This window comes from Xanthobacter autotrophicus, assembly GCF_005871085.1.
In the GTDB taxonomy this organism is placed as follows: Bacteria; Pseudomonadota; Alphaproteobacteria; order Rhizobiales; family Xanthobacteraceae; genus Xanthobacter; species Xanthobacter autotrophicus.
Map to the genome: position 1 here is coordinate 1 of NZ_VAUP01000042.1, position 57671 is coordinate 57671.

The window sequence follows — 57671 nt, forward strand, 5'->3', positions numbered from 1 at the left end:
TCGCGCCGCCCGTCTCCGCAAGGATCTTCGTGATCGCCGCAGTCAGCGACGTCTTGCCATGATCCACGTGACCGATCGTGCCGATGTTGCAGTGCGGCTTCGAGCGGTTGAACTTCTCTTTGGCCATCGTTCTCTCTCAGTCGGTCAAGCGCCCCGCACGGGCCGCGAAAAAAGCCGCCGTGGGATAGGGGGTTTCTCCTACTTCTGCAAGAGCCACCCGCGATAGGCCTCGGCAAACTTGCGCACGAGGCCAGCCCCCGGATCATTGCCGGACGACGCCTCCACCGCCGAGGCGACCGGGGTCGAAAGCCCGCCCAGCAAGGGAATGGCGACGTTAAGGTCAGGGGAATCAAGCAGGGTCACGCCGTGCTGGTCCACCAGCAGCACCCGCCCGGACAGGGTCGCCACCTGGTCGGTGAAGATGCGCCGCGCCACCGAGGGCACGTCGAAGCGCCGGAGGTCCACCACCATCTTCACCGGCTTCTGCCCGGTGAAGATGGATGCTGTCGCCGATGTCATCTCCTGCTGCATTAGATGCGACGCGCGCGCGAGCGCGAAGGTGGCCATGGCCGGCTCCTCGCGAATGGGGCGCGTTTTGATCCGGTTGATGGTGTCCTGGTCGAGGGCGTGGGCGGCCAGATAGGCCTCCTCCTCCGCCGGCCAGGAGCCAAACGCCTGCGCGCCCTTCACCTCGACGCCGGCGAGGCGGAACTGACCGAGGTCGGCCAGCGAAATGGACGGCGCGGGCAACGACGCGCACGCCGCGAGGGTGACAAGCAGGATCGGCCAGATCAGGAATTGCAGGCGCACGGACTTCCCCCGGAGGTAGGCGGGCCGGAAGCTGCCTCAAAGGAAGCGCAAGCGGAAGTGGAAACTTGCCGAAGGGATATATGCCGGAGGTGCATTGGAGCGGGTGAAGGGAATCGAACCCTCGTATTCAGCTTGGAAGGCTGCTGCTCTACCATTGAGCTACACCCGCGCGTCGCGACGCTTAACACAGCCTTCCGGCGGGCGGAAGACGGGGCCGACGGGGCTGGGGACAAGTCCGGAGGGCGATGGCCCCTCCCCTCGGGAGGCTGGGCGCTTGCAACCGCCTCCGGTACTTCAGGGCGGCCATGGCCGGGGGCGATAGCGATTATGACCTGATGAATTTCCAGACAGGCTGTGAGGGGGAAATCCCTTCGGCAGGCTCTGGAACGGCGGCGGGGCGCCATTTCCGTGAAGGCAGACACCGGCCCGGGACTCTTGCGCCCGCGGACACCTTCAAAGCCTCAGGTGCTGAAACTGGAGGCGGCCAAAAGCCAAATCCGGGCTTGCGCCGGTCTCGTCTCGGCCCGCACGACGGGTGGTGGAGGGGGTTGGATTTGAACCAACGTAGGCAGAGCCAACGGATTTACAGTCCGTCCCCTTTAACCACTCGGGCACCCCTCCATCGACGCCCGTCGCACCGGTTCTTCCCAGCTTGAGGCCGGGAAGGTTTCTTGCCAAGCTGGTGATTCAAGGAATTCCCAGCAGCGCGAAGCCGGCGACGAGCAAGCTCAAATCGCCGTCCGAGGATCGGGGTTATCTGAAAGCTGTGCGCTGAAGTCAACCGGAAATGATGCCGGCGCACACGGCCTGTGGACGGCGCGCCGCCGGTGCCGCACCCCGGCCGGTGCGATCGCTGCCGGCCGGAGCCCGTCGCGCCGCACCCGCCGAGCAACGCTTCTCCGCCAAACGCCCCTTGCGCCCGGCGGCGCGGTCTGACAAAGCCTCCCCATGTCCGACCGTCCGCCCCGCGAACCCCGCCGCCCCGGCTCCCGCCCGCCCTTCACGAGCCGCCCCGGCGCGCCCGGCGCCCCGCGCTGGGCCAAAGGCGGCAGCGGCGGCGGCAACAAGGGCGGGGGCAAGCCGCCGTCCTGGGCGGGGGCGGACGACGTGGCCCTGCTCTATGGCTGGCACACGGTGGCGGAAGCCATCGGCAATCCCAAGCGCCGCTTCCGGCGCCTGCGCGCCACCGAGAACGCCATCCACCGCCTCGCCGAGGAAGGCCTCACCCCGCCGATCCCCCCCGAGATCGTGCGGCCGGGCGACATCGACAAGCTGCTCGGCGCCGACGCGGTGCACCAGGGCCTGCTCGCCGAGGTGGACCACCTGCCCTCCCCACGCCTCAAGGACATCGCCAAGACCGATCTGGTGCTGGTGCTGGACCAGATCACCGACCCGCACAATGTGGGCGCCATCGTGCGCTCGGCGGCGGCGTTCGCGGTCAGCGCCATCGTCACCACCGCCCGCCACAGCCCCGCCGCCACCGGCGTCCTCGCCAAGAGCGCCTCCGGCGGGCTGGAGCATGTGCCCTTCTGCCTGGTGACGAATCTCTCGCGCGCGCTCACGGAACTGAAAGAGAACGGCATGCTGGTGGTGGGCCTCGACAGCGAGGGCCCGGCCGATCTGGAAGACACGCCCATGCGCGCGCCCCTCGCTTTGGTGCTGGGCGCCGAGGGCAAGGGCCTGCGCCAGCTGACCCGCGAGACCTGCGATGTGCTCGCCCGCATCGATCTGCCGGGGGCCATCAAGAGCCTCAACGTGTCCAATGCCGCCGCCCTCTCCCTGGGCATGGCGCGGCGGGTGATGAAGCGCGGCTGACCGCCGAACGCCGGACCCGGCCAAGCATTGGCGGCCGAACATCTTGCAGTGCCGCGAAACTGTTCGCGGCTGCACCTAAGACCAATGACCAATCGTAACTATGCGCGGCCTTCGTCATGGTATTGCCGTGGCGCATCGCGCTTGGGAGCACGCGCCGATTCAGATCGCATGAATCTGGGCGGGTCCGGCTCCTGAGCACGCTGACCGGATCGGTTCAATCCGATCGGACACCGCGCTCTCTTTTGACCAAGTAAAAGCTTTGACCAAGTAAAAGCCTGCCGGAACAGATCCGCACGCCAGAGGCGGACGCGGCGGGCCGACGGAGGAACGCCAAAGGACACCGCCGCATCCCGCGCGCGCGGATTCCTTGCGTTGCGCCGATGCGGCCCGCCTTCCGACAGATCGTGTTCAGTTCGACATCCGCCCCGGCGGAGCCCTGATGCGACGGGAGGGACTTTTCCATGAGCGTGACGACTGCAACGGCGCCCGCCAAGGCGCGTCCCATGAGCCGGGAGGAAAAGAAGGTCATCTTCGCCTCCTCCCTCGGCACTGTATTCGAATGGTACGACTTCTATCTCTACGGCTCGCTCGCGGCCATCATCGGCGCCCAGTTCTTCAGCGCCTATCCGCCGGCGACCCGGGATATCTTCGCCCTGCTGGCCTTCGCCGCCGGCTTCCTGGTGCGCCCGTTCGGCGCCATCGTGTTCGGCCGCGTGGGCGACCTGGTGGGCCGCAAGTATACCTTCCTCGTCACCATCCTGATCATGGGCCTGTCGACCTTCATCGTCGGCATCCTGCCCAATGCCGCCACCATCGGCATTGCCGCGCCCATCATCCTCATCGCGCTGCGCCTGCTCCAGGGCCTCGCGCTCGGTGGTGAATATGGCGGCGCCGCCACCTATGTGGCCGAGCACGCCCCCCACGGCCGCCGCGGCTTCTACACCTCTTGGATCCAGACCACGGCGACGCTGGGCCTGTTCCTGTCGCTCATCATCATCCTCTTCACCCGGACCCTCACCGGCGAGGAGGCCTTCCGCGACTGGGGCTGGCGCATTCCCTTCCTGGTCTCCATCGTGCTGCTCGGCGTTTCGGTCTGGATTCGCCTCCAGCTCTCGGAAAGCCCGACCTTCAAGAAGATGAAGGAAGACGGCACCACCTCCAAGGCGCCGCTGAAGGAAGCATTCGGCCGCTGGTCGAACCTGAAGATCGTGCTGCTCGCCCTGTTCGGCCTCGTCGCTGGCCAGGGCGTGGTGTGGTATACGGGCCAGTTCTATGCCCTGTTCTTCCTGCAATCGATCCTGAAGGTCGATGGCTACACCTCCAACCTGCTGATCGCCTGGTCGCTGGTGTTCGGCACCGGCTTCTTCGTGTTCTTCGGCTGGCTCTCCGACAAGATCGGCCGCAAGCCCATCATCCTGGCCGGCTGCCTGATCGCCGCGGCGAGCTATTTCCCACTGTTCAACATGATCACCTCCTACGCCAACCCGGCGCTGGAGAAAGCGATCCAGAACGTGCGGGTGACGGTGGTGTCCGATCCCGCCAACTGCGGCAGCCTGTTCAACCCCGTCGGCACCCGGATCTATTCCGCCCCGTGCGATATCGCCCGCGACTTCCTCGCGAAGTCCTCGGTGAAATACTCGACGGAAGCAGGCCCCGCCGGCTCACCGGTGCAGCTGAAGGTGAACGACGCCGTGGTGCCCTACACCGCCGACTTCTCGAAGACCGCCATCGCGGCGCTTCAGGCGGCCGGCTACCCCAGTGCGGCGACCAACAAGGACATCGTCAAGATGTCCCATCCGTTCGACATCTTCCAGCCCCGTACGGCGGCGGTGATCGGGCTGCTGTTCATCCTGGTGCTGTTCGTGACCATGGTGTACGGCCCCATCGCGGCAGCGCTGGTGGAACTGTTCCCGGCCAGCATCCGCTACACCTCCATGTCGTTGCCCTACCACATCGGCAACGGCTGGTTCGGCGGCCTTTTGCCGGCCACCGCCTTCGCCATGGTGGCGGCCACCGGCGACATCTACTACGGCCTCTGGTACCCGATCGTGATCGCCCTGATGACTTTCGTCATTGGTCTCCTGTTCGTGCCCGAGACCAAGGATCGCAACATCGATCACTGGCACTGACGCCGGCGCGCGGTTCCCCCGCATCGCGCCCGGCCCGGCAGGACGGCCCCGCCCCAAAAGGCGGGGCCGCTCCTTTTCGGGGATCTTGTGGCGCCGCGGCTGCGCTGCTAGAGCAGAAATACGGCGCCGGATTAGCACAGCGGTAGTGCAGCGGTTTTGTAAACCGAAGGTCGGGGGTTCGATCCCCTCATCCGGCACCATTTGCCCGTCGACTGACGTCGATCACCGTCGCTCTCTTCCAGAAATCAAAGGATTTTTGGGCCATCGGTGTCGGCCGAGGTCGGCCTTGGCCTGTTGGCATGAAGCTATCCGACGATAGATGCCGGGCCCCTCGCCACTACAGCTTGCGGGCCTGGGCCAACGCCCGAATTCCCGCGCGCAGGGCCTTTCCGGTGGGGCCCGTCGGAAGCACATCGACCATATGGATCACGTCAGGCACCTTGAAGCGCTCTGTCCGTCCCTTGCACCAATCGCGAAGCGCGTCGGCGGACGCGGTGCGCCCCGGCTTGAGGACCACGGCGACATGCAGGGCCTCGCCCAGCCGCAGGTCCGGGACGCCCGCACAAAGCACCTGTGCCACCTCGGGGTGCGCCGACAGCATCAGCTCGATCTCGGCCGGAGCGATCTTGTTGCCGCCGCGCGAGATGATCTCCTTGATGCGGCCGACGATTTCGACGAACCCATCAGGACGCTGGCGCGCCACGTCGCCGGTGCGGAAATAACCATCAACAAACGCGGCCTCGGTCAGATCCGGATTGTCCAGATACCCCAGCATGCCGAACGGCGAGCGAACCTGCAGCTCGCCCCGTGGCGCGCCTGCCGGTGCCGTAACGGGGGCAGCGTCATCAGCGGATATGCGGTAGGTGACGCCCCGGGTCGGCAAGCCGATGGAGCCGCGGCCGGACGCAGCATCGCGTGGCGCCAGGCAGAAGTCGCAGGACCCCGTCTCGGTCAGGCCGTAGAGGTCGAAGACACCGGCACCGGGCAACTGGAGGGAGATCTGGCCGGACAAGTGCGCGCCCAGCGCCTCGCCGCCGGTGAGGATGGCACGCAGCGCGGGCGCCTCCATCTCTCCCTCGCCGAACATGGTCCGCAGCATGGAGGGCACGGTGGCCAGCACCGTCGCACCTTGAAGCCGCTGGCGCAGCGCGGCAGGCGAGAACTTGCCCACGAGCACCAACCGCGCTCCCGCCCGGAGCGACAGCAGCGCCACCCACAGGCCGAAGATGAAAATGAGCTGCAGCGGCAGGACGACCGTATCCAGCGGCGACAGCCGCAGAACCTCCTGCAGGGCGTCGAGCTTCGCCGCCAGGCGATCGTGGCCGATCACGACGCCCTTCGGCTTGCCGGTGGAGCCGGATGTGAACACCACCAGCGCCGCGCCCCGCAGCAACGGACGCTCCGGCGGCGGGGCATCGGCCAGGGTGATCAGTTCGCCATCGGCGAGGAGGAAGCGGGGGCGGACCTGTTCAAGCATCGCCGCGCGCGTGGTCTCGGCGGCTGCGGCATGGAGTGGAACCACCACGCCCCCCGCCTGCCAGACGCCGAACAGCGCGGCGAGGTCCGCCACGCGGTTGGCAACGGTCACCACCACCGGCTCGTCGGGCCGGACCCCGGCGGCGCCAAGGCGCGCGGCAAGAACCGCGGCGGCCGATGCAAGGTCCCCCGTCTCCGAGGTGGCGCAGTCATCCTCGACTGCGCCAGTTGCCGTTGAAAGAATGCCGCAGAGTGCGCCTGGCCGTGTGTCCGGGGGCATGGCGATCTCCTCAGGCGTCGCGGGCGGGAAAGCGCGCGTCGCGCCAGGCGATGGCTGCCCTCAGCCCGTCGCGTCGGGCGACATCGAAGAAGGCGATCTTGTCGGGCGAGCCGGCACCCTCGATGGCGAGATCGATCTCCAGCGCGCTTTCCAGCGCCTGCAACATGCCCTGCGTCTCCAGCGCCCGGTTGAGTGCGCGCTTGGTCTCCTTCACCAGGCCAGGATCGATGGCCCCGATGTGCCGGGCGATGCGCAGGGCCTCGGCGTCGAGGCTCTCGGCAGCGACCACACGGTTGATCATGCCGATCTCGGCGGCGCGCCGTGCCGGTACCCGGTCCTCGCCGAGGAGGATGATCTCCTTGGCGATCTTGGGCCCGACGATCCAGGGCAGCAGCATCACCACGATGCCGGCACCGAACTTCAATTCCGGCTCGCCGAAGAAGGCATCCTCGGAGGCGATGGTCATGTCGCAGGCGAGGGCCAGCTCACAGGCACCGGCAAGGCACGGGCCGCGCACCGCCGCGATGGTGGGCTTGGGGCAATGCCAGAACCGCATCACCGTGTCGAAATCCTTGCGCAGCAGCGGGCGCCAGGCATCCACGCCCGCCGGGCGCGCCTCCATCTGCGCCTTCAGGTCGAAGCCGGAGGAGAAGGCGTTGCCGGCTCCGCGCACGATCACCGCCTTCACTTCCGCATCGGCCTCGGCCTCGTCCATGGCGGCATTGATTTCGCCCAGCATCTCCTGATCCAGGGCATTGGTGCGCTCGGGCCGGTTGAGGGTGATGCGGGCGACGCCATGGAGCGTCTCGTAGAGGATCTTGGAATAGGTCATGGGTGCCTCGTCGGGTAACGTCAGCGGCGACCGCCTGCCATGGCTGAAGCCTCGGGTCGCAGCCTGAGGCGGAGCATGGCGAGGACGCCGAGGAAGGGGCCGATGGCCAGCAGGCAGAAGGCGTAGCGCCAGCCGAGCAGATCCACCGCATAGGGCAGCAGATGGATGCTCGCCAGGGTGATGAGGAAGCCGACGCAGGTCTGAACCGTGAGCATGGTGCCCACCAGGCTCCGGTCGGACAATTCGGTGACGGCGGCGGAGAATTGCGCGGAATCGGCGATCACGCTCACGCCCCAGACCAGGGCGACAGGCAGCAGCAGCCAGGGGGAGGCGCCGAAGAGCAGGCCGATGCCCGCCGCGCACAGGCCGCTCACGGCCATGGACAGGGCGGTGACGAGTGTACGGCCGAGACGATCCGCCGCGAACCCGCCGCCGAGCGCGCCCAGCGCGCCGATGGCCACCACCGCGAAGGTGGCGAGACGCGGGTCGAAGGGCGGGGCGTCCCCGTAGCGCATGGCGAAGCTCGCTGCGAAGAAGGCGCCGATCCACGCCCACATGGCGTAGAGTTCCCACATGTGGCCGAAATAGCCGAGGTTGGCGAGCCGCAGCGCCGGCCGGCGGAAGGCATCGAGGGCATTGGACAGGCGCAAGGGCGGCGCCTTGGCTTGGTTGGGCCCCAATTGCGCGAAGCGGATGAGGACCGCGGCGATGAGAGCGCTCGCGGCCGCGCCCGCGACGGGCGCCCGCCAGTCGAGCCCGCCGATGGCCGCCATGGCGTGCGGCGACGCGGAGCCCAGCGTAAGAGCCGCCACCAGCATGCCGATGAGCAGGCCCAGGTCGCCCCGCGCCCAGGTGGCGGCAAGCTTCATTCCCACCGGATAGACACCCGCCATGCACATGCCGGTGACAAAGCGCAGGATCGCCACGGCCGGGTCGGTGGGCTCGAACAGCAGGATTGCGCCGTTGGCCAACGCGGCGACGAGGGCGGACGCCGAGAACAGGGTCCTCAGGTCCGCCCGGTCGGCGAGGGAGAGCAGCGCGCTTAGAAGCGTGCCGGCGACGAAGCCCGCCTGCACGGAACTGGTGAGCAGGGCCTCCTGGAACGGCGACAGGTCCCATTGTGCCCGGATGGCGCCGAGGGAGGCGGTCGTGGCGAACCAGGTCGCCATGGCGGCGACCTCGGCGATCACGAGGATCGCCAGGGAGAAGGCCTTGCCCTTCAGCGGGATGACGGGCTGCGCCGGCGCGCCCACCTCAGCCGGCCTTCTTCAGCATGGGGCAGGTCTCCGGCGACATGGGGCGGAAGGCCTCGGCGCCGGGGATGGTGGCGATGAGCTTGAGATAATCGTAGGGGCCCTTGGAGTCGGCCGGCGCTTTCACCTGCCACAGGTACATGTCGTGAATGGTGCGCCCATCCGCGCGGATCTCGCCCTTGCCGAACAGCGGGTCGTCCGTGGGCATGGCCTTCATCTGCGCCACCACGGCCGCTCCGTCGTGCGCCTTCGCCTTGTCCATGGCGGCGATGGCCTTCATCCAGTGCAGGGTGGAGGCATAGGTGCCGGCCTGGTTCATGGTGGGCATGCGGCCGTTGTTGCGGGCGCCGAAGGCCTTGCCGAAAGCGCGGGTGCCGTCGTTGAGGTCCCAGTAGAAGGCGTTTGTCAGCATCAGGCCCTGTGCCGTCTTGAGGCCGAGGGCGTGGATGTCCGACAGGAAGATGAGCAGGCTCACCAGCTTCTGCTTCTGGGTGAGGCCGAACTCGGCCGCCTGTTTGACGGAATTGATGGTGTCGCCGCCGGAATTGGCCAGCGCCACCACCTTTGCCCCGCTGCCCTGGGCCTGCAGGATGAAGGACGAGAAGTCCGAGGTCTGGAACGGCGCCAGCGCGCGGCCCATCACCTGTCCGCCATTGGCCTTCACCACCTCGGCGGCGTCGCGCTCCAGGGCGTGGCCGAAGGCGTAGTCGGCAGTGAGAAAGTACCAGGACGAGCCGCCCTGCTTGATCATGGCGCGGGCCGTGCCGTTGGCCAGAGCCCAGGTGTCGTAGGTCCAGTGGACCGTGTTGGGCGAGCAGGCCTTGCCGGTGAGGTCCGAGGTGCCGGCACTGGCGACGAGAAAGACCTTGTTCTTGTCGCGGCTGATGTCGGCGACGGCGAGCGCGACCGACGAGGTGGGCACGTCGACGATGGCGTCCACCTTGTCGAGGTCGAACCAGCGCCGGGCGATGGAGGAGCCCACGTCCGCCTTGTTCTGGTGGTCGGCCGCGACCACTTCCACCTTGAAGCCGTGCTTTTCCGGCTTGAAATCCTCCACCGCCATCTGCGCCGCGGTGACGGAACCAGGGCCGGCAATGTCTGAATAGAGGCTCGACTGGTCGTTGAGCACGCCGATGCGGAAGGTGGGAAGGTCTTCCGCATGGGCTGCGACCACGCATGACAGCATGGCCGCCGCGGCAATGGCAGCGCGCATTTTTCTCTCCCTGGCATTGTTCGGCCGCGGCGTCTTCGTCCGCGATCACCCAAACGAAGACGTTCATTCCCCTATTTGTCAAACAAATAATTTTTAGGTTGATTTGACCGTCCACTTCTGAGACCAAGAAGGTGAGACAGGGAGTGCGGGCAAACCAGATGGAACCGACTTACGGCCAGATTGTCACCACCAGCGCCGCCAGCCAGATCGCGGACCAGCTTCAGCAGGCGATCGTGGACGGGCGGCTCAAGGTGGACGAGCGCCTGCCGACCGAAGAGGAACTGGCCGCCCAGTTCGGCGTGTCGCGCCCCACCGTGCGCGAGGCGCTGAAGCGTCTGGCGGCGCGCCACCTCATCCGCTCGCGGCGGGGACCGACCGGCGGCACGTTCGTCACCGGGCCGTCGGCCGAGGATCTGGCGGCCAGCCTCGGCACCTCGGTCACCCTCATGGTGGCGAGCGGCGGCATCACGCTTGAGGAGATGGCCACGGCCCGGCTGGAGATGGAGGCCGTGTGCTGCCGCCTCGCCGCGCAGAACCGCACCGACGCCCATCTTGCGGCGCTGGAGGCGGAGATCGCCCTGCAGAAGACAGCCGCCGTCTCCGACCAGGATTTCTGCGCCTCCGACGTGCGCTTCCATCGGGCAGTGGTGGACGCGGCGGGCAACGCACTGCTGCGCTTCCTCATGAACGCGGTGGTGGAAGCCCTCATGCCGGTGAGCAACATGATCATCTTCCGCGTTCGCGACCGGAAGGAGATCGTCAGCCATCACGAGCGCATGCTCGCGGCCCTGAGGGAGCGGGACGGCGAGGCCGCCGTCGAGGCCCTCGGCGGGCTCGTCCACTACATCCGCGCTCAGTATGCGAAGGCCGACGAGGCCCGCAAAGCCCCTCGCCGTTGACGCCCGTTCGCAGGCATCGGGCTGGATCTGGTGTTTCACAGACAAGACCACAGGGAAACGTCGCATGAGCAACGAAACATTTCGCGCCCTCATGGCGCGAAAGACAGAGGCTGGTCAGTCCATCGCTCTCGAAACCATCACCGAAGCGGATCTGCCCGAGGCGGATGTAACGGTCGATGTCGAATACTCTTCGTTCAACTATAAGGACGGGCTCGCCCTCAAGGGCCTCAGCCGCATCCTGCGTGCCTTGCCCATGGTGCCGGGCATCGACTTTGCCGGCACCGTTCGCTCCAGCGCCTCTCCCGACTTCCAGCCCGGCGACAAGGTGGTGCTCACCGGTTGGGGCGTGGGCGAAAACTGGTCCGGCGGCTTTGCGCAGCGGGCGCGCGTGAAGAGCGAATGGCTGGTGAAACTGCCCGAAGGGCTGTCCAGCCGCCAGGCCATGGCGATCGGCACCGCGGGCCTCACCGCCATGCTCTGCGTGGATGCCCTGCAACGCTACGGCATCGCCGCCGGCGGCAACGTGCTGGTCACGGGCGCGGCGGGTGGTGTGGGCAGTGTCGCGGTGCGCCTGCTCTCGCGCCTCGGGTACAAGGTGAGTGCCCTGACCGGCCGCCGCAGCGAGGAAGACTTCCTGAAGAGCATCGGAGCCGCCGACATCGTCGATCGCGACACCTACGCGGCAGCGGGGAAGCCCCTGCAGGGCGAGCGCTGGCATGGGGCGGTCGACACGGTCGGTGGGCATATCCTTGCCAACGTGCTCGCCTCGACCGTCTATGGCGGCGCGGTGGCCGCCTGCGGCCTCGCCGCATCGACAGACCTGCCGACCACGGTCTTCCCCTTCATCCTGCGGAACGTGGCGCTCCTCGGGGTCGATTCCGTGAATTGTCCCACGCAGCGGCGCGCGCACGCGTGGAAGCGCCTTTCGGAACTGCTTGAGCCGGGCGACCTCGATCTGGTGACGCAGGAAGTCGGCCTCGATGACCTCCCCAAGCTTGCCGATGACATCCTTGCCGGCCGCGTCCGAGGCAGAACAGTGGTCCGTACTTAGGACCGCGCATCTCCACCGACCCGAAAAGACCAGGGGCATGCGGCGCCGGCCATTGCGACGCATGCCCTTCGATCGGCGGCGCGGCCCGCCCCCACAGGGAGGCGGGCTCGAGGGCCCGGGAGGCAAGCTCCCGGACCCTCGGCATCAGTTGAGGCGGGGCTGCTGGGATGTGCCCTTGTACCAGTCGAAAGGCTTGCCCTCGGTGGAGAGCATGATCGACTTCACGTCGAAATGGTCCTCGAAGCTCTCGACGCCGAACTCCCGGCCGATGCCGCTCTCGTCCACGCCACCCCACGGCGAGGCCGGATCGAGGCGATGGTGGTCGTTGATCCAGACGATGCCGGCCTTCACCTTCGCCGCCACCCGGTGGGCGCGGTGCACGTCGCGGGTGCGGATCGCGGCGGCGAGACCGAACGGGCTGTCATTGGCGATGGCCAGGGCTTCCTCCTCGGTATCGAAGGGGATCACCACCGTGAACGGGCCGAACACCTCTTCGCGGGCGATGCGCATCTGCGGCGTCACATCGGCGAACACGGTCGGCTCCACGAAGAAGCCGTTCTCGTGGCCGTCCACGATGCGGCGCTGGCCGCCGGCGACGAGGCGGGCGCCGTCGTCGTGGCCGGCCTGGACGAAGGACAGAACGCGATCAAGCTGGCGCCGGGAAATAACCGGACCGAGCTGGGTCTCGCTGTCGCGCGGGTCGCCGATGCGGATGGCCTTAGCCTTCGCGGCGAGGCGCTCCACGAACGCGTCGTAGATCGTGCGCTGCACCAGGTGCCGCGCCGCGCACACGCAGGTCTGCCCGGCACCGACGAAGGCGCCGAAGGCGGCGTAGTTCACCGCCTGCTCCACATCATAGTCGTCGAACACCATCACCGGCGTCTTGCCGCCCAGTTCCAGGGTCTGGTGGGCGAAGACGCGAGCGGCGGCCGAGCCGGCGATGCGGCCGGCCTCGGTGCCGCCGGTCAGCACCAGCTTGTTGATGTCGTGGTGCTCGGCGAGGAAGCGGCCGGAATTGGCGCCGATGCCGTTGACCACGTTGAACACGCCGGGGGGCAGGCCGTTCTCGCTCATGAGCCGGGCCAGACGCAGCGTGGTCAGCGGGGTATATTCGGACGGCTTCACCACCGTGGTGCAACCGGAGGCCAGCACCGCCGCCAGCGACTTGCACAGGATCATCAGCGGGTGGTTGAAGGGCGTGCAGTTGGCCACCACACCGATGGGGGTGCGGCGGGTGTAGTTGAGGTAGGGCCCTTCCACCGGGATCACCGCGTCGCGCCGGCTCATGGCGAGGCCGGCGAAGTAGCGCAGGAAGTCCGGCAGGCGGCCGAGCTGGGCGCGGGTCTCGTTCACCGGCCGGCCGTTGTTCTGCGTCTCCAGCAAATACAGCTCGGGCAGCGCCGCCTCGAAGGCGTCGGCGATGCGGTTCACCAGCTTCACCCGCTCACGCAGGGCCATGCCGCCCCAGGCGTCGCCAGCGAAGGCGGCACGCGCGCTCTTCACCGCCGCATCCACGTCCTCGCGGGTGCTGTCGGGGATGGTGGCGATCACCGCGCCGGTGGCCGGGTTCCGCACGTCCACGGTGCCGCCGCCGATGCTGTCCACCTCGCGGCCATCGATGAAGTTCCCACGCGCGGCGACCGCGACCTCGGCTTTGACGTTCATGGCGTTTTCTCCGTTTGCGATTAAAGGATGACGGCGTGGCGCGTGAGCGCCGCCACGACGCGTTTCTCGGCATCGGCGATATGATCGCGCAGCAGGCGCGCGGCCTGCCGGCCGTTGCGGGCCTGCAGGGCGTCGATGATGGCCGCGTGCTCGGCAATCAGGCGGTCGGGATCGCGCCCCTCGATGGCACCGATGGAAACCAGCACCAGGCGGTCAGCCTGTGCCACGAGGTTCGCCACCTCCTCGCGCATGCGCCGATGCGGCGAGCACATGGCGACGGCCACATGGAAAGCGCGGTTGTACTTGATGAAATCCATCTTGCCGGAATCGAACTCGCGGAACGCGTCCAGCGCCTTCAGCGCGGCATCGGCCGCGGTCCGGGCCGCATCGGCGGCGCAGGCGGGCTCCATCACCTCGCGGAAGCGGAAGATATCGCGCGCGTCGGCCAGCGACACGGGGTTTACGCGGTAGCCCTGGCGCGGCAGCACGGTGATGAGGCGCTCCTGCTCAAGGCGCAGCAGCGCCTCGCGCACCGGCTGCTTGCTGACGTCGAAGCGGGCCGCCAGCTCCTGCTCGCGCAGCTCCTCGCCGGGGGTCAGGCGGCAGCCCAGGATCTCCTCGCGCAGGCGGGCATAGACGGCGTCGCGCAGCAGCGAAGGCACCGCGACTGCAATATCAGAGCTACTGTCGTGTTCTAGTAACATATCTCAGTCCCCGCCATCGTCTCACGACAAATCGCTTATTTCTCTGGATATAACAACGAAAAAAGATGTCTTGACGCACCGTTTTCGATCTGCGTGAAATATCACGAACGAAAATTATGCCGTCAAGAGCCGCTCTGGGGAGAGACCCGATGCCAACCAACACATCCGCCGTGACGTTCCGCAGAACCCGCAGCAAGGCCAGCTGCAAAGCCTGGCTATTGGCCACGGCGCTGGCCGCCGTGTGCGCCGCGCCGGCGCTGGCGCAGCAGGCCCCCATCAAGGTCGGCTTCATGACCGTGCGCTCCGGCGCGCTGGCCGCCGGCGGCAAGCAGATGGAGCAGGGCCTGGAGTATTGCCTCGCCGAGCGGGGCGGGAAGATGGGCGGGCGGCCGGTGGAGCTGATCACCGTCGACACCGCCGGCCAGCCGGCCACCACCAAGACCCGCGCGCAGGAACTGGTGGAACGTGTGCGGGTCGACGCCATCATCGGTCCGCTCGCCGCCTTCGAGGCGCTGGCCATCGACGACTACATCCGCCAGGTGGGCGTGCCGGTGATCTCGCCGTCCGCCGCGGCCGAGGACCTCACCCAGCGCAAGCAGAACCCGTGGTTCGTGCGCGCCGTGGGCACCTCGGCGCAGGCCAACCACGCGCTCGGCGAATATGCCGCCAAGGATCTCAAGCTCAAGCGCGTCGTCACCATCGGCGACGACTTCGCCTTCGGCCACGAGGCCACGGCCGGCTTCCAGCGCGCGTTCGAGGACAATGGCGGCAAGGTGGTGAAAAAGCTGTGGCCGCCGCTGAACGTGGCCGACTACGGCAGCTACATCAGCCAGATCCCCAGCGACGTTGACGCCGTGTATGCGGCTTTCGCCGGCGGCAACGGCCTGCGCTTCCTCCAGCAGTACGCCGAATACGGCGCGCCGGCGAAGGTGATCGCACAGATGACCACCGTGGACGAGGGCATCCTCAAGTCCATGGGCAAGGAAGCGGTGGGCGTCATCTCCTCCGGCTGGTACACGGCCACTCAGGACGTGCCCGGCAACAAGGAGTTCGCCGCCGGAATCCGCGCCAAGTACGGTGCCGATCCCGGCTACTACACCGCCGGCGCCTACGAGGCCTGCGCCTTCCTCGACGCCGCGGTGAAAGCCGTCGACGGCAAGGTCGAGGACAAGCAGGCGCTGATGAAGGCCCTGCGCGAGGTGAAGCTGGACAAGGGCCCGTTCGGCGAGGTCGCCCTCGACCCCTATGGCAATCCCATCATGACCGTCACCATCCGCCGCACCGAGGAGAAGGACGGCCGGCTCCAGAACGTGGTGCTCAAGACCTATCCGAAGGTGAGCCAGTTCTGGACCTACGACCCCAAGGCCTTCCTCGCCGATCCGGTCTACAGCCGCGACTACCCGCCGGCCAGGCATCTGGGCAACTGAGCCGGACCCGACACGGCTGCGGGCACCGTCCATCGGCGCTCGCGGCCGGCCTCGCCGCTTCATTTCGGGCCGCTCCCGTTCGGAGCCTTGCGACGCCCGGTCCTCCCACTGCGTCTTCCTGAGGACACTCCATGGCCTTCTGGGTCAGCCAGACTCTCAACGCGCTCGCGCTGGGCGGGCTCCTGTTCATGCTGGCATCGGGCTTCAGCCTGATCTTCGGGCTGATGCGGGTCGCCAACCTCGCCCATGGCGCCTTGTTCATGCTCGGCGCCTATGTGGGCCTCGCTCTGGTGAAGGCGGGGTTCGGCTTCTGGACCGCCGCCGCCACCACCGCTGTACTGGTGGGCGTGCTCGGCGGGGTGATCGAGCGCACGCTGCTCCGTCACCTCGCCGGCCGCACCCTCCCGCAGGTGCTGCTGACCCTGGGCCTTGCCTTCATCATCGCCGACGCCTGCCTGATGACCTGGGGCGGTGACCCCATGCGCCTGCCGCCGCCGCCGGAACTGGCCGGCGCGGTGCGCTTCGGCGACGTGGTGTTCCCGCGCTACCGGCTGTTCGTGATCTTCGCCTCGGCCGCCGTGGCCCTCGGCCTGTGGCTGCTGGTGGAGCGCACCCGGGCCGGGGCCATGATCCGCGCCGCGGTGGACGATGTCGGCATGGCCCGCGCCATCGGCGTATCGGCTTCCACCCTGTTCACCGCCGTGTTCTGCCTCGGCACCGCGCTCGCCGGGCTCGGCGGAGTCATCGGCGGGCCGATCCTGTCGGTCTATCCCAGCCTCGACCAGGACATGCTGCCGCTGGCCTTGCTGGTGGTGATCCTGGGCGGCGCCGGCTCCCTCGCCGGGGCGTTCGTCGGGGCCTACATCATCGGCTTCATCTACACCTTCGGGCAGGTGCTCGTGCCCGACCTTGCCTATGTGATCTTGTTCCTGCCCATGGTCGCCGTGCTCGCGGTGGCGCCACAGGGCCTGTTCGGCCGGAGGCTCGGATGACCCGGCGCATGCTTCCCTTCGCGGTGGTGCTGGCGGCGATGGCGCTGGTGCCCGTGTTCACCCCCTCCCACTTCTACGTGAACCTTACCAGCCAGGTCGCCATCGCCGCCATCGGAGCGCTGGGCCTGAACGTGCTGGTGGGCCATGCCGGGCTCAACTCGCTGGGCTTTGCCGTCTTCCCCGGCCTGTCGGCCTATCTGGTGGCGTGGCTGTCCACGCTCGGCGGGTTCGACCCGGTCTCGGCCGGCCTGCTGGCCATCGGCGGCACCATGCTGGTGGCCGGCCTGTTCGGCGTCGTCGCCCTGCGCGCCACCGGCCTGGGCTTCGTCATGATCACCATGGCCCTGTGCCAGATCGTGTGGGGCGCCGCCTATCGCTGGACCTCCGTCACCGGTGGCGACAACGGCATTTCCGCCGTTCCCCGGCCCGGGACCGGCCTGCTGCCGCTGGAGCGGCCGGAGGTGTTCCTGTGGCTGTGCGTCGGCACCCTGGCGCTCGCCCTGATCCAGCTCGGGCGCTTCTTCGACAGCCCGATGGGCGTCGCCCTGCGTGGCACCCGGGACCAGCCGCGGCGCATGAGCGCGGTGGGCTACGACGTGTGGCGCATCCGCTTCTCCGCCTGGATGCTGGCCGCCGCCTGGGGCGCCGTCACCGGGCTGCTCTATGCCTGGTATCACCAGTTCGTCAGCCCGCACATGATGGCGGTGACCGCCTCCGCCGAGGTGCTCCTGATGGTGGTGGCCGGCGGCGCCGGCACGCTGGCCGGCCCGCTCATCGGCGCGGCGCTGGTGGTGCTCCTGAAGAACCTCGCCTCCATCTGGATCGAGCGCTGGGTCATGCTGCTCGGCTGCACCTTCGTAGCCATCGTGCTGCTGATGCCGGATGGCATCGTCCCCGGCTTCGGACTTCTGCGGGCAGCGCTGGCCCGCCTGCGCCCGGCCCCGGCCCCGAAACTCGTGCCCCGGGAGCGCGCCGATGTCTGAGCTTGCCCTCGAGATCAAGGGCCTGTCCAAGCAGTTTGGCGGCCTGCCGGCGGTGTCGGATGTGACACTCGCCATTCGCCCCGGTGAACGCCACCTGCTGCTGGGACCGAACGGGGCGGGCAAAACCACCCTGTTCAACCTCATCTGCGGCGACCTGCCGCCCACCGCCGGCTCCATCCGCCTGTTCGGTCAGGAACTGGTGGGCCTGCCGCCACGCAAGCGCACCGCTTGCGGCCTGGCGCGCACCTACCAGATCCTCACCCTGTTCCCGCACGAGACCCTGTGCCGGAACGTGATGCTCGCCCTCAACGGCCTCAGGCCGCAGAAATGGCGCTTCTGGCGCGACTTCGACGACGACACCGACATGCGTGCGGAAGCCTTTGCCATTCTGGAGCGCGTGAAGCTGGCGGACCTCGCCGACCGCACCGTCTCGCAGACGGCTTATGGCGATCGGCGGCGGCTGGAAATCGCCCTCGCCCTCGCCCTCGCGCCGCGCGTGCTGCTGCTGGACGAGCCGCTGGCCGGCCTGTCCCGCGACGAGCGGGTAATGGTGCAGGAACTGCTCGATACGCTGCCGCAGGACATCACCATCGTGCTCATCGAGCACGACATGGACGTGGCGCTGGCCTTCGCCGAGCGCATCACCCTGCTTCACCACGGCTCCGTGGTGATCACCGGAAGCCGCGCGGAGATCGCCGCCGATCCCCGCACCAGGGAGGTGTATCTCGGTGCCTGACGCCCTCAGCCTCTCCAACGTCCACGTCTATCACGGCGAAATCTGCGCGGTGCGCGGGCTGGAACTCACCTGCGCGGAGGGGGCGGTCACCGCCCTGCTGGGCCGCAACGGGGCCGGCAAGACCACCACGCTCAGCGCCATCGCCGGCCTGCTCGGCACGCGGCAGGGCCGCATCGATCTGTTCGGCGCGCCCCTCGAAGGGCGCGGGCCGGAAGCCATCTGCCGCGCCGGCATCGGCCTCGTGCCGCAGGGGCGGCGGATCTTCCCCTCGCTCACGGTGCTGGAGCATCTGCAGATCGCCTACCGTGCGCCGCGCCATGCCGCCACGCGGGTTTTCGACATCGCCGGCGTGGAGGCCCTGTTTCCGCGCCTGCGCGAGCGGCGGAGGCAGCTCGCCGGGTCCATGTCCGGCGGCGAGCAGCAGATGCTCGCCATCGCCCGGGCTCTGGCCACCAACCCCCGCGTGCTGCTGCTCGACGAGCCGGCGGAGGGCCTGGCGCCGCAGATCGTGGCGGAGGTGGCCGACGCCATCTCCGCGCTCAAGGCGGCCGGGCTCTCCATCCTGCTGGTGGAGCACAATCTGCCGCTCGCGCTCCGGCTCGCGGACACCTGCGTCGTCCTGTCGTCCGGCGAAGTGGCCTGGCGCGGGGGCCCCGACACCCTGGCCAACGATCCCGACCTCATGGCCCACCATCTGGGAGTGCACTGATGCTCAGCGCCAACAGCCGTGCCGGCGGCCTCACCGCTCATGTGACCGGTACCGGCCCCAGCATCGTCTTCCTGCATTCGCTGCTCTCCGATCGCGGCAGCCTTGAGCCCATGGTGGCGCTTCTGGCCGACGACTTCCGGCTGGTGCTGCTCGACCTGCCCGGCTTCGGCGGCTCGCCGCGCTGCCCCGGCGGCCTCGATGGGCTGGCCGACCGCATCGCCGATGCGGTGCGCGCCTGCTGCCCCGGCGAGACGCCGCTCCTGTTCGGCAACGGCTACGGCTCATTCGTGGCCCTCGCCACCGCCCTGCGCCATCCCGAGACTGTCGGCGGCCTGTTCCTGGCCGGCTGCGGCGCGGCCTTCACCGAGGAAGGGCGCGGCGCCTTCCGCTTCATGGCGTCCAAGGCGGAGGAGGCGGGCTTGCAGGCCATCGCCGACACCGCCATGCGCCGCCTGTTCCCCGATCACATGGCCGGCGCGGTCCCCGAGATCCTCGCCGAGCGACGCGCCGCCTTCATCGCCACCGATCCGGAGGTGTTCAAGGAGGCGTGCGGCCTGCTCGCCACGCTGGACCTGCGGGCGGCGGCACAGGACCTCGCCGTTCCCCTGTTCACCTGCGCCGGCGCCTACGACGAGGCGACGCCCCCGGCCATGGCCGAGGCGCTGGCCGCCCTGGCGCCGGACGGCACCTTCCAGCTCATCGAGGACTGCGCCCACGCGCCGACGCTCCAGGCGCCACGGGTCGTGGCGCGGCTGCTGCGGGACTTCGCCGGCGCCCTGGCCCTCGGCGCCCCCACCGCCCCGGCCTCCGCCTGAGGCGGGCGCCGGCAGTCGGAACGAAGGCCGGCGCTCAACGCGATCTCCACCCTGCCAGCGCGCGGCAGGGCCGGCGCGGTCCCGCCTCGGGTGTGTGACATCCCTGTTCGCTTTGAGGCTTCGCAGGGCATGCTCTACGGGCCCGGATCCGGGCGCGCTGGGGGCTTTCCCGCCGGCGTGCGGTGGGGTATCCGTAACGGTGGTCATCGCGGGTTTTCGCGGTTCTGGTGACGGGTCCACAGCGGCGGTGCATGCGTGAACGGAAGCCCCAAACTGAAGACAAGCATGTGCTTCGTCTAGCAGAGGATTCGCCGGATCAGCTGAAAGCGGGGACTTCAGCCAACACCCGATCCCGCAATACAGGGAACAGCGAGCCCGCCGCCCCGCGCAAGGCCTCGCGCTGGCTGCGGACAGCCGCCGCTCTCCTTGGCCTTACCATCATCCTTTTGGCCGTCTTCTTCGGATTTGCCATACATTATTGGCTGCCGTGGCCGGAATGGGTGCGGACGTTCGGCGCGTGGGCCTTTCCGATCCTGACCTGCGGCCTGTGGTTCCTGCCGTTGGGGCATCGTCTCGCGCGGCGCACGGCGGTCCTGCTGTTCGTGTCGGGGCTCGCCTTCGCCTATGCCATCAAGACGCCACCGTCCCAGGACTGGGTGGCGTTGATGGAGAAGTCGCCTCACATGGAGCGGCAGGGCGACAGGATCACCATCGTCAATTTCCGCGACGCCGCGCATGCGCCCGGCACCGCGCCGGTGATCCACTGGACGCGAGCGGATTTCGACCTGTCGACGCTCGATGGCGCCGATCTCATCCTGCAGCCGTTCGGCGACCTGAAGGGCCTTGCCCACGTCATGCTGACGTTCCGCTTCGCCGACGGCCGGCACGTCATCATCTCCATGGAATCGCGACAGGCGAAGGGGCAGTCCTTCGATCCTCTGGCAGGGTTCTTCCGCCGCGATCCGCTCTATCCCATTCTCGCCACGGAGCGGGACCTGATCTGGGAGCGGCTCGCCCGCACGCCGCCCGATCCGGTGCAGATCTATCCCCTGCTCGCGGACAAGGCCGTGCTCCGGCAGTATTTCGAGCGCGTCCTCGCCTTCGTCAACGCCATCCATCGGCAGCCGATCTTCTATTCGACGCTGACGGAAAGCTGCATGACGACGTTCATCAATCTTGCGCCCGAAGCCTTCATTCATGTGCGCTGGTACGACATCCGCCGCTGGGTGCCGGGCTATTCGCTGAGCCTGTTCCAGCAGCTGGGTCTCGTGGACCATTCCATGCCGGCCGAGACGCTCGCCCTTCGCCGCACGCTGCCCGATGGCCTTTCGGCGCCGCAGGGCTTTGCCTCCGACGCCGCCTGGAGCGCCTATATCCGCCAGTCGCTGGATAGTCCCACCCCCGCGCCCGCTCCATAATCGCCGGTTCCGCCGGCGCGATCCTCGCGCCGGCATGACCATCCTCCCCATGGCAGCCGGGACGGGATGGGCACCTGCCCCGCGGCGCGGGACACGAGGTACCTGCGGCGCCCTGGATGTCGCACCGCGGCCGCCCTCCCCGGCAACCGCGAAAGCCAGGCCAACAAAAAACCCCGGCAGGTGACCTGCCGGGGTTTCGGATCGGCTTCTGGCGGGCCGAAGCCCCCTCACCACGTATAGCGCAGGCCCACGGTGCCACGAACGGTGTAGCTGTCGCCGAAGTCACTCAACGCGGTGGAATAGAGCCCCTCGCCATAGAGTGAGAACCGGTCGTTGAAGGCCCAGGTCCCGCCGAGGCCCACCTCGCCCCACAGCTTCTCCGCATCCTGCGTCAGGGGCGTGTAGCCCACGTTCACGCTGGTGCCGTTCAGGAACTCGTAGGTGAGGTTGGCGATGCCGTAGCCCTGCAGGCGCTGGCCGTTGGCGACGTTGCGGGACAGGTTCTCCAGCCGCACCCCGGCGCGGCCCAGCAGGCTGTCGCCGCCGCCCCCGCTCACCCCCGCCGACGAGCCGTTGGGGTTGAGATAGAAGAAGTCGTCGAAGCTCACCGAGGAATAGATCAGCTGCGCCTGCGGCACGACGGTCCAGCCGCCGGAAAGCGCAAAGCGCCGCCCGGTCTCCAGGCTCAGCGCATAGCCGAAGCCCTTGTTGCCATCGACCAGGGCGGGGAAGCCGGTCGCCGAGAGGTCGCTGTCATACCAGGTGGCCTGGCCGACGCCGTCCACATAGAAGCCGTCCGTGCCGATCCAGGTAAGGCTGCCGCCGATGCCGTAGGCGGTGGTGTCGATCGTGCCCTGGCGCGGCAGCAGCAGGGTGGGATGGGGCGACACCGCCACATCCACCGAGCCGGTGCCGTAGGTGCCCATGATGCCGAGCACCAGCGCGCCGTTCCGATCCTCGTGCAGCACCCCGTCCACGCCCGCCTGGGCGAACCACAGGTTCTGGTCGTAGCCGACGCCGGTGCCGGTGGCGCTGATGGAGCCGGTGAGGCCGAGCACCCGGCCCCACACGCCTCCCCCCACCACGTCGGTGCCTGAGCCGACGGCCTTCGCCGGCGCCTTGGTGACGAGCCCGGAGGCCACAGGCACATCATCCGCCCACAGCCGGTTGCCGGTGCGCTGCTGAAGGGTGCCGATGGTGGTCTGGCCGAACCGCAGCAGGCTGTCGGCATAAGGCAGCAAAGTCTGCGCGCCCGCGGAGAGGGAGGAGCGCAAGTACCAGTCGCCATCATTGGGATCGACCCGCCCGCCCTTGAACAGGTCATACTCGAAAGCCCCGGCGTAGAGATCCTGGGCCAGCGCGAAGGTGCCGGCGCTGGTGCCGTCCACCTGGACCACCTTGATGCCGTCCCCCGGGGTGTAGGCGCCGAGGCCGTTATAATTGGAGATGTCCAGCACGGTGCTGCCGGCGGTGTCACCGTGCACCACCATCTTGTCGGTGAGCTGGACGAGGCCGTTGTTCAGTGTCGAAGACATGGCCAGCGTGCCGCCATTGGCGCCCGTGTAGTCATTGTCCACGGTCAGCGTCTTGAAGCCGCCGGTGGCGGGCGAGACGAAGACGATGCGCGAGCCGTCATTCACCAGGTCGGTGACGTTGGAATCGGCCGGCATGGTCCACCACGAGCCGGCCAGGGTCAGCGCGGAGGTGGAACCTGCCGCCGTATAGGCCCGGCCCCAGAGGTCGGAGCCGGTGGCGTTCACTACGGTCGCGGCGCTGTCCGTCGCCGACAGGAGACCGGACGTGCCCGCGGCGGTGACGCCGGCCAGCGCGAAGGTGGAGGCGCCGTTGGTGGCGTCGATGGCCCAGCCGGTGACGTCGATCTGCGAGCCCGTCGCCTCGATGCGCCCGCCGCTCTCCCCGTGCAGGCCGATGCTGCCCGCACCCGAAAGGAGAATGTCGCCGGTGGTGGTGATCTTGCCGCCGTTGAGAGCGGCAAGACCGGTATTGCCGGCGCGGGTGGAGGTCACGTCGCCGGAATTGCCGATGGTACCGTCATCGGCCCGCAGGCCGGTGCTGTTGATGCCATTGAGGGCGACATCGCCGCTGTTCGTGGCGGTGCTCTTGCCGCTGGATTCGATGCCGGTGGTGCCGTTCGCGTTGGCGTTCACCTGGGCATGGTTCTCCAGCGTGCCCGCGGTGCGGGCGGCAAGGCCGATGCCGCTCTGGCCGGTGACCGTGACGACGCCGGTGGCAGTGTTGATCACCTTGGCCTTGTCCTGGGCGAGGAGGCCGACGCTGTTGGCACCCTCGACGAGCACGGTGCCGGAATTGGTCACCTGACTGCCCGCGTCCTGCGCCACGAGGCCGAAGCTGTCGGCCCCGCTTACGGTCACCTTGGCGGTGTTCGTCACCTGGCCGCCGGTCTCGGCGAGGAGGCCCGTGCTGCCGGCTCCGGAGAAGGTGACGACGCCGGAATTCTCCACCGTCGCCGTGTTGCGGGCGATGAGGCCGGTCACGCCGGTCTGGGTGGAGGTGAGGGCGGCGGCGTTGGTCAGCTTCGTGGTGGCGTCGGGGTCGCCCACGGCATTGCCGTAGATGTCGTGCTTCTGCCCGTCGGCGATGCCGGCGACGGTGTTGGCCGCATCCAGATGGATTGCGGTGGCGCTGTCGATGGTGCCGATGGCGCCGCCCTCCACGGTCACGGCGTTGGCGCCCTCGCCGGTGAGATAGAAGGTGCTGCCCTTCGTCTCGATGCTGGTACCCACCCCGGTGCCCAGCACGCCCACCGAATCCTTGCCGCTGGCGGTGAGGGTGTAGCCGCTGCCGTCGAAGACGGCGCCGTCGGCGATGCGGAACAGGGTGGAGCGCTCGGTATTCACTTCAAGATCGTTGCGCAGGACGGCGACCTTCGCGTCCGGCCCGTAGATGAAGTAGCCGATCTGGTCCGTACCGGAGGCGAACACCACCGTGGCGCTGTCTTCCACCGTCACGTCGGCGTTGCCGCGGGCATGCACGCCGATAGCGCCGACGCCTGTGAGGGTGACAGAGCCCGAGATATCCGAGGTGGCGGCGCCACCTTCATCGCCCTCCACCCACACGCCGAAATTGCGCGTGCCGCTGGACGGATCGGCGCCGCCGGCCACGGTGATGGTGCCGGTGGAAGTGGCGTTGGCGGCAGTGCCGGCGCCGTCGGCGATGACCTGCATGCCGATGCCGTTCACGCCCTCGACGACGATGCTGCCGGAATTGGTGATGCTGCTGCCACCGGTCCCGGAATTTCGCACATAAATGCCGGAATTGAGACGCGGCGCGTCCGCCGCGGCGCCCTTCACGGTGATGGATCCGGAATTGTCCACCTGCACGTTGCTGGCGCCGTCGACCCGGATGCCGGACGCGCCCTGCGTCAGGGTGCCGATGACGACGGCGCCCTCGTTGTTCACGGTGGCGCCGCTGTGCACGTTGATGGCTGCGAGGTTGCCGCCGAGATTCAGCGCCACGTCGGCTGCGGGGGCATTGGGATCGGTCTGCTCGCCGCGGCCGATATAGATCACCGCGTCGGCCGTATTGGTGAACGAGCCCCCGGTGATGTCGACGCCATAGGCCGAGGTGTTGGCCGAGCTTGCCGTCGTCCCGAGATTGATGATGCCGCTGTTCACCACCGTCGAGTTGGTGGCGGTGATGGCGTTGGAATTGTTGCCGATGCCCTTGTTGATGATGTTCGCGTTGGTGAAGCTCGATGCGTCGGCGTTGACGCCGGCGGCGCTGTCCTTGGCGGTGATGACGCCGGCATTGGTCCCGGTGGAGCCGCTGCGCAGGGTGACCGCGATGCCGTCATTGGCGACGAGGGTGCCGGCATTGCTGACCTTGGCGCCGTTGGAGGCGCGCAGCACGCCACCATTGGCGCCGTTGACGGTGAGGCTCGATCCCGCCGCGATCTCCGCGCTCGCCCGCGCACCGTCGGCCGACAGCACCGAGCGGGTGCCGATGCTCTTCCGCACGTCGTCGCTGGGATCCGGCACCGGATCAGCGGCGGTGTAGCGCACGCTGCCGGTCTGCAGGTTGGCGGCCTGCGTCATGTAGGCGTCGTACTGCGTCTGGTCGATCTCACCCGTCTCGATCAGGCCGATGAGGGTGGTGTTGAAGGCCTGATAGTCGGCCAGGCTGGTGATGAGGTAGTCGGAGCCGTTCACCGTGACCGTGGTCGGCCAGCCGGCGAGGGCGCTCGACGTCGCGGTGTCCTCCCCGGCCGCCGGATTGGACGGCAGCGTCGCGCCGTTCATCACGATGCTGGTGTTGCCCGGCGTCTGCCACGAGAGCTTGGAATCGGCGTCGCCGGTCCCGTCCGCACTGTAGAGCGTGGTCTGCTTGGCCGCGATGGTGAAATTGCCGGTGGAGGTGATGTTCAGCGTGCCGCCGCTGCTGTCCACGGAGCCGATACGAGCGTCGATATACTGGTTGTCACCCACGCCCTCATAGACCGTCCGGATGGTCGTGCCGAACTCCGGGGCGGCCATCTGCCCGTTCACATAGACATTGACGGTCCGGGTGGAGCCGGTGATGGGGTCGGTGTAGCTGGCGGTGCCGTTCTGCGAGCCCTTGGCCAGCACCGGGGTGGCGAGATTCTCGCCGCCCGAGACGATGGCGAAATCCTGGAGCGGCTGGCTGCCGGCCACGCCGGTCTCGCCGTCGACGAACTGGTTGGCGCCGGAGAGGGTAACCGTGTCGCCGCCATTGACGATGGTGGCCCCGGCCTGCGCGTCATTGTCCACGGGGTTGAACGCGACGGTCGCGCATGCGCCGCCGACCGGCGCATTGCCGTCACCGCAGCTGGAGGCCGAGACGGGGGCCGACACCGTGAGCGCAGCCAAAGCTATCGCAATGAGCGAAGCTCCTGAACGCAATTGCGCAACAATCACTTCAGGTTCAGACCGCTTCCGCTTCATCCCCGACCCTTTCAAGCCACACTCGAGAACCACCAACGGTACATTAAAACCGCCATATGTGTGTTGCATCGCAGCAACAGACGACCAGCTTTCGAAACGTCAGCTTGGGGGGCACCTGATTTGGCGGGATCGCGCGGCGTGCCAGGAGGCCCTCGACCGGCGATGGCTTCGACGCGCGCGGCCTCGACATCCAGGGGGATCGCCACCCGTGACGGCACGCGCCATCCCGGCCTGCGCGACCCCGCGCCGGTGGCCACCGGCGAAGCTTTTCGGTGTGGTGCAAGTATTCAAAGGTGCAGGTGCGGCGCAGCAGCATGTGCGGCGGGCAAGATCGGATGTCACCGCCGGCTTCGCGGTGCCATATGACGAATGTCCATCTCGGCGGCCGACCGGGGAATGATGTCGCCGTCGACAGGATTCAGGCTGCAGGGTTAAGGGACGTGGTTAAGGCAGCCCGCTCGAGGGCACGCCGGCCGCGCCGGCGTCTTTGCCGATCCGCAGGACGAACAGTCCAAAGCGCGGATGGGGATCGAACGGCGTGGCGCCATCGCTCCGCGCCGGCCCGCCCGGGCCGGGGCCGCCAGCGGCTGCCCCCCCGGGGCTCACACCATGGAGAAGATCTTGGCGAAGTCGTAATCGTGCTGGGCGACGCCGCTGCTGCTGTCGGTCAGGTGGCCCACGTCGTCGCCATGGTCGCGCCCTAGGGACCACATGGCGATATAGGCGATGTGGTCATTGCCCTCGGCGTAATCCACCAGCTGGCGGGCATCGTCCAGGGTGAAGACCTCGCCGGGAATATCGTTCTGGCCGATCATGGGAGTGATGGCGACCTTGGCGTCGAGCCCCAGATGATGCAGCTGCGCGATGGTGGCCTCGGCCGCATCGATGGCATCCTGCCCCATGTCGCCGCTGTCGTAATAGGCGCCGTAATTCATCACCATGATGTTCACGGTGTCGATCTCGACCCCGTCGGCCTTGGCCTGGGCCAGCAGGTCCAGCCCGGCCTGGTTCAGGCCCGTCGGCAGCGCCGGCAGGGTGTAGGAAATGCTGAGGTCCGGGTTGGCCTCCTCCAGAGCCACCAGGGCCTCGTTGCGCAGGTGGCTCGCCGCCGTGTTGGTCAGCGCGTCGGCCTCGATGTCGAAGTCGAGGGAGGTGACGTTGTACTTGTCGATCACTGACTGGTAGGCGGCGGTCAGGTCCGCCGCGTTGGTGAAGGAGAGCGCCGGCTCCTGGCCATAGCCGCCACCGAAGGAGATGGTGACGTCGACCCCCTTCTGCTGCAACTGCGCCACCATGGAAGAGATGGTAGTGCCGTTGGCCAGCGTGTCGTTGTCGAGAGAGCCGAGCCCGCCCCAGCCGATCTGGTCCGGCCCCGTGCCCAGCACGAAGGCGAGGGTGACCGAGGTGAGCCCCACATCTTCCACCGTCTGGACGAGGTTCTGGCTGGAGGGCAGCCACATCTCGAAATAGGGCGAGAAATGCTGCTGGTCTGCGGCATCGGTGCCGGGGGCATCGGTGGTCACCGCAATGGGCATGGCCGCCGGGGAGGTGCCGGCCTCGTCCATGGCCACCACGGAGAAATGATAGGTGGTGTCCGCCGCGAGGCCCGAAACCTTGAAGCTCAAGTCCGTGGTGGTGCCCACCAGCTCGCCGTCGCGATAGATGGCATAACCCGAAATGGTGCCAACCCCCAGAACCTCCGCGGCGGCCCAGGTGAGGGTTGCGGAAGTCTCGGTGGTGGTCAAAAGGTGCAGCCCATCCGGCGCGTCGGGGGCCACGGGCGTGAGGTCGGCATAGCCGATGACGCTCCACACATGGCCGGTGCCCACCGGGCCGTGGTCGCTCGCGGGATCGGTCCCCAGCGTCCACCAGTTGGCCTGGTAGACGAGGTGGCCGACGCTCACCTGGTCGCCGGCCACATAGGCCTTGGCGTCGGTCCAGGCCGGCGCCTCGATGACGGTGGGGGTAGGGACACTGCCGCCGGAACCGGTGTCTGACCCGTTCCCCGATCCGCTCGTGCCGGACAGGCGCGTGGCCCATTCATCGAGGACCACGGCGCTGCGCGCGGTGATGTTCGCCGCCGACAATTCGGCGAGGGTCACACCCTCCAGCGTGTAGCTCTGCTGCGCGGCGGGCATCAGGATCACCACCGAGCCGTTCAGCTCGACGACGGAGAAGTCCTGCGGCGTCAGCCAGCCGAAATCGAGCTTGTCGATGGCGGGATCGAAGGCCAGCACCGTCTGCGTGTTCCAGTGCCAGCCGAGGGTGGTGGTGACGGCATCGCCGCTGCCGGGCGTCCCCGCGCCGCTCCCCGCCGGATTCGCCAGCGCCGGGTTGGCCAGCGCCTGGCTCCATTCGGCGAGCACGGCGGCATCCTGGCTGGCGATGCTGGCCAGCGAGAGCTGGGAGAGCGTCACGCCCTCCAAAATGTAGGTCTGGCGCTCGGCCGCCAGGTAGATCACCACCGAACCGTTGACCTCGGCGATGGAGAAGTCTGTCGCGGACAGGCCGCTGAAATCCAGCTTGTCGGTGGCGGGATCGAAGCTCACCACCGTGTCGGTGTCGCGCGCGGCGGCCAGCGCGACGAGGGTGCCGGCGGCGGGCGTGGCGCCCGTGTCGGCGGCGATGGCGGCGCTCCATTGCGCGAACACCGATGCATCGAACGCACTGATGTTCGTCAGCGACAGATCGGAAAGGCTGATCCCTTCGAGCGTATAGCTGTGCGCATTGGCCGGAAGCGCGATGACCACCGAGCCATCGACTTCGGTGATGGTGAAATCGCTGGCGTTCAGCCAGCCGAAATCAAGGACATCCGTGGCGGGGTCGAACGTGACGACCTCATGAGCGCCCCATGACCATGTGATTGTTCTCGTTGCCATGTTGCCGTCCGCCCCGTCGGGAACACTATCCGATAGGGTGCACATGGGGAGCGCGACGGCAAGGGAAAGCTGTGCAATTCACCGCCACATGGTCTGTCAAAGCCTGTATTCGCAATTTGCGAAATAGTGTTTTCGGAGTCCAGGTGACCCATTCAGCCGATGAAATCTTGAGAGGAGCCGCCCTGCCCTCACCGCACGGCCGCGTCGAGGGCAAGGCGGGCGTCCAGCGCCGCGGCGGCTTCCTTGCGCTCGCTGTAGCGGTCGGTGAGATAAGGCGCCACGTCCCGTGTCAGCAGGGTGAATTTCACCAGTTCCTCCATCACGTCCACCACGCGGTCGTAATAGGGGGAGGCAGTCATGCGGCCGGCGGCGTCGAACTCCGCATAGGCCTTGGCCACCGAGGACTGGTTGGGGATGGTCAGCATGCGCATCCAGCGGCCCAGAATGCGCATCTGGTTGACGGCGTTGAAGGACTGGGAGCCGCCGCACACCTGCATCAGCGCCAGGGTGCGGCCCTGGGTGGGACGGATGGCGCCGATGGCGAGCGGGATCCAGTCGATCTGCGCCTTCATCACCGCGCTCATGGCGCCATGCCGCTCCGGGCTGCACCACACCTGCCCCTCGGACCACAAGGCCAGCTCTCGCAATTCCTGCACCTTGGGATGGTCCACCGGCGCCCCGTCCGGCAGCGGCAGATCGTGGGGATCGAAGATGCGGGTTTCGGCGCCGAAATGCTGCAGCAGCCGCTCGGCCTCCAGCGTCAAAAGGCGGCTGTAGGAGCGCTCCCGCAGCGAGCCATACAGCAGCAGGATGCGCGGCGGATGCCGGGAGGGCGCGGCCGGCAGCAGGGCATCGATAGTCGGGAGGGGGAGGACGCGGGCGTCCACATTGGGCAGGGTATCGTCGGTCACGGCGTGGTCCGCGCCGGCTTGGCGGCCGGACCGCCGCGCTCGTACCAGCCCTTGGAGCGGTTCACGATCCACACCACGGAGAGCATCACCGGCACCTCGATGAGCACCCCCACCACGGTGGCGAGCGCCGCCCCCGACTGGAAGCCGAACAGGGAGATGGCCGCCGCCACCGCCAGCTCGAAGAAGTTGGACGCGCCGATGAGGGCGGACGGCCCCGCCACGCAATGCTCTTCGCCCGCGATGCGGTTGAGGAGATAGGCGAGGCCCGAGTTGAAATAGACCTGGATGAGGATCGGCACCGCCAAGAGCGCGATCACCAGCGGCTGGGCGATGATCTGTTCGCCCTGGAAGCCGAACAGCAGCACCAGCGTCGCCAGCAGCGCCACCAACGAGAGAGGGCCGAGCTTCGCCAGCACGCGCTCAAGAGCGGGCGGGCCGCCCTGCGCCAGCAGGCGCCGGCGCACCAGTTGGGAGACGATCACCGGCACCACGATATAGAGCACCACGGAGAGCACCAGCGTGCCCCACGGCACGGTGATGGCGGAGAGCCCCAGCAGCAGCGCCACGATGGGGGCGAAGGCCACCACCATGATGGCATCGTTGAGCGCCACCTGGGACAGGGTGAAATGGGGCTCGCCCTTGGTGAGGTTCGACCACACGAATACCATGGCGGTGCAGGGCGCGGCGGCGAGGATGATGAGGCCGGCGATATAGCTGTCGATCTGGTCGGCCGGCAGCAGCGGGCGGAACAGCCAGCCGATGAAGAGCCAGCCCAGAAGCGCCATGGAGAACGGCTTCACCGCCCAGTTCACCAGCAGCGTCACGCCGATGCCGCGCCAGTGGCGCCCCACCTCGGTGAGGGCGGCGAAATCGATCTTCAGCAGCATGGGCACGATCATCAGCCAGATGAGCACCGCCACCGGGATGTTGACCTGCGCCACCTCCACGGCGGCAATGGCCTGGAACGCGGACGGCGCCAGATGGCCGAGCGCGATGCCGACGATGATGCACAGGCCGACCCAGACGGTGAGGAACCGTTCAAAAATAGACATGATTGAAATCTCTCTGCCGTGCGTCAGCCGGCGGCAACGGGCTGGCCGGCGGCGTCCACCACCCGCTCGCCGTCTTCCTTGGTGAAGGCGCCCTTTTGGGGCGGCAACAGGTCCAGCACCAGTTCCGACGGCCGGCACAGGCGCACGCCCTTGGGCGACACCACCAGCGGACGGTTGATGAGGATGGGGTGGGCCATCATGGCGTCGAGCAGGGCATCGTCGTCCAGCGCCGGATCGGCGAGGCCGAGCTCGGCATAGGGCGTGCCCTTCTCCCGCAGCGCGCCGCGCACCGTGAGGCCGGCGCGGGCGATCAACTCAGCCAGCAGCGCGCGCGACGGCGGCGTCTTCAGATATTCGATCACATGGGGCTCGATGCCCGCGTTGCGGATCATGGCCAGGGTGTTGCGCGAGGTGCCGCAGGCGGGGTTGTGGTAGATGATCACGTCCATGGCGGGCCTCACGCGACATCCGGGCGGGGGTGGGTGCTGCCGTCGAGCCGGCCGATCTCCCGCAGCTGCGCGCCCAGCGCGAGCCGGTCGAGCTTGGCGATGGGCAGGGCGGTGAACACCGAGATGCGATTGCGCAGATAGCGGAAGGCGGCGACAAAGGCGGCCTCCTTCTGGATGTCGGAGCCCTCCACCGCGGCCGGGTCCTCGATGCCCCAATGGGCGGTCATGGGCTGGCCCGGCCAGAGCGGGCAGGCTTCGCCGGCGGCGTTGTCGCAGACGGTGAAGACGAAATCCATCACCGGCGCGTCGGGGGCCGCGAACTCCGCCCAGCTCTTGGAGCGGAAGCCCTCGGCGGGATAGTCAAGGGCGGCCAGCACCTTGAGGGCATAGGGGTTCACCTCGCCCTTCGGCTGGCTGCCGGCAGAAAAGGCCCGGAAGCGGCCCGCGCCGTCCTTGTTCAGGATGCTCTCGGCGAGGATCGAGCGGGCGGAATTGCCGGTGCACAGGAACAGCACGTTGAAGACGTGCCCCGTGGTGGCGTCAGGCAGAGTTGCGTCAGGCATGGGTCTCCTCGGCGGGTTCGCAGGCGCAGGACAAGGCGGCGACGGCGGGAGCGCACACCTCGGGGTGGCCCTGGCAGCAGTCGCGCATGAGGAAGGCGATCAGCCCCGAGAGGGTCGGATAGACCGCATTGTAGAGGATGGACCGCCCCTCGCGCCGCGACGCCACCAGCCCCGCCTGCTCCAGATGGCTCAGGTGAAACGACATACGCGAGGACGAGGCCCCATCCATGGCCGCGCCGATGGCTCCGGCGGCGAGGCCCTCCGGCCCCGCTTGCACCAGCAACCGCACGATGCGCAGCCGCGTCTCTTGCGAGAGGGCTGCGAAGGCGGCAAGGGCGTGGGCTTCATCCATTTCAATACCTCAATATAGATTGAGATATTGATCAAAACGGATGGCGTTGGCAAGGGCTTTGTGCGGGAGGTCGTGCTTCAAATTGAAAGGGAGCCCCGCTGCCGCACCGAAGCCGGGTGGTTCCGGCTTCGGACGGGAATGACCAGTGGCGACGCCCTCCTACACGCTGCGCAAGGCGCCGAAGCGCACCGTCGGCTCGGAGCGGATCAGGGCCGGGAAGGCATCGCGGAAGCGGGCGAGGTGGGGCGTTTCCAGATGGGCGTCGAAGGCGGCGCGGTCGTCATAGACCTCAAAGAATACCACGGTGGACGCCCCCTCCAGCACGGTCACCTCGAACTGCTGGCAACCCGGCTCGTCGACTACGGAATGGGCCGCGTCATCGCGCGCGACGGCGAGGAAATCGGCGAGGCGGGCGGGCTCCACATCAAACTCCGCGATCACCACGAAAGGCGCCGGGGTGGTGTTCAACTCGGTCGTACTCATGTCGTCTCCTCGTCTTGCCCCCGGTCGGACCGGAGTCTCTAGTCGAACACCCGCGTCTCCTCCGCCGGGGCGGAGCGGCGGGCGGGGCGGGCGGCGTCGCGGCGGAAGGCGGCGGGCGTCTCGCCGAAGCGCGCCTTGAACGCCCGCCCGAAATGGGAACCATCGGCAAAGCCGAGGTCGGCGGCGATGCGGGCGGCGGAAAACGGCGTGTTGGCCAGCATCCAGCGGGCGTGGCGCAGGCGCAGCGCCAGATAGCTCTCCTGCGGGCTTTCGCCGAGGCGCTCGGCGAACAGCCGCTCCAGCTGGCGCGGGCTCACCGCCAGCGCATCGGCCAGCGCCGCGATGGGCAAGGGCTCGGCGAGGTTCTGCTCCATCAGCAGCAGCGCGCGGGAGACGCGGGCATCCGCGATGCCGCCGTCTCCCGCGCCCGGCCCGGCACCCTGCCCTCCTAAACTCGGCGCCGGCTGGGCGCTGTCCGCCGTGCGCGGGCGGTCGATGAGCAGGATGTTCAGCGCCTTCTGCGCCACCGCCGATCCCAGGTGCTGGGTGACCAGCTGCGCCGCGAGATCCGCCACCCCGGCCCCGCCGGAGCAGGTGATGCGGTCGCCATCCACCACGAACAGCTGGTCGGCCACCGGCACGAGGGTGGGGAATTCCTCCAGGAAGTCGCGGTAGTGATACCAGCTGACGCAGCATTTGCGCTGCGCCATCAGCCCCAGCCGGCACAGCACGAACGAGCCGGTGCACACCCCCACCAGCGGCACGTTCGCCTTGGCCGCGCGCTGGAGCCAGGTGGCCACCGCGGCCGGCAGCGGCGGCATGCCGTGCAGCAGGCCGCCCACCACCACGATGTAGTCGAAATCGCCGGGATCGCCGAGATCGGCGGTGGGCTGGATGTCGATGCCGCAGGACGAGCGCGCCGGACGCCGGCCGGGGCTCATCACCTGCCACGAACAGCCGATGGGACGCGAGCGGTCGCCCTCGTCGGCGGCGAGGCGCAGCACGTCCACGAAGCTCGAAAACGCGGTGAGGGTGAAATTGTGCATGAGCACGAAACCCACCCGCAGCTTGGCGCTCGGGTGCCGGGCGCCCGGCGGCGTTCGGGAGGGCAGCGAATGTCGCATCTGTTCCAGACAAGGGTCGCACCGCGCCGAGATCAATGCGCTTTCGGCGGGCAGTATCGCAGCATCGGCCCCGTCCGGGGGCAGGTCAAGACCGGGCGGGACGGGTGGTGACACAGGCGCCGTCGCCCCCTCCCCCGCTTGCGGGGGAGGGCTGGGGAGGGGGCGGGCCGCGCCACCCACTCCAGCGATGGGCGGGAACACCGCAGCCCCCACCCTGCCCTCCCCCGCAAGCGGGAGAGGGTTCCAGCACCCCACACCCCCAAGGCAGAGGCTACGGATGATCAGCGTGTTCGACCTCTTCAAGATCGGCATCGGCCCGTCCTCGTCGCACACGGTGGGGCCCATGGTGGCGGCGCGGCGGTTTCGCGATGGGCTGCCGCAGGGCACGCGGCGCGTCACGGCGGAGCTGTTCGGCTCGCTGGCGTGGACCGGCAAGGGCCATGGCTCCGACACCGCCATCTGCCTCGGCCTCATGGGCGCGGCGCCCGATACGCTGGACCCGGACGAGGTGCCGGTGCTCACTGCCCGCCTCGCCATCCAGAAATTCATCGAGGTGGGCGCTGTCCGCATCGCCTTCGATGCCGAGCGCGACCTCATCTTCGATTTTGCCACGCTGCTGCCGCTGCACTCCAATGGCATGCGCTTCCGCGCTTTTGGAGAGGACGACGCAATCCTCGAAGAGCGCGTGTTCTATTCCATCGGCGGCGGCTTCGTGGTGGAGGAGGGCGAGGCCCGCGAGGCGCCGGCGCAGGACGTGCCCCACCCCTTCGCCACGGCGGCGGAGCTGCTCTCCGCCTGCGCCCGCGCGCAGCTTTCCATCGCCGACCTGCAAATGGCGAACGAATGCGCATTGCGCCCCCGCGCCGACGTGGAGCGCGGCCTCGATGCCATTCTGGACGCCATGTTCGCCTCCATCGACCGGGGCCTCGCCCGCGACGGCGCCCTGCCCGGCCGGCTACGGGTGAAGCGGCGGGCCAAGGCCATCCACGCCCAGCTTCAGGCCGATCGCCTCGCCAACCAGCGCCCGCCCCACGAGATCATGGACTGGGTTTCGGTGTTCGCCATGGCGGTGAACGAGGAGAATGCCGCCGGCGGGCGCATCGTCACCGCCCCCACCAACGGGGCAGCGGGCATCGTGCCGGCGGTGCTGCGCTATGTGCGCGACATCTGTCCCGACACCACCCACACCCAGCTCCACGCCTTCCTGCTGACGGCGGCGGCGGTAGGCGCGCTCATCAAGCGCAACGCCTCCATCTCCGGCGCCGAGGTGGGCTGCCAGGGCGAGGTGGGCTCGGCCGCCTCCATGGCGGCGGCGGGGCTCGCGGCGGTGCTGGGGGCAAGCCCGGCGCAGATCGAGAACGCCGCCGAGATCGCCATGGAGCATCACCTGGGCATGACCTGCGATCCCATCGGCGGGCTGGTGCAGATCCCCTGCATCGAGCGCAACGCCTTCGGCGCCAACAAGGCCATCGCGGCGGCCTCGCTGGCCCTACGCGGCGACGGCATCCACCACGTCTCCCTCGACCAGGTGATCGAGACCATGCGCCAGACCGGCGCCGACATGCAGTCCAAATACAAGGAAACCTCGCAGGGCGGCCTCGCGGTCAACGTGCCCGAATGCTGAGCCGCCCCGTCCCCCCGTGCCCCGGACCAGCGACGGCGCAGCCGGAGCGCCGATCCGGGGCCCAGGGGAGAAGTCGGCGAAGCCGGCATTACCCGCCACGGCCTCCGCTCACGCCGCCTGCGGCGAACCCTTGCGCTGGACCCCGGCTCTCCTTGCGCTCGCGCTCCAGTCGGCCGGGGCACGAAACCATCCCCCATCCCTTCCAGAAGGACCAACGCCCATGACCCTTCACGTTCCCCCCAGCCAAGACCCCAGCCACGCCGCCGACCCCGCCGTGTTCGACGCCATCCGCGCCGAGTTGAAGCGCCAGCAGGACCAGATCGAGCTGATCGCCTCGGAGAATATCGTGTCCGAGGCGGTGCTGGCCGCGCAGGGGTCAGTGCTCACCAACAAGTATGCCGAGGGCCTGCCGGGCAAGCGCTATTACGGCGGCTGCGAGCATGTGGACGTGGTGGAGGAGATCGCCATCGATCGGGCCAAGCAGTTGTTCGGCGCCGGCTTCGCCAATGTGCAGCCCCACTCGGGCGCGCAGGCCAATGCGGCGGTGCTGATGGCCCTGCTCCAGCCCGGCGACACCCTGCTCGGCATGTCGCTGGCGGCCGGCGGCCACCTCACCCACGGCGCGCCGCCCACCCTGTCGGGCAAGTGGTTCAAGGCCATCGGCTATGGCGTCACGCGCGACACCGCCCTCATCGACTATGACGAGGTGGAGCGCCTGGCCCACGAGCACAAGCCCAAGCTCATCATCGCCGGCGGCTCGTCCTATCCGCGCATCATCGATTTCGCCCGCTTCCGCGCCATCGCCGACGCGGTGGGCGCACACCTCATGGTGGATGCGGCGCACTATGCCGGGCTCATCGTGGCAGGGGCCTATCCCTCGCCCTTCCCCCATGCCCATGTGGTGACGACCACCACCCACAAGACCCTGCGCGGCCCGCGCGGCGGCCTCATCCTCACAAATGACGAGGCGCTGGCGAAGAAGCTGAATTCCGCCGTGTTCCCCGGCCTCCAGGGCGGCCCGCTGATGCATGTGATCGCCGCCAAGGCGGTGGCCTTCGGCGAGGCGCTCACCGACGATTTCCGCACCTATGCGCTCAAGGTGGTCTCCAACGCCCGCGCGCTCGCCGGCCGGCTGTCGGAGCGCGGCGCCGCCATCGTTTCGGGGGGCACCGACAGCCACATGGTGCTGGTGGACCTGCGCCCCTTCGGCGTCACCGGCAAGGCGGCGGAGGCGGCGCTGGAGCGGGCCGGCCTCACCTGCAACAAGAACGGCATTCCGTTCGATCCCGAAAAGCCGTTCGTGACCTCGGGCATTCGCCTCGGCACCCCGGCGGGCACCACGCGCGGCTTCGGCATCGCCGAGTTCGAGCAAGTGGGCGACCTCATCGCCGACGTGCTCACCGGACTTGCCGCCAACGGCGCCGAGGCCAACGGCAAGGCGGAGGTTGCGACCCGCGCCAAGGTGGCCGAGCTGTGCGCCCGCTTCCCGCTCTATGCGGGGATGTGAGGGGGCGGGCCCCTTAGGAGTCGCGGTCATGCCCGGACGAGCGGAACGAAAGCCGGGTCGTCTTGCACCGCCGTCATGCCCGGCCTTGTGCCGGGCATCCACGCGGTACGGCTGGCCGCAAAATGACGAACGGCGTACAGGCGGAGCGGCGTGGATGGCCGGAACCCGCATGTTTGCGGGTTCCGTTCTCAGGGACGGAAGTCGGCAACAGCCGACTTCCGGGTCAAGCCCGGCCATGACGGGTAGTTAGGGGGCTCGCCGCCCGCCTTGCCCGATCCGACTGGCGGCCGCTGGTCCGCAATGAAGCGCCCTACCCACCCCCGTCGCATCCATTCCAGAACCCAGTCGCATTTGAACGAGATCGCCGCCCCGGCCGGGCGCATCCTGCCTGCAGAACAAGGACGTGAGGCCCATGCGCCGCTTTTCCATTTCCTCGCTGCTTACCGAAGCCCTCAACGGCCATCAGGGCTGGGAACGCCAATGGCGCAACCCCACGCCCAAGGCCGCCTATGACGCCATCATCATCGGCGGTGGCGGTCATGGGCTGGGCGCCGCCTATTATCTCGCCAAGGAACACGGCCTCACCAATATCGCGGTGCTGGAAAAGGGCTGGATCGGCGGCGGCAATGCCGGGCGCAACACCACCATCATCCGCTCCAATTATCTGTATGACGAAAGCGCCGCGCTGTTCGAGCACGCGGTGAAGCTGTGGGAAGGTCTTTCCCAGGAGCTGAACTACAACGTCATGTTCTCCCAGCGCGGCGTGCTGATGCTGGCGCACAATGTCCACGACGTGCAGAGCTTCAAGCGCCACGTTTACTCCAACCGGCTCAACGGCATCGACAACGAGTGGATGACGCCGGAGGAAGCCAAGGACTTCTGCCCGCCGCTGAACATCTCCCCCGACATCCGCTATCCGGTGATGGGCGCGGCATTGCAGCGACGCGGCGGCACGGCGCGCCATGACGCGGTGGTGTGGGGCTATGCCCGCGGCGCCGATGCGCTGGGCGTGGACATCATCCAGAATTGCGAGGTCATCGCCATCACCCGCGGCCCGGATGGCGCGGTGACGGGGGTGGAAACCTCGCGCGGCTCCATCAAGACCAAGAAGATCGGCGTCTCGGTGGCCGGCCACACCTCCATGGTGATGGGCATGGCCGGGGTGCGCATGCCGCTGGAAAGCTTCCCGCTGCAGGCGCTGGTGTCGGAGCCGGTGAAGCCGTGCTTTCCCTGCGTGCTCATGTCGAACGCGGTGCACGCCTACATCTCGCAGTCCGACAAGGGCGAACTCGTCATCGGCGCGGGCACCGACCAATATGTGTCCTACAGCCAGCAGGGCGGGCTGCACATCACCACCCACACGCTGGACGCCATCTGCGAGCTGTTCCCGCAATTCACCCGCATGAAGATGCTGCGCTCCTGGGGCGGCATCGTGGACGTGACGCCGGACCGCTCGCCCATCGTCGGCAAGACGCCGGTGAAGGGGCTCTATGTGAATTGCGGCTGGGGTACCGGCGGCTTCAAGGCGACGCCGGGCTCGGCCCATGTGTTCGCCCACACCATCGCCCGCGACGAGCCCCACCCCATCAACGCCCCCTTCACCCTCGACCGCTTCCGCACCGGCCGCCTCATCGACGAGGCAGCGGCGGCGGCGGTGGCGCACTGAGGAATTCAACCATGCTCCTCGTCCCCTGCCCCTATTGCGGACCGCGCCCCGAGGTGGAATTCCACTGCGGCGGCGAGGCCCATATCGCCCGCCCGGCCGACCCCAATGCCCTCGATGATGCCCAGTGGGCCGAGTATCTCTTCGTGCGCACCAGCAACAAGGGCGTGCATGCGGAACGCTGGCTGCATTCCCACGGCTGTGGCCGCTGGTTCAACGCCCTGCGCAACACGGTGAGCGACAGCTTCCTCGCCAGCTACGAGATGGGCCAGCCGAGGCCCGCTCTCCCGACCGAAGGAGGCAAGTGAGATGGCCCAATCCAATCGCCTCCCCTCCGGCGGCCGCATCGACCGCGCGAAGCCGCTGGCCTTCACCTTCAACGGCAAGAGTGTGGACGGCTTTGCCGGCGACACGGTGGCCTCCGCCCTGCTCGCCAACGGCATCCGCCTGGTGGGCCGCTCGTTCAAATATCACCGCCCGCGCGGCATCCTCACCCACGGCTCCGACGAGCCCAACGCGCTGTTGAAGGTGGATCGCGGCCCCGGCCGTGCCGACCCCAACAACCGCGCCACGGTGATCGAGGCGGTGGGCGGGCTGAAGCTCTCCTCGCAGAACCACTGGCCCTCGCTGGAGCACGACATCGGCGCGGTGAACGACCGCCTGTCGCCGGTCCTGGTGGCGGGCTTCTACTACAAGACCTTCATGTGGCCGCGTTCGTTCTGGGACAAGCTCTATGAGCCCAAGATCCGCGCCGCCGCCGGCCTCGGCGTGGCCCCCGACGTTCCGGACGCCGACCGCTACGTGCACCGCAACGCCCATTGCGACGTGCTGGTGGTGGGCGCGGGACCGGCCGGCCTTGCCGCAGCGCTGGCCGCCTCCGAGAATGGCCGCCGCGTGATCCTCGCCGACGAGCAGGCGGAGATGGGCGGCAGCCTGCTGGCGGAGCGCACCGCCACCATCGACGGCGTCTCCGCCGCCCAATGGGTGGCGCACGCGCTGACGACGCTGGCAGGCCGCGCCAACGTGACCCTGCTGCCGCGCACCACGGCGTTCGGCTATTACAACCACAACCACGTGGTGCTCACCGAGCGCGTCACCGACCATCTGGAACGGCCCGACCCCAAACTGCCGCGCGAGCGGCTGTGGCAGGTGCGGCCCGCCGAGGTGGTGATCGCCACCGGCGCCCACGAGCGCCCGCTCTCCTTCGCCGACAATGACCGCCCCGGCATCATGCTGGCGGAAAGCGTGCGCACCTACATCAACCGCTACGGCGTGGCGCCGGGCCGGCGCATCGTGTTCGCCACCAACGGCGCCTCCGCCTATGCCGCGGCGGCGGACGCCAAGGCCGCCGGGCTCGATGTCACCATCGTGGACACGCGGCCGGAAAGCGCCATCGGGCCGGAGAAGGCGCTGGCCGCGGGCATCGAGATCCTCGCCGGCCACACCGTGGTGGGCTCCACCGGCGGCAAGGGGCTCACCGGCCTCATCGTGGCGCCGTTCACCGCCGGCAAGGGCGTAGGCGCGCGGCGCACCCTGCCGTGCGATTGCGCCGGCATCTCCGGCGGCTGGACGCCCTCGGTCCACCTGTTCTCCCAGTCGCGCGGCAAGCTCATCTTCCGCGCGGACATCGACGCCTTCGTCCCCGGCATCTCGGTGCAGAAGGAGCGCTCCGCCGGCGCCTGCAAGGGCACCTACGGCCTTTCCGCCATCCTCGCCGAAGGCTGGGCCGCCGGCAGCGGTGCGGCGGGCGCGGACGGCTCCCGCCTGTTCGCCGCAGCCCCGGCGACCCCCACCGGCTTTGCCCCGGCGCGGGTGCTGCCCACGGACGACGATCCGAAGAAGGTGCGTGCCTTCCTCGACTTCCAGAACGACGTGACGGCCAAGGACATCCGCCTTGCCGTGCGCGAGGGCTTCGAGAGCGTGGAGCATGTGAAGCGCTACACCACCAACGGCATGGCCAGCGACCAGGGCAAGACCTCCAACATGGCGGCCCTCGGCCTGTTGTCGGAGATCCTGGAAAAGCCCATTCCGCAGGTGGGCACCACCACCTTCCGCCCGCCTTATACGCCGGTGACCTTCGGCGCCATCATCGGCTCGGCGCGGGGGCAGTTGTTCGATCCCATCCGCACCGCCCCGCTGCATGAGTGGGCGGTGGAGCACGGCGCGAAGTTCGAGAACGTCTCGCTGTGGCGGCGCGCCTGGTATTTCCCCAAGGCGGGGGAAGACATGCATGCGGCGGTGGCGCGCGAATGCAAGGCGGTGCGCGAAAGCGTCGGCATCTTCGATGCCTCGACGCTGGGCAAGATCGAGGTGAAGGGGCCGGATGCGGCGGAATTCCTCAACCGCATCTATCCCAATGCGTGGCTGAAACTGGAACCGGGCAAGTGCCGCTACGGGCTGATGCTGAAGGAAGACGGCTTCATCTTCGACGATGGCGTGGTCGCCCGCCTGGCCCCGGACCTGTTCCATGTGACCACCACCACCGGCGGCGCGCCCCGCGTGCTGGCCCACATGGAGGATTATCTCCAGACTGAATGGCCGGACCTCAACGTCTTCGCCACCTCCACCACCGAGGAATGGGCGGTGATCGCGCTTCAGGGCCCCAAGGCCCGCGATGTGCTTCAGCCCTTCGTCACCGGCATCGACCTTGCGGGCGAGGCGTTCCCGCACATGGCGGTGCGCGTGGGCGAAATTTGCGGCGTGCCGACCCGGCTCATGCGCGTCTCCTTCACCGGCGAGATGGGCTTCGAGATCAACGTGCCGGCGGACCACGCCCGCGCGGTGTGGGAGGCGCTCTACGATTACGGCCAGCGCTTCGGCATCACGCCCTATGGCACCGAGGCCATGCACGTGCTGCGCGCCGAGCGCGGCTTCATCATCGTCGGGCAGGAAACCGACGGCACGGTGACGCCGGAGGATCTCGGCCTCGGCGGCATGGTCTCCAAGGTGAAGCGCGACTTCGTGGGCAAGCGCTCGCTGGCGCGGCCCGACATGGCGCTGGCCGACCGCAAGCAGCTGGTCGGCCTCGCCTCGCTCGACGGCCGCACGGTGCTGGACGAGGGGGCGCAGATCGTCGCCGATCCAGCTCAGGCGGTGCCGATGACCATGCTGGGGCACGTCACCTCGTCCTATCTCAGCCCCAGCCTTGGCCATCCCATCGCGCTGGCGCTGGTTGCCGGCGGCCGGACGCGCATGGGCGAGACCCTGCACGTCACCACCCCCGCCGGGTTCACCACCGTGAAGGTGACCGCGCCGGTGTTCGTCGATCCAGAAGGCAAAAGGGTGAACGGCGTCCAGACGGAAGGAGCGCTCCATGCTTGATACCCCGAAAGCGGCCCGCCGCACCCCCGTCCTGCCTGTGGGCAAAGGCGGCATCGTCTCCCCCCTGCCCCCGGCCGATCGCTTCGTGCTGCGGCTCAAGGGCTTTTCCGGCACCGCCGGCGGCTTCGACCTGTCGGGCGCCCTCAACACCGCCCACGGCATGGCGGAGCGCTTCGCCGCCCGGCTCGGCCCCGACGAATGGCTGCTGGTGCTGCCCGAAGGCGAAGGCGCTGCCGCCCAGGCGGCGCTGGAGGCCGACCTTGTCGGCCGCTTCTTCTCGCTGGTGGCCGTGGGTCACCGCAATGTGGGCATCGCCGTCACCGGCCCGCACGCTGCGGACGTGCTGAACGCCGGCATCGCGCTGGACCTGTCTGACGCCGCCTTCCCGCAAGGCAGCGCCACCCGCACCCTGCTCGGCAAGGCCGACGTGGTGGTGGTGCGGCTGGGTTCTGGCTTCCGGGTGGAATGCTGGCGCTCGTTCGCGCCCTATGTGTCCGGCTTCCTCACCGAGGTGGCACAGGAATTCGCCTGATCGCGGGGGTTGGGTGAAAAGAAAAGCGCGGGACGGAGGTCATCCGTCCCGCGCTTTTTGTTGTTTCGTCTTCACCGTCGACCGCGCGATCTGCCCCCTCTCCCGCGCCGAAGCCGGATGTTTCCGGCTTCGGCTCTTGGGGAACCGAACTCGGCAATAGCCGAGTTCGGGCGGGGGAGGGTTGGGGTGGGGGCAGCACCGCGCCACAAGTACCGACAGCGGGAATGCGGAAACGCCCTGCCCCCTCCCTGCCCTCCCCCGCAAGCGGGAGAGGGTTCACCGTACGGGGCGGAAACTTTGCGCGGAAACACTCCCCTCACGCCATCTGCGTCGTGCCGGCCATGCTCCCACGCAGGATGAGCAGGCCGCACAGGGCCGCCGTCACCACCAGCGTCAGACCGGACACCGCCGCGATGGACGGCTCCAGCTGATAGGACAGGCTGGAGAAGATCTGGATGGGCGCGGTGGTCTGCCGGCTCGCCAGGAAGTAGGTGACGATGAATTCGTCGAACGAGGTGATGAAGGCGAACACCGCCCCCGCGATCACCCCCGGACGAACCAGCGGCAGCACCACCCGCCACAAGGCCACCGGAAGCGAGGCGCCAAGGCTCATGGCGGCCTGTTCCAGCGAGCGATCCATGGCCTGAAGGCTCGCGCCCACGGTGACGATCACATAGGGCACGCACAAGACCAGATGCGCCACCATGAAGCCCGCGAGCGTATCGTCGAAGCGCAGGGGCAGGAACACCCGGTAGATGGCCATGCCCAGCACCACATGGGGCAGCACCATGGGCGAGACCAGAGCGGTGCGCATGGCCTTGCGCATGCGCATGGGCCCCCGATCGAGCCCGATGGCCGCCGCCGTGCCGATGATGACGGCAAGGGGGGTCACCAGCACGGCGATGAGCAGGCTGGTGGACAGTGCCCGCCGCCAGGTCTCGTCGCCGAAGATGAAGGCGTACCACCGAAGCCCGAAATGCTTCGGTGGGAAGGAGAGATAATCCTCCGCCGTGAACGACTGCACCAGCAGGATGAGCTGGGGCAGGATGAGGAACACCATCACCGTCACGGCGATGGTACCCACGAGGAGGCCGATCCGGTTTTCGCTCATCACAGCTCCCCGCGCATGCGCTCGATGCGCCGCTCGGCGCGGCTGGATGCCACCATCACGATGGCGATGAAGGCGAGAAGCACGATGGCGAAGGCCGCCGCCCGGCTCCAGTCGAACTGGGTGCGCACCAGATCTGTCATCACCATGGGCAGGGTGGTGACGAAGCTGCCGCCCATGATCACCGGGGTCAGGTACACCCCCATGGTGAGCACGAACACGAGGGTGGATCCCGCGATCACCCCCGGCAAAGAGAGCGGCACCGTCACCTTGCGAAACACCGTGAAGCGCGAGGCGCCAAGGCTCGACGCCGCCTGTTCCACCGACGGGTCGATGGCGAGCAGCGAGGAGAACACCGGCAGCACCAGAAAGGCGAGATAGACGTGGGTGACGCCCACCACCACGCCGAAGGTGTTGTAGAGCAGCGGCAACGGCGCATCGATGAGGCCGGCCTGCCGCAGCAGCGTATTCACCATGCCCTCGCGCCCCAGCACCAGGAGCCAGGCCACATTGCGCACGATGACCGAGGTGAGCAGCGGCGACACCACGATGGTGAGCGCCACCAGCCGCAGCACCGGCCCCGCCCGCCGCATGAACAAGGCCAGCGGATAGCCGAACACGAGGCAGGTGAGGGTGACGAAGAAGGCGAGGCGCACCGTGCGCGCGAAGATGGAGAAGGTGACGCCATCGGTGAAGAAGGCGGCATAATTGGCGAGCGACAGCTGGGGCGCGCCGGAGGGGTGCACGCTCTCGCCCACCAGCACGCCGAGCGGCATGAAGAAGACGAGGGCGTACAGCGCCATGGCGGGGGCCAGAAGCCCCCACCATCCGAGCCGGCCGAAACCCTGACGACCGAGGTTTTTCAATGACATCCGCTTGCCCCGAGGGTCCGCGAGGGAGGATGGAAGAGAGGCATCGCTCGCCATGACGAGGGCTCCGCGACCGGCTTTCGCTCAGCTCTGCTTCCAGGCGTCCCAGCGCCGGCGCCAATCGGGCAGATTGTCCACGATCACCTCGAAATCCTCCGGCACGGCGCGCGCCAGTTCCTCGCGGGTGGAGACCACCACGCGCTTGGCGATCTCCGGCGGATAGACCACCTTCTGGTTGGGCGAGGCATAGAACAGCCCCTTGGCCAGCGCCTGCTGCGGGGCGACGGTGCAGGAGAAGTTGATGAAGGCCTTGGCGAGGTCCGGGTTCTTCGCACCGCGCGGAATGCAGAACGGGTCGGCCCGGGTGAAGAAGCCTTCCTTCGGCGAGACGAAATCAATCGGCACGCCCTGGTCCTTCAGCGGATACACGCGGCCGTTCCACACCGGCATGATCCACACCTCGCCGGTACGCAGCAATTGCTCGGCCTGGGCGCCGGTGGTCCAGAGCGTCGCAAGATTCGGGCGCAGCTTGGTGAGGGCGGCGAAGGTGGCGTCGTCCACCGGCAGGGGCTTGCCCTTGGCGACGAGGTTGGCCATCTGCAGCGCCTGGTCGAACAGCGCCTCGTTCAGCGCCGCCTTGCCCTTGTACTGCGGGTCCCACAGGTCGGCCCAGGCGGTGGGGGCGGTCTTGATCTTGTCCGTGTTGTAGGCGAGGCCGTAGCTCCACAATACCAGCTTCGGCCCGTGGGGGGTGATGTAATCGGGATAGAGGTTGGCGTATTCCGGCATATCCTTGGCGTCGATGGTCTGGAACAGGTTGTTCCGCACGCCGAAGACATAATCGGGCATCTGCATGGGGATGACGTCCGCATCGGGGCGGCCGGCATCCACCTGGGCCTTGATCTTCGCCATGGGCGGGGACGAGCCCTGCATGGTCAGCACTTCCACCTTCACGCCGGTGGTCTGGCTGAAGGGGTCGATCCAGTGATCCTTGATCACCTTGCCCAGCAGTCCGTCGAAATTATAGACCACCAGCGTCTCGCCGGCCGCCAGCGAACGGGTGATGACGGACGGCGCCGCGAGCGCCCCGGCGGCGGCCACACCGAACGTCTTCAGCGCGGTGCGGCGAGACATGTTCATCTTGTCGCTCATGTTCCTCAAGTCCTCTGGTCGGATGGAAGGTGCGCCCGGTTTCGGGTCGCTTATTCAGGTATTGTTGAAAAAGACGCCCGCCTCAGGCGGCGGGCTTGACCTCATAGAGACAGAAGTCGTGCCCCTCGGCGGCGCACTGCACCTCACGGGCTTCGAGCTTTTGCGGCGCGCCGGCCTGTTCGCAGACGAATTCCAGCGCCCCCGCCAGCCACGGCGCGAACATGTAGCAGAGCTTGCGGCCCGCATTACGCGTCTCGTCCGTCACGAAGGAGGAGTTGTCGAGGCGGATGGTGGCGGTGCCGGCGACGGGATCGATGGCGAGGATGGAGAACAGGCCCCAGCCGCGCTGCGACAGCCGCTTCATGTAGTGGGCGAACACATCGACGCCTTCGAGGCCGTAGACCTCCGCCTGCTTCCTGCACCACACGTAGGCCGAGAGGTGCCCGGCCGGCGCCAGCGCCGCGTCGAAGGCCTGCGCCCCCAGCGCGCCCTCGATGGCGAAGTGGTTGTTGTTGTAGAAATGCTGGGGCACCAGGATCATGGGCATCTTGTCCACGAACCAGCGCCCCGTCGCCGGGTCCACGTCGATCTCGATCTCGGGCTTGGCCATTTTTTCAGTATTCCCGCGTTGAATGGAAGACGATGTGAGGCTTAAGCGCCCCACACGTCCTTGAGCAGCTGGAGCCAGTTCTGCCCCATCACCTTCTCGATGCGGGCAGTCGACCAGCCGCGGGCTTCCATGGCGGCGGTGAGGTTCGGGAAGTCGCCGATCTCGCGGAAGCCTTCCGGATTGATGACGGCGCCGAAATCCGTGAGCTTGCGGCCGAAGCCCTTGTCGTGGGTGATCCAGTCGAAGAAAGGCTTGCCGTAGCCCTGCGTGAAATCGGTGCCCACGCCCACGATGTCCTCGCCGGCGATGTTGATGATGTACTCCATCGCCTCCACGTAATCGGCGACGGACGCTTCCGGCCCCTTCGCCAGGAAGGGCGGGAACATGGTGACGCCGATGAAGCCGCCCTTGTCGGCGATGAAGCGCAACTGCTCGTCGCTCTTGTTGCGCGGATGGGCCTTCAGCCCCGCCGGCAGGCAGTGGGAATAGGCGACGCGCTTCTTGGATGCCTTGATGGTGTCTTCCGAAGTCTTCGGCCCCACATGGGACAGGTCGCACAGGATGCCGAGGCGGTTCATCTCCGCCACCACGTCGTGGCCGAAGTCGGAGAGGCCGCTGTCGGTGCCCTCGTAGCAGCCGGAGCCCACGTAATTCTGGGTGTTGTACGTCATCTGGATGATGCGCACGCCCAATTCGTGGAACAGTTCGAGATATTCGATGCGGTCCTCGATGCCCGAGGTGTTCTGCCAGCCGAGGATGATGCCGGTCTTGCCCTCGGCCTTCGCCTTCAGGATGTCTTCAGTGGTGTAGACCTGGGAGATGATGTCGGCGTTGGCCGCGAAATCCTTCTTCCACTTGGCGATATTGCGCATGGTCTCGGTGAAGTTGTCCCACACGCAGCAGGTGCAGTTGGCGGCGGTGAGGCCGCCCTTGCGCATGTCCTCGAACACCGCGCGGCCGAAATCGGAGATGATGAGGCCGTCGATGACGACAAGCTGTTCGTGCAGGCTGGACACGGCTTGATCTTCCTTCGTGGGCGAAACGTGCAAATTCACGGCGAAATGCCTTCTTGAGGTGCCGGCCTTACGCCGGCGAATACTGGAAAAGGGAACGGGTGCCCGTTCACACCGGCACGAGAGTTCCGGCCTCGGGCTGCCAGGAGACGCGCACGGCGCGACCGGGGCTGAGCGGCGCGGGGCCGCCCACCGCCGGCGAGGGTCGGCGGGCAATCAGCGTCACGCCCGAGGGCAGGCGCACGCGATAATCGATGACGAGGCCGCGATAGGTGGCGAACTCCACCTCGGCGGACAGGGTGTTGGCGAGCAGCGCCTCGTCGGTGCCGTCGAGGATCACCCGCTCGGGCCGCAGCGCCAGAGCGAGGTCTCCGGAGAGCCCGGCCACCGGCACCGCCACCACCTCGCCGCTCTTGAGGCGGAACCGCCCGACGCTTTCCAGCGTCCCGGCCAACAGGTTGGTCACGCCCATGAATTCGGCGACGAAGTGGGAGGCCGGCCGCTCGAACAGGTCGTCCGGCGCGCCCATCTGCTCGATGCGCCCGGCGCGCATCAGCACCACCCGGTCGGCCACCGAGAGCGCCTCATCCTGATCGTGGGTGACGAAGATGGTGGTGATGCCGAGCTGCTGCTGGATGTTGCGGATCTCCAGCTTCATCTCGTTGCGCAATTGCGCGTCGAGGTTGGAGAGCGGCTCGTCGAGCAGCAGCACGTCCGGCTCGATCACCAACGCGCGGGCAAGCGCCACCCGCTGCTGCTGGCCGCCGGAGAGCTGCTTGGGCAGGCGATCGGCGAGATGGGAAAGCTTCACCCGGTCGAGCGCCGTCTTCACCTTTCGGGCGATGTCGGCCTTGGGCAGCTTGCGCATCTGAAGCCCGAAAGCCACGTTCTCGCCCACGCTCATGTGCGGGAACAGCGCGTAGTTCTGGAAGCCGAAGCCCATGTTGCGCTTGTTGGGCGGCAGCGACGTGAGATCGCGCCCGCCCACCAGGATGCGCCCCTCGGTGACGGGGATGAAGCCGCCCACCATGCGCAGGGTCGTGGTCTTGCCACAGCCGGAGGGGCCGAGCAGCGCCACCAGCTCGCCCTGGCGGATGTTGAGCGAGACATTGTCCACGGCGGTGGTGGCGTCGTAGCGCTTGACGATGGACTGGAGGACGACGTCGGACATTCAGGTCACTCCGAAAACAGGCGTTTCAGAAGGCCCGCGCGAGGCGGGCATAGCGGTCGCTGGCGATCAGCAGCGCGCCGATGATGAGGATCTGCACGGTCGCGACCGCCGCCACCGTGGAATCGAGGTTCCATTCCAGATACGAAACCAGCGCGATCTGGAGCGTGGTGCGGCCCGGCCCCACCAGGAAGATCGACTTTTCAAGGTCGATGAAGGACACCACGAAGGAGAACAGCGCCGCCGCCACAATGCCGGGCTTGATGATGGGCAAAGTCACCCGGAAGAAGGTGGTGAGCACCCCCGCGCCCAGCGAGCGCGCCGCCTCCTCATAGGACGGGCTCATGCCCACCAGGGAGGCCGTCACCAGCCGCACCGTCCACGGCAAGGCGATGAGGCCATGGGCGATGAGCAGGCCCGGCAAGGTGCCGGCGATCTCCACGTCCAGCAGCACTTCCAGCTCGATGAAGGCCATGAACAGCGCCGCCCCGCCGACGATGCCCGGCACCACCATGGGCGAGAGCAGCACGGTCTGGATGGCGTCCCGCCCCGGAAAGCGATAGCGCACCAGGGCCAGGCTCGCCGGCACGCCCAGCACCAGCGATATGGCCACCGCCACCAGCGCGGTCTCCACGCTGGTGATGAAGCCGTTGCGGAACGCCTCCTGTTCCCAGGCGCGGACATACCAGCTGAAGGTATATCCGGTGGCCGGGAAGGACAGGATGCGGTTGGCGAAGAAGCTCACCCACACGATGGCCACCAGCGGCAGCAGCACGAAGGCGAGCACCAGCGCCGAGAGCGCGGCGTAGATGCGGTTGATGGCGAGAATGCCCATAGCCCCCCTCACTCGCTCCAGCGGCGATAGCGCCGCTGCACCAGGACGTTGGCGGTGGTGGTGAGCACGAGCGTCACCGCCATCAGCACGAAGGCGAGCGCCGCGCCGAAGGGCCAGTTCATGGCTTTCGCCACCTGCTGGTAGACGGCGGGCGCCATCATCTGGAAGCTCGGGCCGCCGATGAGCACGGGCGTCGCATAGGCGTTCATGGAGAGGATGAAGCACAGCATGGTGCCGGCGAGGATGCCCGGCAGTGCCAAGGGCAGCACCACCCGCCACAGGGTGGTGAGGTGGGAGGCGCCAAGGCTGGAGGCGGCGGCTTCCAGATTGGCGTCGATGCCCTCGATGATGCTCTGCAGCGTCACGATCATGAACGGCAGCAGCACCGAGACGAGGCCGATAACCACGGCGGTGGGTGTGTACATGAGCTTCACCGGCGACAGGCCGAGGGTGCTGACAAATGCGTTGAACAAGCCCTTGTCACCCAAAATCACCATCCACGCCGCCGTGCGCACCGCATTGCCCATGAGCAGCGGCAGGATGACGAGGAGGAGCAACCGCCCCTTCCATTTGTCGCTGGCCTGCCGCACCAGAAAGTACGCCACCGGAAAGCCGGCAAGGAGGCACAGGAGTGTGGAGAGGCCGGACACCCACAGGGTGGTCGCCAGCACCTCCTGGTAGTAGCTGTCGGCGAAGAATTTCTGGTAGTTGGCGAGGGTCAGCGCCTCCACCATCATCTGCCCCGGCACGAACCGGTTCAGCGAATAGCGGAACATGAGGGCGAGCGGACCCATCAGCGCCAGCACCACGAACAGGGTGCCGGGCGCGGCGAGGCCGAAGGCCGGCGACAGGCGCCGGCGTTCCCGCGCACCCGGCGCGGGAAGATTAAGGGGCGGAGCGGTGGCGCCGCCGGGGTTGGTCGTTGCTGCGGACATGGCCGAACCCGACATGCCGGCCGCGCTCAGCGGGCGATGTTCTTGTTCCACCACTCAAGCCATTCCGCCGTATTCTTCGCCACGTGGGCGTAATCGGGGAATTTCAGGGCCGCCGCCTGCGCCGCCGTGAAGTCCACCTTGGCGCGCAGTTCGTCGGTCAGCTCCGCCTTGGCGTTGGCCGGGGCGTAGAAGCTGGCGCCGGCAAGACCGGCCATGGCTTTGCGGTCCAGCATGGCGTTGAAATAGATATAGGCGAGGTCGGGGCTCGGCGCGCGCTTGGGCAGGGCCGCGCCGAACATCACCGCGATGGCGCCTTCGGACGGATACTGGATGGCGAGAGGGGCGCCGTCATTGGCCCATTGCAGGCCGCGCGCCTTGTAGTTCACCGCGATGTCCACCTCGCCATTGACGAGGCCGGCACCGAGCTGCTGGTGGGCAGCATAGATGCGCGGCTGGGTCAGCTCCTTCAGCTGGATCAGCCGTTCCTTGCCCTGCTCGGTATTGGTGACGTTGCCGCCTTTGATCAGGCCGGCCATCATGATGTAGTTGAAGTAAAGCTGGTTGGTAAGGCCGATCCTGCCGGCCCATTTCTTGTCCCACAGCTCTTCATAGGACTTGGGCGGGTTCGGCACCTTGTCCTTGTTGTAGATGATGGAGACACCGCTGTAGAGCCACGGCACGAAGAAGGGCTTGGACTTCAGCGCCGGCACCACGTCGGCGTAATTGGGCACCTTGGCGAAATCGATGTCGCTCAGCACGTCCTGGGCGTTCAGCTCCACGCTGTCGCCCTCGTTGATGTGGATGACGTCGATGGTGCCGCGCTTGAGCCGCTTCTCGGCGATCAGCTTGGCCTTGCGCTCCGGCTCCATGCCGAGGTCGCGGACGATCTTGATGCCGCGGCTTTCCACCAGCGGCGCTTCCACGAAGCGGATGGTCCGCTCGTTCCAGTCGCCACCCCAGTTGGAGACGACGAGGGTCCCCTCCTGCGCGCGAACAAGGCGCGGGGCGGCGAGCACCGCCGCCCCCGCACCGAGCGCTCCAAGGACGGCACGCCGGGATGGCGCACCCGAAAGGGTGAGATCAGTCTTCGTCATGTCCGCCTCTGGATTTTATTTTTTGATGTCGAAGTCGAAGTCGTCGATGTCGGAGAACGTCTTGAAGTCGCCGCGCCGGAGCGCGGCGACCCGATCAGGCCGCGGCGCGAGACTTGGCGCCGACTTCGTCGAGGTAGGAGATGCAGCGCTCCAGCGGCTCCACATCGGCGAACTTCGCGTCGATGTCGAAGAGGTTCCAAGCCACCGCGCCGGGCACCCGGTCGCCGATGCACTCCTTCACCGCGATGGTGCGGAAACCTTCCGCCAGACCGTCGCAAAGCGTTGTGCGCACGCAGGCGGAGGCGGTGACGCCGGTCACCAGGATGGTGTCCACATTGTTGGCCCGCAGGAAGCCGGCGAGATAGGTGCCATGGAAGGCGGAGGCCCGCTTCTTGATGAGCACCTGCTCACCCTTCACCGGCTCGATGCGGCTGTCGATGGCCCACAGTTCGGGCTTGGACTGGTCCACCACCTCGATGGGAATCTTGTGGTGCCACAAGCCCATATCGGTCGCGGCCTGGGTCTCGTCGGTGACCTGGTAGCAGGTGGTCACATGCACCACCGGGTGGCCGTTGCGCCGGCAGGCGGCGAGCAGAGCCTGCACCCCAGGGATGATCTGGTCGTCGATCTTCTCGCAAGTGAACGGGTTGCCGGGACGGGTCCAGGCATTGGCCAGATCCACGTTGATCAGCGCCGGCCGGCTGCCGAATCCCACCCGCCGCTGGAAGCCGCGCCCCTGGTACAGGGAGGTTGCCTGTTCGAAGGCGCGCGTCAGCGCCGCATCGAGATCTTCCTCGAACGCCATAGTCGTTGTCCCTGCTGGTTTTCCGCCCGTCTGCGCCGGACTTGCAGGGACAAGATTGCTCAATCTTCTATGACAGGAGAAATTCCAAATTCGGCACGATTGATGCAATTTCTGATATGAATGACGCCATGCGCTTCGATCTCCGCCACGTCCGTGCCTTCGTCCTCCTCTCCGAGGAACTGCACTTCAGCCGCGCCGCCCAGCGCGCCCACATGACCCAGCCGGCCATGAGCCGCCTGATCCGCGACCTGGAGCAGGACGTGGGCGTGCCGCTGATCGCCCGCACCACCCGCTCGGTGGAACTGACCGAGGCCGGCAAGGCCTTCCTCGCCGACGGCCGCGCCGCCCTGGAGCGGCTGGAGCGCGCCGTCACCAATGCCCGCCGCACCGCCAGCGGCGAGGTGGGCCTGCTGCGCATCGGCTACATGGACTTCGCCATCAACGGCCGGCTGCCGGAATTCCTGAGCGCTTTCAGTCGCTACCGGCCGGAAATCCGGCTGGAGATCTCATTCATCCCCACCTTCAAGCAGCAGGAGGCGCTGCTGGCGGAACGCATCGACATCGGCTTCATGATCGGACCGTTCGAGGAGCCGAGCATGGCGAGCTACACCTTCGACGACAACCGCTACGTGGCGCTGCTGCCCATCACCCACCCGCTCTCCAACGTGCGCACCCTGCGCCTCTCGGACCTTGCGGACCAACCCTTCGTGCTCGGCTCGGGGGAGAATTGGGGCGCCTTTCGCAACGCCTTCTTCTCCATCTGCCACCGCGCCGGTTTCACCCCGCGCATCGCGCAGGAGGCCTCCTCCTCGGAAGGCATCTTCGGGCTGGTGGCGGCGGGCGCCGGGGTCTCGGTCTATGCCAGTTGCGTGCGCAACCTGCAGCGGCGCGGCATCGTCATCCGCGATCTCGATGATGTGTCGGAAAAGATCGTCACCGTCGCCGCCTGGGCAACGCCGGTACACTCGCCGGCGGTCTCCATCTTCACCGATTTCATGTTGCGGGTGTGGGGCAGCGTCTAGCCGCAGCGCCGCCCGGAACCAGACCCTCCGGCCGGACGCCTGATCACCGGGATGTGGGATAGAGCGGCTGGAGGCCACGGGCCTTGCGACCGTTGCGCGCCTTCGCGGCGCGTCGTTCGGCGGCGAGAGCCTTGCGCAAGGCGCGCCCATCCCACGCCGTCGCATCGCCCGCATACAGGTGCTGGTTCAGTTCCGCCACCGCCTGCGCCATCCCGGGGGTGCGCGGTGCCTCACCGCCCATCCCGCCCATGGCACGGGCGAGGGTGAGCCAGGCGCGGTGGGCGGCGGCCGCATCATTGCTGCGACAGGCGACATCGAGCGCCCGCGCCGCCGCCTCCACATCCAGGGGCACCAACGCCGGCCGCCCGGCCATGCGTCCGCTCCCGACCGGCCGGACAGCTCCGGGATAGGTCGGGTCCGGCGCACGCTCGGCCTCGCCCGGGCGCCGCCGGCGGCCGCTGTAGAAGACGGTTCCGACCACCAGCACGGTCACGGCGAGCACGGCCAGCACATCGCGCACGTTCCAGCCGCCCTGCGGTCCACCGGCGGTCGGCGATGGAGCGGGCACGGCAACGGGAGAGGCCTGCGCCCGCGGTGCGCTGCCGTCGGCGGATGCCGCCACGGTGAGGGTCACGGCCGGCAGAGTGGCGGTCTCGGCCCGGTTCGCCACAATGTTCCACCAGGGCACGGAGATGGCCGGCAGCGTCACCGTTCCGGCGCGCGTGGGCACCACGGAGACCCGCGTCTCCACCACCGCGCCGACGCCGCCGTCCACCGACGTGGCCTCAGGCTTGCCCTCGTCGGCGTACTGGCGGACGCCCTCCACCTCCGGCGCGGCGAGCGGCGGCAACTGGCCGGGGCTCGCGCCCTTCACCTCCAGCCGCAGAGTGCGTACCAGCGCACCGCCAACCCTGGCTTCGCCCGGCGGACGCGACCAGCTTTCCCGAAGCGTCGCGGACCGGGCCGGCAGGAACCAGCCGGTGACGCCGGCGGGGCGCGGGCGCACCTCCACCTCCACCGGATTGGAATAGACCGTAACCTTGCGGCCGGCATTGAAGCCGCCGCCGAGCCACGGCATGGCCGGCCGCCCCAAGGTGCGGGCCTGCTCCTGCGCGCCCGGCGGAGACGTGGGGATGGAGGCCTTGAGCGCCACGGAGGGAATCTGGATGGTGCCGGTGCGCTGGGGCCGCATGACGTAGCGCAGCTCCACCACGCGGAAACGCTGACGGCCGAACACACGGGAATAGGTTTTCAGCCCGCCGTCAGGCGTGAAGGAGGCGCCATCGGCCTCCGGCTGTCCCGCCGTCGCCTCCAGCGCACCGACGCGGTCAAACATGCGCACCACCACGGGAATCTCACTCTGGAGAAAGAAAGGCGGTGTGCCCTGCACGTCCACCGCCAGCGAGAGCGGCTCGTCATCGGGCGGCTCGATGGCGGCGCCCGGGGCGATGGTGAGATCGATGGGAGCGCTCGTCTCCCCGCCCACCGAAAGGGCAGGAATGGTGAGACGGCCGGCGTGCTTCGCCACCAGTGTCAACACCCATTCATTCACCTCGACCCGTTGCCCGGCCACGGTGTCCATGCGGCTGCGCTTGCGCCGGTCGAGGATGTCGAAGTCCTTCGACAGGGAAGTCACGTTCGGCGGTTCCAGGCTGTCGCGGCCGGCAAGGCTCAGGACCAGCTCGAAGGGTTCGCCCTGGTCCGTGGGCAGCCGTTCGATGCTTGCCTTGAAGGCGCCGGCCAAGAGCGGCGTCGCAGCGACGAGCGCAACCAGCAGGAGGACGAGGCGCAGCACGACGCGCATCATGGCTCGCCCTCCACCTGGATGTTCGCTGGACCGCCCATGTAGCGCGCGCGGATGCGGGCCCGCAGCAGGCCTCCGGGATCATCCGGCACCTGGCGTAGCGCCTGCTCACGGCTCTGCTCGTCGTCGGACAGGGACTGGAGCGCCGCCTTGGCGTCCTTGCCACCGGGCGGCGGCGGCGGCGCGGCGGCGGTCGGCGCCACCTGGGTGGGGCCAGAGGGCGGAGGCTCGAACGCCTTGTTCGCGTCCCGGCTGTCATGCGGCACATCGGGCGTGCCCTGCGGCAGGGGCGGTGGCGGCGCAGCCGGAGGAGAAGGCGGGTTCGCCTGCGGCTGAGGCTGGGGGGGCTGGTCCGGCGACGGCTGCGGGGCAGCGGCGATCTCGGGCGGCCGGCGCGGCGGCAGCGGCGCAGGCGCCGGCAGTGGTCCGGGCGGCTGTGGCGCAGCTCCGGACTGCTGCGGATCACCCTTGTCAGGCTCGCCGGGCTTGTCCTTCTGCGGGTCGGCGCCCGTCTTGCCTGCGTCCGGCTTCGGATTATCCGGCTTGGAAGGGTCGGGCTTGGAAGGGTCGGGCTTGGAAGGGTCGGGCTTGGAAGGGTCGGGCCTGGAAGGGTCGGACTTGTTCGGATCAGGCTTACCGGGATCGGATTTGCCGCCGGCATCCTGCTTGCCGCCGCCACCGCCTCCCCCGCCGCCGGAATTGCCCTTGTCCTTCTTCTGGTCGTTCTTCTTCTCGTCGTCCTTCTTCTTGCGGGCGTCGATGATGCCCTGCACCAAGTCGCGGTTGAACTTGGCATCCGCGTCGGCAGGATCGGCCTTCAGCGCGGCGTCGTAGGCGGCGACGGCCTCCTCCAGCCGGTCGGAACGAGCCAGCGCGTTGCCACGGTTGTAGTCGGCGCCGGGCATCCGCGCATAGGCTTCGGCCGCGCCCGGGTTGTCGCCGGCCTTGTAGCGGGCGGCCGCGCGCCACGCCGGGTTCTCGAAGCGCTGGGCGGCGGTGGCGTAGTCCCCAGCGCCGAAGGCGGAGGCGCCCTGCTGGTCCGGCCGCGCCCACAGATCGTCCCATGTCCCCGCCGCCGCCGGACTGGGCGCGAACATGGCCGGCAGGGCGGCGAGAAGCAGCACGGCGATCCACCCCCGCCGGAAAGCCAGCGGCGCCAGCAGCACGGAGATGAGGAGCACGAACGGCCCCATGTCCGCCCAGACGTCGGCTGTGAACCCGTCCTGATCGACCGGCGGCGCCGTGGCGGAAGCACTCGTCAGCGGCAGGGTGCTTTCCAGGTCGCTGTCGTCGGCGGTGAGGCGGGAGAAAGTGCCGCGCCCGGCAACCGCGAGGGCCGAGAGGCCCGCCGCATCCAGAGGCGCCGCCCCATCCGCACCCGAGGCGCCGACGCCGATCACATTGACCTTGAAGCCCGCCGCCGCCGCCGCCCTGGCCGCGGCCTGCGCCTTGGCGGGATCATCTCCGGTACTGTCGGCCAGGATGAGGATGCGCCCGCTGGAAGCGCCGGCGCCCTTCAGAAGCTCCACCCCCTTCTCGATGGCGAGATCGGTGCGGGCCGGGCCGCCGCGCATCAGGTTGGTGGCGAGGTCCGGCAGCATCTGGCCCACCACGCGGGCGTCTTGCGTGAGCGGCGCGGCGGTGAAGGGAATGTCGGCATAGAGCACCAGTGCCACCTCGCCGCCGCGCATGCGCGAGAGGACGTCCGCCACCTTGTAGCGGGCGGCGGCAAGGCGGGTGGGGCTGGCATCGCTGGCGCCCATGGAGCGGGTGAGGCTGAGCGCCACCACCACGGGCTCCAACCGCCCGCCCGCCGGCTGCGGCAGCTTCTCCCAGGTCGGCCCGGCAATGGCGAGGATGGCCGCGGCCCAGCCCACGAGCAGCAGCGCAATCGGCCAGCGGCCCGTCTGGCGCCCGCCCGATGCGGCGAGATGGACGAGCAGATGGGGGTCGACCACCCGCGACCAATCGTTCGATCCCTGCTTGAGCCGGCGCCACAGCAATGCCGTGAGCACGACCGCCGGCACCAGGGCCAGCAGCCATTCGGGCCGCAGGAAATGGAAGCTCGCGGGCATCAGGCGGAGCCTTCCACACGCGCCGGCTCAGCCCCGCCCGCGCGGCGGCCCAGCGGCCGGTTCATCACCAGCAGCGCCGACATGAGAAAGCTCACAAGCAGCGCCGCCCCGAGCGGCCAGTAGAACAGGGCGATGGAGGGCCGCACGAACTGAGGGTCCCCGGCCACCGGTTCAAGGCGGTCGATGTCGGCATAGATGGCGGCGAGGCCCTTGTCGTTCCGGGCACGGAAATACTGGCCGCCGGTGAGTCCCGCGATCCTTTTCAGTGCCTCCTCGTCGAGGTCGCCGGACGGGTTCATGGGCGCGCCGGGCATGAAATCCATGCCGTCGGCGCCGACGCCGATGGTGTGGATCCGCACATTCTCCTTCGCCGCGATGGCCGCCGCCTCCATGGGGTCGAGCACGCCGGAGGTGTTGGCACCGTCAGTGAGCAGGATCAGCACGCGATCCTTCGCCGGTCGGTCGCGCAGGGTCTTCACCGCGAGCCCAATGGCGTCGCCGATGGAGGTGTTGCGCCCGGTCATGCCGATGGAGGCCTCGGCGAGGAGTTGGCGAACCACGGTGCGGTCAA

The 57671-nt window shown here is 68.2% G+C and carries 48 protein-coding genes and 3 tRNA genes (1 of these 51 running past the window's edge); 19 read left to right on the forward strand and 32 right to left on the reverse strand.

Annotated elements, in window-relative coordinates:
• From FBQ73_RS21700 to FBQ73_RS21715, 4 genes are all read right to left on the reverse strand, one after another.
• A partial coding sequence (locus FBQ73_RS21700) for a GTP-binding protein (protein ID WP_246089533.1) occupies positions 1–127 on the reverse strand: 127 nt, incomplete at its 3' end.
• Between the two features lie 71 nt (positions 128–198).
• Complete coding sequence (locus FBQ73_RS21705; protein WP_138401582.1) at positions 199–810, reverse strand: hypothetical protein; 612 nt, start codon at positions 808–810, stop codon at positions 199–201.
• A gap of 95 nt (positions 811–905) precedes the next feature.
• Positions 906–979, reverse strand: a tRNA-Gly gene (locus FBQ73_RS21710).
• Positions 980–1346: 367 nt separating this feature from the next.
• Positions 1347–1431 (reverse strand) — tRNA-Tyr (locus FBQ73_RS21715).
• A gap of 327 nt (positions 1432–1758) precedes the next feature.
• Between FBQ73_RS21715 and rlmB the strand changes: the two genes are divergently transcribed.
• From rlmB to FBQ73_RS21730, 3 genes are all read left to right on the forward strand, one after another.
• Positions 1759–2625, forward strand: a complete 867-nt coding sequence (gene rlmB, locus FBQ73_RS21720) for a 23S rRNA (guanosine(2251)-2'-O)-methyltransferase RlmB (protein ID WP_210236863.1) — start codon at positions 1759–1761, stop codon at positions 2623–2625.
• Positions 2626–3086: 461 nt separating this feature from the next.
• The gene (locus FBQ73_RS21725; protein WP_138401583.1) at positions 3087–4754 is read left to right on the forward strand and encodes an MFS transporter; all 1668 of its coding nucleotides are present in this window, start codon (positions 3087–3089) and stop codon (positions 4752–4754) included.
• Between the two features lie 125 nt (positions 4755–4879).
• A tRNA-Thr gene (locus FBQ73_RS21730) sits at positions 4880–4954 on the forward strand.
• 137 nt (positions 4955–5091) lie between these two features.
• On the opposite strand, the gene FBQ73_RS21735 is transcribed toward FBQ73_RS21730, so the two are convergent.
• Genes FBQ73_RS21735 through FBQ73_RS21750 form a run of 4 tightly spaced genes read right to left on the reverse strand, consistent with a single transcriptional unit; the run spans position 5092 to position 9808 of the window.
• Complete coding sequence (locus tag FBQ73_RS21735) at positions 5092–6510, reverse strand: class I adenylate-forming enzyme family protein (protein WP_138401584.1); 1419 nt, start codon at positions 6508–6510, stop codon at positions 5092–5094.
• Between the two features lie 10 nt (positions 6511–6520).
• Positions 6521–7342, reverse strand: coding sequence for an enoyl-CoA hydratase/isomerase family protein (locus tag FBQ73_RS21740; RefSeq protein ID WP_138401585.1), 822 nt, complete (start codon positions 7340–7342; stop codon positions 6521–6523).
• Positions 7343–7362: 20 nt separating this feature from the next.
• Positions 7363–8595, reverse strand: a complete 1233-nt coding sequence (locus tag FBQ73_RS21745) for an MFS transporter (protein ID WP_138401586.1) — start codon at positions 8593–8595, stop codon at positions 7363–7365.
• A 1-nt stretch (position 8596) separates the two neighbouring features.
• The gene (locus FBQ73_RS21750; RefSeq protein WP_138401587.1) at positions 8597–9808 is read right to left on the reverse strand and encodes an ABC transporter substrate-binding protein; all 1212 of its coding nucleotides are present in this window, start codon (positions 9806–9808) and stop codon (positions 8597–8599) included.
• A gap of 158 nt (positions 9809–9966) precedes the next feature.
• On the opposite strand from FBQ73_RS21750, the gene FBQ73_RS21755 reads away from it, so the two are divergent.
• Together FBQ73_RS21755 and acuI are read left to right on the forward strand one after the other, a co-directional pair.
• Entirely contained in the window at positions 9967–10707 is a 741-nt protein-coding gene (locus FBQ73_RS21755) for a FadR/GntR family transcriptional regulator (RefSeq protein ID WP_138401588.1), read from the forward strand.
• Positions 10708–10771: 64 nt separating this feature from the next.
• Positions 10772–11758, forward strand: a complete 987-nt coding sequence (acuI, locus tag FBQ73_RS21760; RefSeq protein ID WP_138401589.1) for an acrylyl-CoA reductase (NADPH) — start codon at positions 10772–10774, stop codon at positions 11756–11758.
• Positions 11759–11902: 144 nt separating this feature from the next.
• Here acuI and FBQ73_RS21765 read toward each other — a convergent pair whose 3' ends face one another.
• Together FBQ73_RS21765 and FBQ73_RS21770 are read right to left on the reverse strand one after the other, a co-directional pair.
• Positions 11903–13423 carry an aldehyde dehydrogenase gene (locus FBQ73_RS21765; protein ID WP_138401590.1) on the reverse strand — a complete coding sequence of 507 codons (1521 nt, stop codon included), beginning with the start codon at positions 13421–13423 and terminating at the stop codon, positions 11903–11905.
• Between the two features lie 20 nt (positions 13424–13443).
• Positions 13444–14085: a GntR family transcriptional regulator gene (locus FBQ73_RS21770; protein ID WP_246089889.1), complete on the reverse strand. Its 642-nt coding sequence runs from the start codon at positions 14083–14085 to the stop codon at positions 13444–13446.
• 191 nt (positions 14086–14276) lie between these two features.
• Between FBQ73_RS21770 and FBQ73_RS21775 the strand changes: the two genes are divergently transcribed.
• The 7 genes from FBQ73_RS21775 (at position 14277) to FBQ73_RS21805 (ending at position 21207) form a co-directional block, all read left to right on the forward strand.
• Positions 14277–15554, forward strand: coding sequence for an ABC transporter substrate-binding protein (locus tag FBQ73_RS21775; protein ID WP_138401592.1), 1278 nt, complete (start codon positions 14277–14279; stop codon positions 15552–15554).
• Between the two features lie 131 nt (positions 15555–15685).
• A complete protein-coding gene (locus FBQ73_RS21780; protein ID WP_138401593.1) occupies positions 15686–16546 on the forward strand; it encodes a branched-chain amino acid ABC transporter permease in 861 nt (286 codons plus the stop codon).
• A complete protein-coding gene (locus tag FBQ73_RS21785) occupies positions 16543–17529 on the forward strand; it encodes a branched-chain amino acid ABC transporter permease (protein ID WP_138401594.1) in 987 nt (328 codons plus the stop codon). Before FBQ73_RS21780 ends, FBQ73_RS21785 begins: the two co-directional genes overlap by 4 nt.
• Complete coding sequence (locus FBQ73_RS21790) at positions 17522–18265, forward strand: ABC transporter ATP-binding protein (protein WP_138401595.1); 744 nt, start codon at positions 17522–17524, stop codon at positions 18263–18265. Before FBQ73_RS21785 ends, FBQ73_RS21790 begins: the two co-directional genes overlap by 8 nt.
• Entirely contained in the window at positions 18258–18974 is a 717-nt protein-coding gene (locus FBQ73_RS21795; RefSeq protein ID WP_138401596.1) for an ABC transporter ATP-binding protein, read from the forward strand. The genes FBQ73_RS21790 and FBQ73_RS21795 overlap by 8 nt, the downstream gene beginning before the upstream one ends.
• Entirely contained in the window at positions 18974–19789 is an 816-nt protein-coding gene (locus FBQ73_RS21800; RefSeq protein ID WP_138401597.1) for an alpha/beta fold hydrolase, read from the forward strand. Before FBQ73_RS21795 ends, FBQ73_RS21800 begins: the two co-directional genes overlap by 1 nt.
• Before the next feature lie 287 nt (positions 19790–20076).
• A complete protein-coding gene (locus FBQ73_RS21805; protein ID WP_246089897.1) occupies positions 20077–21207 on the forward strand; it encodes a lipoprotein N-acyltransferase Lnb domain-containing protein in 1131 nt (376 codons plus the stop codon).
• A 227-nt stretch (positions 21208–21434) separates the two neighbouring features.
• Here FBQ73_RS21805 and FBQ73_RS21810 read toward each other — a convergent pair whose 3' ends face one another.
• The 9 genes from FBQ73_RS21810 to FBQ73_RS21850 form a co-directional block, all read right to left on the reverse strand.
• Positions 21435–26075 carry an autotransporter outer membrane beta-barrel domain-containing protein gene (locus tag FBQ73_RS21810; RefSeq protein WP_138401599.1) on the reverse strand — a complete coding sequence of 1547 codons (4641 nt, stop codon included), beginning with the start codon at positions 26073–26075 and terminating at the stop codon, positions 21435–21437.
• Positions 26076–26752: 677 nt separating this feature from the next.
• Positions 26753–29029 carry a fibronectin type III domain-containing protein gene (locus FBQ73_RS21815; protein ID WP_138401600.1) on the reverse strand — a complete coding sequence of 759 codons (2277 nt, stop codon included), beginning with the start codon at positions 29027–29029 and terminating at the stop codon, positions 26753–26755.
• A gap of 188 nt (positions 29030–29217) precedes the next feature.
• Complete coding sequence (gene arsH, locus FBQ73_RS21820) at positions 29218–29940, reverse strand: arsenical resistance protein ArsH (protein ID WP_138401601.1); 723 nt, start codon at positions 29938–29940, stop codon at positions 29218–29220.
• The gene (gene arsB, locus FBQ73_RS21825) at positions 29937–30992 is read right to left on the reverse strand and encodes an ACR3 family arsenite efflux transporter (RefSeq protein WP_138401602.1); all 1056 of its coding nucleotides are present in this window, start codon (positions 30990–30992) and stop codon (positions 29937–29939) included. Before arsB ends, arsH begins: the two co-directional genes overlap by 4 nt.
• Before the next feature lie 23 nt (positions 30993–31015).
• Entirely contained in the window at positions 31016–31441 is a 426-nt protein-coding gene (arsC, locus tag FBQ73_RS21830) for an arsenate reductase (glutaredoxin) (protein WP_138401603.1), read from the reverse strand.
• Positions 31442–31449: 8 nt separating this feature from the next.
• Entirely contained in the window at positions 31450–32004 is a 555-nt protein-coding gene (locus tag FBQ73_RS21835; protein WP_138401604.1) for an arsenate reductase ArsC, read from the reverse strand.
• Entirely contained in the window at positions 31997–32356 is a 360-nt protein-coding gene (locus tag FBQ73_RS21840; RefSeq protein ID WP_138401605.1) for an ArsR/SmtB family transcription factor, read from the reverse strand. Before FBQ73_RS21840 ends, FBQ73_RS21835 begins: the two co-directional genes overlap by 8 nt.
• A gap of 159 nt (positions 32357–32515) precedes the next feature.
• Complete coding sequence (locus FBQ73_RS21845; protein ID WP_138401606.1) at positions 32516–32839, reverse strand: putative quinol monooxygenase; 324 nt, start codon at positions 32837–32839, stop codon at positions 32516–32518.
• Between the two features lie 38 nt (positions 32840–32877).
• Entirely contained in the window at positions 32878–33963 is a 1086-nt protein-coding gene (locus FBQ73_RS21850; protein WP_138401607.1) for a GlxA family transcriptional regulator, read from the reverse strand.
• 277 nt (positions 33964–34240) lie between these two features.
• Here FBQ73_RS21850 and FBQ73_RS21855 point away from each other — a divergent pair, with 277 nt between their 5' ends.
• The 6 genes from FBQ73_RS21855 to FBQ73_RS21880 all read left to right on the forward strand — a co-directional run bounded on the left by FBQ73_RS21855 (position 34241) and on the right by FBQ73_RS21880 (position 42610).
• Positions 34241–35587, forward strand: a complete 1347-nt coding sequence (locus FBQ73_RS21855) for an L-serine ammonia-lyase (protein ID WP_138401608.1) — start codon at positions 34241–34243, stop codon at positions 35585–35587.
• 220 nt (positions 35588–35807) lie between these two features.
• Positions 35808–37094: a serine hydroxymethyltransferase gene (glyA, locus tag FBQ73_RS21860; RefSeq protein ID WP_138401609.1), complete on the forward strand. Its 1287-nt coding sequence runs from the start codon at positions 35808–35810 to the stop codon at positions 37092–37094.
• A 412-nt stretch (positions 37095–37506) separates the two neighbouring features.
• Complete coding sequence (locus FBQ73_RS21865) at positions 37507–38760, forward strand: sarcosine oxidase subunit beta family protein (RefSeq protein ID WP_138401610.1); 1254 nt, start codon at positions 37507–37509, stop codon at positions 38758–38760.
• Between the two features lie 11 nt (positions 38761–38771).
• The gene (locus FBQ73_RS21870; RefSeq protein WP_138401611.1) at positions 38772–39065 is read left to right on the forward strand and encodes a sarcosine oxidase subunit delta; all 294 of its coding nucleotides are present in this window, start codon (positions 38772–38774) and stop codon (positions 39063–39065) included.
• Between the two features lies 1 nt (position 39066).
• Complete coding sequence (locus FBQ73_RS21875) at positions 39067–42078, forward strand: sarcosine oxidase subunit alpha family protein (protein WP_138401612.1); 3012 nt, start codon at positions 39067–39069, stop codon at positions 42076–42078.
• Positions 42071–42610: a sarcosine oxidase subunit gamma gene (locus FBQ73_RS21880; RefSeq protein ID WP_138401613.1), complete on the forward strand. Its 540-nt coding sequence runs from the start codon at positions 42071–42073 to the stop codon at positions 42608–42610. Before FBQ73_RS21875 ends, FBQ73_RS21880 begins: the two co-directional genes overlap by 8 nt.
• 316 nt (positions 42611–42926) lie before the next feature.
• On the opposite strand, the gene FBQ73_RS21885 is transcribed toward FBQ73_RS21880, so the two are convergent.
• From FBQ73_RS21885 to FBQ73_RS21930, 10 genes are all read right to left on the reverse strand, one after another.
• Positions 42927–43721 (reverse strand): ABC transporter permease, encoded by a 795-nt coding sequence (locus FBQ73_RS21885; protein WP_138401614.1) that lies wholly within the window; start codon positions 43719–43721, stop codon positions 42927–42929.
• Positions 43721–44590 carry an ABC transporter permease gene (locus tag FBQ73_RS21890; RefSeq protein WP_170219017.1) on the reverse strand — a complete coding sequence of 290 codons (870 nt, stop codon included), beginning with the start codon at positions 44588–44590 and terminating at the stop codon, positions 43721–43723. Before FBQ73_RS21890 ends, FBQ73_RS21885 begins: the two co-directional genes overlap by 1 nt.
• A gap of 81 nt (positions 44591–44671) precedes the next feature.
• A complete protein-coding gene (locus tag FBQ73_RS21895; protein ID WP_138401616.1) occupies positions 44672–45739 on the reverse strand; it encodes an ABC transporter substrate-binding protein in 1068 nt (355 codons plus the stop codon).
• 82 nt (positions 45740–45821) lie between these two features.
• Complete coding sequence (locus FBQ73_RS21900; protein ID WP_138401617.1) at positions 45822–46349, reverse strand: 4-vinyl reductase; 528 nt, start codon at positions 46347–46349, stop codon at positions 45822–45824.
• Between the two features lie 41 nt (positions 46350–46390).
• Positions 46391–47365, reverse strand: coding sequence for a dipeptidase (locus FBQ73_RS21905; protein ID WP_138401618.1), 975 nt, complete (start codon positions 47363–47365; stop codon positions 46391–46393).
• A 106-nt stretch (positions 47366–47471) separates the two neighbouring features.
• Entirely contained in the window at positions 47472–48533 is a 1062-nt protein-coding gene (locus FBQ73_RS21910) for an ABC transporter ATP-binding protein (RefSeq protein ID WP_138401619.1), read from the reverse strand.
• A 25-nt stretch (positions 48534–48558) separates the two neighbouring features.
• Positions 48559–49365, reverse strand: coding sequence for an ABC transporter permease (locus FBQ73_RS21915; RefSeq protein WP_138401620.1), 807 nt, complete (start codon positions 49363–49365; stop codon positions 48559–48561).
• A gap of 8 nt (positions 49366–49373) precedes the next feature.
• Entirely contained in the window at positions 49374–50300 is a 927-nt protein-coding gene (locus FBQ73_RS21920) for an ABC transporter permease (RefSeq protein ID WP_138401621.1), read from the reverse strand.
• 26 nt (positions 50301–50326) lie between these two features.
• Positions 50327–51394: an ABC transporter substrate-binding protein gene (locus tag FBQ73_RS21925; protein WP_138401622.1), complete on the reverse strand. Its 1068-nt coding sequence runs from the start codon at positions 51392–51394 to the stop codon at positions 50327–50329.
• Positions 51395–51488: 94 nt separating this feature from the next.
• The gene (locus FBQ73_RS21930; RefSeq protein ID WP_138401623.1) at positions 51489–52199 is read right to left on the reverse strand and encodes an isochorismatase family protein; all 711 of its coding nucleotides are present in this window, start codon (positions 52197–52199) and stop codon (positions 51489–51491) included.
• A 128-nt stretch (positions 52200–52327) separates the two neighbouring features.
• Here FBQ73_RS21930 and FBQ73_RS21935 point away from each other — a divergent pair, with 128 nt between their 5' ends.
• Positions 52328–53221: a LysR family transcriptional regulator gene (locus FBQ73_RS21935; protein ID WP_246089900.1), complete on the forward strand. Its 894-nt coding sequence runs from the start codon at positions 52328–52330 to the stop codon at positions 53219–53221.
• 43 nt (positions 53222–53264) lie between these two features.
• Here FBQ73_RS21935 and FBQ73_RS21940 read toward each other — a convergent pair whose 3' ends face one another.
• The 3 genes in view from FBQ73_RS21940 to FBQ73_RS21950 are tightly spaced (each overlapping or abutting the next) and all read right to left on the reverse strand, a layout consistent with a single transcriptional unit that may run on beyond the window.
• A complete protein-coding gene (locus FBQ73_RS21940; protein ID WP_138401625.1) occupies positions 53265–55028 on the reverse strand; it encodes a BatD family protein in 1764 nt (587 codons plus the stop codon).
• Positions 55025–57100, reverse strand: a complete 2076-nt coding sequence (locus tag FBQ73_RS21945; RefSeq protein ID WP_138401626.1) for a VWA domain-containing protein — start codon at positions 57098–57100, stop codon at positions 55025–55027. Before FBQ73_RS21945 ends, FBQ73_RS21940 begins: the two co-directional genes overlap by 4 nt.
• Positions 57100–57671: the 3' portion of a vWA domain-containing protein gene (locus tag FBQ73_RS21950; protein ID WP_138401627.1), read on the reverse strand. 460 nt of this gene lie beyond the right edge of the window; only the last 572 of its 1032 coding nucleotides appear in the window; its start codon lies off the right edge, out of view — the gene reads right to left on this strand; its stop codon occupies positions 57100–57102. The genes FBQ73_RS21945 and FBQ73_RS21950 overlap by 1 nt, the downstream gene beginning before the upstream one ends.

What these genes read in the sequence shown, in the direction of transcription:
- FBQ73_RS21920 (WP_138401621.1), bottom strand. Translation starts at nt 50,300, where the DNA reads ATGTCCGCAGCAACGACCAACCCCGGCGGCGCCACCGCTCCGCCCCTT.
- FBQ73_RS21925 (WP_138401622.1), bottom strand. Translation starts at nt 51,394, where the DNA reads ATGACGAAGACTGATCTCACCCTTTCGGGTGCGCCATCCCGGCGTGCC.
- FBQ73_RS21840 (WP_138401605.1), bottom strand. Translation starts at nt 32,356, where the DNA reads ATGGATGAAGCCCACGCCCTTGCCGCCTTCGCAGCCCTCTCGCAAGAG.
- FBQ73_RS21870 (WP_138401611.1), top strand. Translation starts at nt 38,772, where the DNA reads ATGCTCCTCGTCCCCTGCCCCTATTGCGGACCGCGCCCCGAGGTGGAA.
- FBQ73_RS21930 (WP_138401623.1), bottom strand. Translation starts at nt 52,199, where the DNA reads ATGGCGTTCGAGGAAGATCTCGATGCGGCGCTGACGCGCGCCTTCGAA.
- FBQ73_RS21890 (WP_170219017.1), bottom strand. Translation starts at nt 44,590, where the DNA reads ATGTCATTGAAAAACCTCGGTCGTCAGGGTTTCGGCCGGCTCGGATGG.
- arsB (WP_138401602.1), bottom strand. Translation starts at nt 30,992, where the DNA reads ATGTCTATTTTTGAACGGTTCCTCACCGTCTGGGTCGGCCTGTGCATC.
- FBQ73_RS21845 (WP_138401606.1), bottom strand. Translation starts at nt 32,839, where the DNA reads ATGAGTACGACCGAGTTGAACACCACCCCGGCGCCTTTCGTGGTGATC.
- FBQ73_RS21740 (WP_138401585.1), bottom strand. Translation starts at nt 7,342, where the DNA reads ATGACCTATTCCAAGATCCTCTACGAGACGCTCCATGGCGTCGCCCGC.
- FBQ73_RS21725 (WP_138401583.1), top strand. Translation starts at nt 3,087, where the DNA reads ATGAGCGTGACGACTGCAACGGCGCCCGCCAAGGCGCGTCCCATGAGC.
- rlmB (WP_210236863.1), top strand. Translation starts at nt 1,759, where the DNA reads ATGTCCGACCGTCCGCCCCGCGAACCCCGCCGCCCCGGCTCCCGCCCG.
- FBQ73_RS21755 (WP_138401588.1), top strand. Translation starts at nt 9,967, where the DNA reads ATGGAACCGACTTACGGCCAGATTGTCACCACCAGCGCCGCCAGCCAG.
- FBQ73_RS21880 (WP_138401613.1), top strand. Translation starts at nt 42,071, where the DNA reads ATGCTTGATACCCCGAAAGCGGCCCGCCGCACCCCCGTCCTGCCTGTG.
- FBQ73_RS21865 (WP_138401610.1), top strand. Translation starts at nt 37,507, where the DNA reads ATGCGCCGCTTTTCCATTTCCTCGCTGCTTACCGAAGCCCTCAACGGC.
- FBQ73_RS21875 (WP_138401612.1), top strand. Translation starts at nt 39,067, where the DNA reads ATGGCCCAATCCAATCGCCTCCCCTCCGGCGGCCGCATCGACCGCGCG.
- glyA (WP_138401609.1), top strand. Translation starts at nt 35,808, where the DNA reads ATGACCCTTCACGTTCCCCCCAGCCAAGACCCCAGCCACGCCGCCGAC.
- FBQ73_RS21815 (WP_138401600.1), bottom strand. Translation starts at nt 29,029, where the DNA reads ATGGCAACGAGAACAATCACATGGTCATGGGGCGCTCATGAGGTCGTC.
- FBQ73_RS21785 (WP_138401594.1), top strand. Translation starts at nt 16,543, where the DNA reads ATGACCCGGCGCATGCTTCCCTTCGCGGTGGTGCTGGCGGCGATGGCG.
- FBQ73_RS21790 (WP_138401595.1), top strand. Translation starts at nt 17,522, where the DNA reads ATGTCTGAGCTTGCCCTCGAGATCAAGGGCCTGTCCAAGCAGTTTGGC.
- FBQ73_RS21765 (WP_138401590.1), bottom strand. Translation starts at nt 13,423, where the DNA reads ATGAACGTCAAAGCCGAGGTCGCGGTCGCCGCGCGTGGGAACTTCATC.
- FBQ73_RS21780 (WP_138401593.1), top strand. Translation starts at nt 15,686, where the DNA reads ATGGCCTTCTGGGTCAGCCAGACTCTCAACGCGCTCGCGCTGGGCGGG.
- FBQ73_RS21895 (WP_138401616.1), bottom strand. Translation starts at nt 45,739, where the DNA reads ATGAGCGACAAGATGAACATGTCTCGCCGCACCGCGCTGAAGACGTTC.
- FBQ73_RS21735 (WP_138401584.1), bottom strand. Translation starts at nt 6,510, where the DNA reads ATGCCCCCGGACACACGGCCAGGCGCACTCTGCGGCATTCTTTCAACG.
- FBQ73_RS21900 (WP_138401617.1), bottom strand. Translation starts at nt 46,349, where the DNA reads ATGGCCAAGCCCGAGATCGAGATCGACGTGGACCCGGCGACGGGGCGC.
- arsC (WP_138401603.1), bottom strand. Translation starts at nt 31,441, where the DNA reads ATGGACGTGATCATCTACCACAACCCCGCCTGCGGCACCTCGCGCAAC.
- FBQ73_RS21775 (WP_138401592.1), top strand. Translation starts at nt 14,277, where the DNA reads ATGCCAACCAACACATCCGCCGTGACGTTCCGCAGAACCCGCAGCAAG.
- FBQ73_RS21910 (WP_138401619.1), bottom strand. Translation starts at nt 48,533, where the DNA reads ATGTCCGACGTCGTCCTCCAGTCCATCGTCAAGCGCTACGACGCCACC.
- FBQ73_RS21850 (WP_138401607.1), bottom strand. Translation starts at nt 33,963, where the DNA reads ATGCGACATTCGCTGCCCTCCCGAACGCCGCCGGGCGCCCGGCACCCG.
- FBQ73_RS21885 (WP_138401614.1), bottom strand. Translation starts at nt 43,721, where the DNA reads ATGAGCGAAAACCGGATCGGCCTCCTCGTGGGTACCATCGCCGTGACG.
- FBQ73_RS21940 (WP_138401625.1), bottom strand. Translation starts at nt 55,028, where the DNA reads ATGATGCGCGTCGTGCTGCGCCTCGTCCTCCTGCTGGTTGCGCTCGTC.
- FBQ73_RS21835 (WP_138401604.1), bottom strand. Translation starts at nt 32,004, where the DNA reads ATGCCTGACGCAACTCTGCCTGACGCCACCACGGGGCACGTCTTCAAC.
- FBQ73_RS21800 (WP_138401597.1), top strand. Translation starts at nt 18,974, where the DNA reads ATGCTCAGCGCCAACAGCCGTGCCGGCGGCCTCACCGCTCATGTGACC.
- FBQ73_RS21935 (WP_246089900.1), top strand. Translation starts at nt 52,328, where the DNA reads ATGCGCTTCGATCTCCGCCACGTCCGTGCCTTCGTCCTCCTCTCCGAG.
- FBQ73_RS21855 (WP_138401608.1), top strand. Translation starts at nt 34,241, where the DNA reads ATGATCAGCGTGTTCGACCTCTTCAAGATCGGCATCGGCCCGTCCTCG.
- acuI (WP_138401589.1), top strand. Translation starts at nt 10,772, where the DNA reads ATGAGCAACGAAACATTTCGCGCCCTCATGGCGCGAAAGACAGAGGCT.
- FBQ73_RS21945 (WP_138401626.1), bottom strand. Translation starts at nt 57,100, where the DNA reads ATGCCCGCGAGCTTCCATTTCCTGCGGCCCGAATGGCTGCTGGCCCTG.
- FBQ73_RS21750 (WP_138401587.1), bottom strand. Translation starts at nt 9,808, where the DNA reads ATGCGCGCTGCCATTGCCGCGGCGGCCATGCTGTCATGCGTGGTCGCA.
- FBQ73_RS21915 (WP_138401620.1), bottom strand. Translation starts at nt 49,365, where the DNA reads ATGGGCATTCTCGCCATCAACCGCATCTACGCCGCGCTCTCGGCGCTG.